Source organism: Palleronia sediminis, from assembly GCF_004358695.1.
Lineage (GTDB): Bacteria > Pseudomonadota > Alphaproteobacteria > Rhodobacterales > Rhodobacteraceae > Palleronia > Palleronia sediminis.
In genome coordinates, this window is the sequence record NZ_SNAA01000002.1 from 225172 (window position 1) to 282409 (window position 57238).

Sequence of the window (57238 nt, forward strand, 5' to 3'; positions counted from 1 at the left end):
CGACAAAGGCGCAAACCCCGCCCTTCTTCTGCTCTTCGGCGACGCAATGCAGCGTCAGCGTCGTCTTGCCCGACGATTCCGGGCCGTAGATCTCGACGATCCGGCCCTTGGGGATGCCACCGATGCCAAGCGCGATGTCGAGCCCGAGCGATCCGGTCGAGGTCGATTCGATATCGGGAACGGGGGTGTCGCCCCCGAGCTTCATGATCGATCCCTTGCCGAACTGACGTTCGATCTGGGCCAGGGCAGAATCGAGTGCCTTCTGCTTGTCCGCGCTTCGCTTGTCAGCCATGTCCAGAATGCTCGCAGATTTCATGTTCGCCATCCTTATTTCACGTCGCCGGGTGCGCGACAACGAGTGCTTTTGTTCTTGCCTTGTTCTCGTATATGGGGAAACCCGCGAACATTGCAAACCCTCATCCAGCATGAGGCAAATGCCTGAACGAAAGGTTAGTTTGCGGGCACGGCCACGGCATCCTCGAGCTCGGCGAGCGAAAACGGTTTGGGCAGGAATTTCGACGCGGGAAAGGCGCGGCGCTGTTCGTCCAGCGTTTCCTCGGCATAACCCGAGATGAAGATCACGCGTGTGTCGGGGCGCGCGCTCAGCGCTTCTCCGACCCATGACGGCCCGTCGCGGCCGGGCATGATGATGTCGCTGAGGAATACGTCGACGCGAAGCTCTGGATCCTGCAGGATCGCAAGCGCCTGTTCGGCATCCGCGGCCTCGATCACCTGGTGGCCCCGCATCCTGAGCGCCCGCGATATGAAGGCGCGCACCGGATCCTCGTCCTCGACCAGCAAAACGACGTCGCCACCGGGCGTGATGGGGGGGGTCGGGGGCGTCTCGTTCTCTTTTGGGGTGGTTTGCACGGGGTCGGGCCGGTCGGCGGCGGGCAGGTATATGGTGAACGTCGTGCCGCGCCCGATCGTGCTGTCGACGAAGACATAGCCGCCGGTCTGTTTCACAATGCCGTAGACCGTGGAAAGGCCGAGGCCGGTGCCTTCGCCCGCGCGTTTCGTGGTAAAGAACGGCTCAAAGATCTTCTCGCGGACATCCTGGGCGATGCCGGTACCCTCGTCGGACACCGAGATGACGCAATAGCTCCCCGCGAGGATTGTGGCCCTTTCCCGCGTCAAGGGCGCGTCGAGGTCGAGCGCCTCGGTACGGATCGAGATCTTGCCGCCATCGGGCATCGCGTCGCGGGCATTGACGACGAGATTGACGATCACCTGCTCAAGCTGGCGCGGATCGGCCCGGATCGCCCGCGTCATGTTCGAGTGTTCCACCGAAAGCGTTACCCGTTCGCCGACCAACCGATTGAGAAGGTGGGTCAGATCCGACAGGACGGATGGCAGTTCCAGAACCTCGGGATCGAGCGATTGCTTGCGCGAAAAAGCCAGCAATTGGCGCACGAGGCCGGCCGCCCGGCCCGCGTTCTGGTTGATCTGCACCAGATCCGCGAAATCGGGGTCGCCCGCATCGTGGCGCATGAGCAATAGGTCGCAATGCCCGCTGATCGCCGTCAGCAGATTGTTGAAATCATGCGCGATACCGCCCGCGAGCTGACCGATGGCCTGCATTTTCTGGCTTTGGACGAACTGCGCCTCGAGCGTCTTCATGTCGGTCGCATCCTGGCAAACCGCGATGAGGCGGTCAGTGCGGCCAGCGACCTTGGACAAGGTGGTCTTGACGAAAAGATCGGGCTTGGCGCGGGCCGCGCGGCCGATTTCGGGCTTGTCGAGCGCCGTTCCGGCGAATGCCGCGCCGATCCAGTCCGAAACGGGGCGTCCGAGTCCGTCGAACACCTCGCCCAAGCGGGGATCTTCGCCGTCCTGTAGGTTGAAAAGACGCCGTGCCTGGACGTTCGACGCCAGTATCCGGCCGTCGCGGCCGAGCTCGAGCATGGCCACCGGGATGTGCTCGATATCTGGCAGGACATGCGGGGCCTCGATCGGGGTCGCCACGACCTCGCGCCGGCCCGGCGCCGGCAGGTCCGTGACCGCGACCGAGACGAGCTGCGGGCGCCCGGGCAGCAGCATCTCGACCGTAGCGTTGTCATGCAGATCCGGGGCGCCATCACGGAGATCGACGGCAAAAATATCCTCGAGCAGGGCGCCGCGCAGATCGGGCTGGCCCGCCGCCTCGAGCGCGGCGCGCAGGTTGTGCCCCACCCAGGTAACGCGGTCGCAATCGTCGATATGGAACCGCAGCACGTTGCGAGGCTCGGCCATCAGGCGGCGATCCTCGAGCCGTTCGACCTCCCACAACAGGGATCCGCCGGCCATGCGGCGCACCCGAAGGCGCAAAAGCCCCGTGGGCAGGGTGAACCGGTCCTCGGCCAGGCCCTCGACCGCCGCGAGCCGCGCCAAGCGCGCAACATCGCCCACGGGGTCGGCGCTATGGGGTGACAACGCCGCCTCGGGGGATGCGGTTTTGCTCCGTTTCCAAAAAGGGTTCCCCGCACCGTCCGTGACGAAAACCGACCCGCCGGTCGCGACGGAAAGCGCGCGGGCCTGCGCGATATCGGACCTCTTTCGCATGGCGGGAAACAAACGCAAAACCGCTATAAAGGCGCAGAATGCGGCGAGTGTCGCAGCGACGGCAAAGGCCGAGCCGGCAATGCGCGGCACGACGACCCCAAGGCCGATGGCTGCAAGCGCGATGGCCCCGAGCCCGATCAATCGCGGGCGCGATACCTGCACACGCCGAATATCACCCGTTCCCGCGTCGGACACGCATCCCTCCCTCGGGGCTAAATCGTCATGTCACCTTGCCCCGAGGATCTTAACAACCGGTAAATGCTCAGGGAGAGAGCTGAAGAATTGCGATGTAGAAACCGTCGCCCCCATCGAGCGGCGTAAACCGATGCGCGTCGATCAACCGAAATTCCGGGTGGCTTTCAAGAAACGCAGCGACCCGGTCGCCATTCTCGGCGTCGAAGATGGAGCAGGTCGCATAGGCGAGATATCCACCGGGCGCGACATAACAAGCGGATGCGGATAGAACTTCATCTTGTCTCTTAAGTAATGCCTCCAAACCGCTATCATTCATGGAAATCTTTCCATGGGGCTGGCGGCGCCATGCTCCGCTGCCCGAGCACGGCGCATCGGCAAGCACGAGGTCGTACCCACACGGATCCGGTGTGTTAACTACCTTGACCCCTGCACCGGCACGCGTGGCGCGTGTGAGCAGATCCTTCATCCGGTCGCGAAACTTGTCATGCGCATGCAGCCTCGCCGGCCGATGCGCGGCCAGCGCAAGCGTCTTGCCCCCTCCACCGGCACAGAAATCCAGCACCCGCAAGCCAGTCACCGGCGGTAGACGGTCGATCACGGCCTGGCTCGCGGCGTCCTGGATCTCGATCAAGCCTTGGTGAAACGCATGGGACCCGGGGATCGCACGCGTGCGGTCGATCACCTCGATGGCGGTCGGCGACAGGGGATGGGCGCGAGCCGTTATCCCCTCTGCCGCCAATTGCTCGATGGCCGCATCCCGGTTCGTTTTCAGCGGGTTGGCCCGCAGAAACACCGGCGCGCGGTCGCGCATCGCGCGCGCTACCGGCTCGGCCTCGGGCCCGAGGCTCCGGTCGAGTTCGGGCCAGAGCCATTCGGGCCAGTCGAGCGCCTCACGCCCCTCGGGCCGTCGCCCGCCGGCCTGTTCGACGTCAGTCAGCGGACCGGGGCCGTAGGGATCAACATCAAAGACGCCCTCCAAACCCCCGATTTCGCGCAAATATCCGATCATGCGCGCACGCCCCGTGGTGCCGCCACCGCGGATCGCCACCGACCACCAGCGCCGCAGGATATCGAAGACAAGATCGCGCACCGCCGCGCGGTCCCTGGATCCGGCATATCGCGCGCCGCGGGCCCAGTTGGTCAGGACCTTCTCGGCCGGCGTTCCCCCTTCTATGGCGTCGAGGCACAGGATCGCCGCTTGCGCACGGGCCCCGGGCGTCATCGCATCCTCCCGCCTGCACTCGGCGTCGGCATGGCCTCAGCCCATCCGGTAGTTCGGGCTCTCGCGCACGATCTGCACGTCGTGGACATGGCTTTCACGCAGGCCGGCATTGGTGATGCGCACGAACTCGGCCTTGCTGCGCATCTCTTCGACTGTGGCGCAGCCGGTATAGCCCATGGCCGCGCGCAGCCCGCCGACGAGCTGGTGGATCACCGCGCTGGCCGCGCCCTTGTAAGGCACCTGCCCCTCGATGCCTTCGGGAACGAGCTTGTCGCTGGCCGCGTCCTTCTGGAAATAGCGGTCGGCCGAGCCGCGCGCCATTGCGCCGAGGCTGCCCATGCCGCGGTAGGCCTTGAAGCTACGGCCCTGGTAGAGGATCACGTCGCCCGGACTTTCGTCGGTGCCCGCCAGCATCGAGCCCACCATCGCCGAGGATGCCCCGGCGGCGATCGCCTTGGCAAAATCGCCCGAGAACTTGATCCCGCCATCGGCGATCACGGGCACGTCCCCCGCGCCTTGGGCCGCGTCGATGATCGCGGTGAGCTGCGGCACGCCCACCCCTGCCACCATGCGCGTCGTGCAGATGGATCCGGGGCCGATGCCGACCTTGACCGCATCCGCGCCCGCGTCGATCAGGGCGCGCGTTGCCTCGGCGGTGGCGATGTTGCCCGCGATGATCTGCACGTCGTTCGACAATGCCCGCAGCCGGGCGACGGCGTGGCCGACGGCCTCGGAATGGCCATGCGCGGTGTCGATCACGACGATATCGCAGCCCGCATCGACCATGGCGGCCGAGCGTTCGAACCCCGCATCGCCCACGGTGCTGGCCGCCGCCACGCGCAGCCGGCCCAGATCGTCCTTGCAGGCCGCGGGGTTCAGAACCGCCTGTTCGGTATCCTTGAGCGTCAGCAGCCCGGTGAGCTTGCCCTCGGCATCGGTAACGAGCAGTTTCTCGATGCGCCGCGCCTTCATCAGGCGCTTGGCCGCGTCGAGATCGGCGGGTTCGTGCAGGATGGCCAGATCGTCCGAGGTCATCATCGCGCTGACGGGCGTGCTGTCGTCATCGGCAAAGCGCATGTCGCGGTTCGTGACGATGCCCACGACGCGGCCCGAGGCGTCCACGACCGGGAAACCGGTGACGCGGTACCGCTCCTGCAGCTCCTTGGCATCGGCAAGCGTCTGGCCGGGGCGCAGGGTAATGGGGTTGTAGACCACGCCGCTTTCGAACCGTTTGACGCGGCGGACCTCATCCGCCTGCGCGTCGATGTCGAGATTGCGGTGCACGACCCCGATGCCGCCCGCCTGCGCCATGGCGATGGCCATGCGCGCCTCGGTCACGGTGTCCATGGCCGAGCTGAGCAACGGGATGTTCATCGTGATGTCGCGTGTCACGCGGGTGCGCGTATCGGCCGTGTTTGGCAGCACGTTCGATGCGGCCGGAACCAGCAGGACATCGTCGAAAGTCAGCGCCTCGCGAATCTCCATCGGGGGGTCCTCGGATGGTGTCGTTTGGCACGTCCCTATTCCATGGGCAGCGCGGGAAGGAAAGCCCCCCGCGCCCCGCGTTGAACGGCGGCGCGACGCGGCAGCACGAGCCCCACGGCCGGGTCGTGAACAAGGCGCGCCCTGGCGCCGCGCTTGAACCGCGTGAGCCCCGGCAGCCGCGCCGGATCGACAAGCCCCAGATCGAGCATCGTCGTGCCCCGCGCGGCCGCGTCGTTCATCGCATGCCACAAGAGCAGGTTGTGCGCGTTGCGGGCGCGCCCTGCCCGTCCGCTCCACCCGAGGTGATAGGTCATGCCGCGCCCGTGGCGCAGAAAACTCATGCCCGCGACGGGATGCGCGCCGCGGCGGGCGATCCAGCTCTCCACCGCATCGGGAGCGGCCAGGCGGAACGCGGCGAGCCATTCGGGCGGCAGGGCGCGGTAGCCGCGCGCGCGGCGCTGTTCGGCCTCGCCCTGACGCAACCATGCGGGGCAGCCCGCCACACGCTCCACCGCCAGGTCCGAACGTTCCGCACGGCGCAGCGCGTTGCGCCATTTGCCGCCAAGCCCTGCCCGCAAATCCCCGTGCAGCCCGACGATCGCCCGCATCCGTGGCGCGGATAGCGGAACGGTGGCGCCGGGCGACAGGATGGCGACAAGCCCCGGCAGGGCCGCACCTGTCGCGGCCGCAGCCTCGTGCCCCAATTCGCCGCCGTGCCGCGGAAACACCCCCCGCGGCAGCCAGAGCACGCGCAGCGGGCCGATACGCCGTACCACCCCCTGCGCGATGCCCACGGGATCGGACGGGGGGCCGAGGCGGGCGCGCACGATCCGCGCGCCCAGCCGTTGCGCCGTGGCGCCATAGGCCCAATGCTGTTCGAGCGGGGCATCGCCCGCCCATTCCGTCCAGCTATCGCAATCGCACTCGTCGAACGTGATCCTCATGCGGTCGAACCTGCGCCCACCGCATGAAGATTTCGCTAATCGCGGTACAAAAGCGACGTGCCGTCGCGGAACACATGCACCTTGTCGGGCTCGGCGGTCAGGCGCACGGTCGATCCCCGCAGCCCGGAATGGGTGCCCTGCAACTTGGCGATCACGGCCGCGTCACCTTTTTCCTTGTCGTCGAGAGACGCCTCACCCGTCTCGAAATAAAGCAGCGTCACCTCGCCCAGGGCCTCGACGATATCCACCTTGCCCTCGAAGATATATCCGTCCGGCCCGGCCTCGGCGAAATCCTCGGGGCGGACGCCAACCTTGACCCGCGCGCCCTTGTCGCTGTCGCGGCTGGGGTAATGCGACAGCGCCGTTCCGCCGCCCTCGAGCTTGACGCGGGTATGTTCGCCGGTCTCGACGATCTCGCCGGGAAATAGGTTCATCGCGGGCGAGCCGATGAACTGTGCCACGAACTCGTTCTGCGGCCGTTCGTAGAGATCCAGGGGCGAGCCGACCTGGCTGATCCCGCCCCCCGCCAACACGACGATCCGCGTGGCCAGCGTCATCGCCTCGACCTGGTCGTGGGTGACGTAGATCATGGTCGAGTCGGGCATCTGTTCCTTGAGCTGCGCGATCTCGATCCGGGTGGCCACGCGCAGCGCGGCATCGAGGTTCGAGAGCGGCTCGTCGAAGAGATACACCTTGGGGTCGCGCACGATCGAGCGGCCGATGGCCACCCGCTGCCGCTGACCGCCCGACAGCGCCTTGGGAAGGCGGTCGAGATAGGGCTCGAGCTGGAGGATGCGCGCGGCCTTGCTCACGGCCTCGTCGATCTCTTCCTTGGATTTCTTGGCGATCTTGAGCGCGAAGGCCATGTTGTCGCGCACCGTCATATGCGGATAAAGCGCGTAGCTCTGGAACACCATGGCGATGCCGCGCTGCGCGGGGGGGACGTTGTTGACCACCCTGCCGTCGATCTCGAGCGTGCCGCCCGTGATCTTTTCCAGCCCCGCGATCATCCGCAGGAGCGTCGATTTCCCGCAGCCCGAGGGGCCGACGAAAACGATCAGCTCGCCCTTCTTGATGTCGAGATTGATATCGCTCAGGACCTTGACGCTGCCATAGGCCTTGGCCACGTCCGTCAGCTTGAGATCAGCCATGTCTCCGCTCCCTCAATGTGCTGCCGTCGTCGCAAAGGCGCCATGGCGCGGCGGCAGGTGAATTTCGCAGCCTTCGGGCACCGGCTCGAAGGGGGCATCGTCGCGGATCGTCCAGTCGCCCTCGGGCAGGGCCACCTTGCACGGCGCCTCTGCGAGGTTGAAGGCCACGAACACGCGGGTCTCTCCATCGTCGCGGATAAAGGAAAGCACTTCGTCATCGGCCTGCACAACCGTGAAATCGCCCTTGGACAGGACCGGCAGGGTTTTGCGGAAGGCGATGAAGGCCCGGTAGAAGTTCAGAACCGAGCCCGCGTCGCGATCCTGGAGCGACACGGCCTGCTCCACATGCTCGATCGCGACCGGCAACCACGGCCGCCCGTCCGAGAAGCCGCCGTTATGCTCGGTCGTCCAGGGCATGGGCGTGCGGCAGCCGTCGCGCCCGCGGAACTTGGGCCAGAACCGTTTGCCGTAGGGATCCTGAAGCTCGTCGAACGGCACGTAGGCCTCGCCCAAGCCGAGTTCCTCGCCCTGGTAGAGGCAGACCGTGCCCCGCAGCGTCATCAGGATCGCCGCGTAGAGCCGGATCTGCGCGTCGTCGAGCCCCCACCGCGTCGGATATCGCACCGTGTCATGGTTGGAGAACGCCCAGCAGGCCCAGCCTTCGGTCACGACGCGGCCGAACCGTTCGAGCACCTTGCCGATCCGCGACCCCGACGGGAACACCCCCGAGAGGAAATCGAAATCATAGGCCATGTGCAGCCGACCGTTCGAGGTATAGTCGCGCTGCGTTTCCATCCCGCGCTGGCTTTCGCCGATCTCGCCGACGCTGGTGATGTCGGGATATTCGTCCATCACCTCGCGCAGGCGTTGCAGAAAGGCGAGGTTGGCGGGCCGCGTCTTGTCGTAGAGATGATCCTGGAAATTGTAGGGGTTCACCGACGGGGCGGTGTTGTCGTTGCGGTATTCGACGGGCAGCGCGGGGTTGTCGCGCAGATCGGCGTCGTGGAAGTAGAAGTTCACGACATCGAGGCGGAACCCGTCCACCCCCTTGTCGAGCCAGAACCGCGCCACGTCGAGCAACTCGTCCTGCACCTCGGGGCAGTGGAAATTCAGGTCCGGCTGCTCGGTCAGGAAATTGTGCAGGTAATACTGCATCCGCTCGGAATCCCACTCCCAGGCGGGGCCGCCGAAGATCGAGAGCCAGTTGTTCGGGGGCGTGCCATCGGGGCGCGGGTCGGCCCAGACATACCAATCCGACTTGGGATTGTCGCGCGAGGAGCGGCTTTCCTTGAACCAGTCATGCTCGGACGAGGTGTGGTTGAACACGAGGTCGATGAGCACCCGGATGCCCAGCCGATGCGCCTGGTGGACCAGCGCCTCGAAATCGCCCATCGACCCGAACATCGGATCGACGTCGCGAAACGACGAGATATCATAGCCGAAATCGCGCATCGGCGAACGGAAGAACGGCGAGATCCAGATCGCGTCGACCCCCAGCCGGCGCAGGTAGCCCAGCCGGTGGATGATGCCCGACAGGTCTCCGATCCCGTCATCGTTGCTGTCCTGGAACGAGCGCGGATAGACCTGATAGATCACCGCGCCGCGCCACCAGTCGGGGTCGCGCTTCAGCGCCGACCTGGGCGCGTCCGACGAAGCTTCGAGAAACGACATATGTGGGTGTTGATCCCTTACTTGACCGAACCCGCGAGCAGGCCGCGCACGAGGAACCGCTGCATCGCGAAGAACACCACCAGCGGCACCGCGATCGACACGAAGGCGGCGGTCGCGAGGATGCCCCAATCCCCCCCGCGCGAGCCCAGCAGGTCGTCGGCGATCTTGACCGTCATGACCTTGCTGGCATCGTCGGAGGGCAGGAACACCTTGGCCACCAGCAGGTCGTTCCACGTCCACAGGAACTGGAAGATCGAGAATGCCGCCAGCGCCGGAAAGCTCAGCGGCAGGATGATCCGCAGGAACAGCTCGAAATCGGTGGCCCCGTCGACCTTGGCGCTTTCGATGATGTCGCGTGGCAGGCCGACCATGTAGTTTCGCAAGAGATACACGGCGAGCGGCATCCCGAAGGCCGTATGCGCGAACCAGATGCCGAGGAAACTCTGCCCCACGCCGATGGCGTTATGCAGGTTCAGCATCGGCACCAGCGCAAGCTGCAAGGGCACGACCAGCAGGCCCACGACGATGGCGATCAAGAGCCCGCGCCCCGGAAAATCCATCCAGGCCAGCGCATAGGCCGCGAAGGCCGCGATGAGGATGGGGATGATCGTCGCCGGGATCGTCACCGTCAGTGTATTGATGAAGGCGCGGTCCATGTTGTCGGCGGTCAGGACGTTGCGGTAATTGTCCAGCGTAAAGGCCGGGGGGCTGGCGGCCGCGAAATACACGCGCTGGCCGCGGCTGCCCGGCTCCTCCGGCGTTCGGTATTCGTAGCTGCCATCGGGGTTGATGACGAGCGTCTCGCCATCGCCCAGATCGGCGACGGTCCCGGCCTCGAACTCCGAAGGATCGACGCCGCGCGTCCCGAAGGCCACGATCTCGCCGCCGCCATTGGGAAAGAAACTCCCCGCCTCCGGGTCGTCATAGATATTGCCGGTGACGACGAACAGGTCGCCCTCGGGCGTGGCCTCGGTCGCGGTACGGCCGCGTGCCGTGATCTCGACGGCGAAGGGGGCCTCCCACCAGCCCGAGGCCGAGATCTGGTCGCGTTCCCGAAAGGAGGACACGAACAGTCCGATGGTCGGGATCAACCACAGCAGCACCAGCACCACGACCGAGATGTTGGTGGCCCAGGATAGCGACGATTTGTGTCCGGCCATACCGTCCATGTCAGCGAACCTCCTTGCGGGCCTGCACGATGTTCCAGACCATGACCGGCAGGACGACGATCATGATGACAAAGGCGATTGCGGTGGCGCGACCGTCGTCGCGGAACATGAAATCCATCATGTAGCTGGGCAGGATCTCGGTGCCGAAATTGCCGCCCGTCATCGTGTAGACGATGTCGAAGACCTTGAGCACCAGCACCGTGATCGTTGTCCAGACCACGACGATGGTCGGCATGATCTGCGGTACCTTGATCTTGAAGAAGAGCTGGAACGGGTTGGCCCCGTCGAGGATGGCGGCCTCGATCGTTTCCTCGGGGATGCCACGCAGCGCGGCCGACAGGATGACCATGGCAAAGCCGGTCTGGATCCAGACGAGGATGATCATCAGGAAGAAATTGTTCCAGAACGGGATCTGGAGCGGGTCGATCGGGTCGGAAAAGCCCAGCATGTCGCGCACGGCGTTGATGAGCCCGATATCGGCATCGTTGGCGTAGAGGAATTTCCAGATGAGCGACGCGCCGACAAAGCTGATCGCCATCGGCATGAAGATCAGCGACTTGGCGATGTTGCCCCAGCTCAGCTTGTCGGTGAGCTGCGCGGCCAGAAGCCCGAAAAAGGTCGACGCGGCCGGCACGAACACCGCCCAGAGCACGTTGTTCCAGAACGCCGTCTGGAAATCGGGCGATCCGAAAAGCGAGATATAGTTGCCGAAGCCCACGAAATCGCCCGCTTCGCGGCCATAGAGCGACCGGATGAACGACCCGATCACCGGGTAGACGAGATAGAGCCCGAGCACGAAGACCGCCGGGAACAGGAACAGCCAGGGGCGCACGGCATTGGCGCGGTTGATGTTGCGCCCGGCCTGTTCGCCCTTGGCGGGAAAGATGAACCGGTCGAGCACCAGGTTCGAGAGGTAGAAATAGGCGACGCATCCGCCGACCCCGATCAGGATGGTCACGATCCCCTGCAAGATCACCGGCATGTCAGGCTCCTCCCCAAGTGCCCTGTCGCGCGGCGCGAGACGCGCGACCCCCCGTTTGGCCCGAGCATGACGCGGCGCGGGCCGCACGAACACCCCTTAATTTCGGAAAATACCATTTAATCAGGTGGATGGGCGGGGCGTGCGATGACGCCGCCCCGCCCTTGCGCGATCAGTCGGACAGTTCGCTCCACCGCGCCTCGATGGCGCTGGCGGCCGTCTGCGCGTCGGCCGATCCGGTGGTGAACTCGACCATCTGCGTCCAGAACGCCCCGGCCCCGATCTCGCCCGGCATCAGGTCGGACCCGTCGAAGCGGAAGGTCGTCGCGTTCAGCAGGATGTCGTTCAGCGCGCGACCGGTGTCATTGGCAAAGACCTCGGCGTTGATGCCGTTATGGGGCGACAGCAGACCGCCCTGCGCGGCCCAGATCTCGTGCGCGATGGGCGTTTGCAGGAAGTCGATGAAGCCGCGCGCGGCCTCGCTGTCGTCGGTGATGCCGAACATGGTGCCCGCGCCCAGCACGGGCTGGCCCAGATCGCCCTCGGACGGAGCGGGGAAGTAGAAGAAATCGACATCCTCGCCGACCACCGTGCCCTCGGGGAAGAAGGTCGGGATGAAGGTCGCCTGCTTGTGCATGTAGCACTCGGGCGGGAACTGGAAGAGCCCCGTCGGCGCATCGCGGAAATCGGTCGTGGCCGCCGCCTCGCGCCCGCCGTTCACATAGCCGTCCTGGAGGAACCAGCCGAATTCCTCGATCGCGTTGACCACGCGCTCGTCGTCGAAATCGAGCTCTCCGCTGGTCCATTGGTCATAGACCGCGGGCTCGACCGTGCGCAGCATCAGGTCCTCGACCCAGTCCGTCGCGGGCCAGCCCGTCGCCGCGCCCGAACCCAGCCCGATGCACCACGGCGTCACGCCGTCCGACGCCATCTGCTCGGTCAGCTCCTTGAGCGCCTCGTAGGTCTCGGGCACCTCGTAGCCGGCTTCCTCGAACTGCTCGGGCACGTACCAGACCAGCGATTTCACGTCGATCTTGTAGGGGAAGGCATAAAGCCCCGTGTTCCCGTCCGGCCCCTCGAACGAGGCGAGATCGACCCAGGATTGCCCCGCGGCATAGTTTTCCGCGATGAAAGACGCGGTATCGTCCTCGAGCTCGGCGATCGAGCCGCGCGCGGCGAGGTCGGCCACGAGCCCCGGCTGGGGAAAGACGGCGATGTTGGGCGCCGAGTTCGATTGCGTCGAGATGACGATATCCTGCTCGAAGCTGTCCGAGCCCGAATAGTTCACATCCGCCCCGGTGGCGTCTTCGAAATAGGCGATGACCGAATCGAACAGGGCCTTGTCGGCCCCCGTCCACGGGCCCGTGATCTCGAGCGACTGGCCCGAATAGTCATGGCCCGAGGCGAATTCCTCGAGGCTGGACCAGGTGAAGGCGCCCTCGCCTTTGGGGAACTTGAGATCGCCCGACTGGGCCGACGCCATTCCCGTTCCAAGCGCCAGCACGGCCGCGCCGGTCATCAATCCGTGGTGCAGTTTCATTCGGTCACTCCTCCGGTTGTGTCTGCCTGCCATTCCCCCAGATCTGGGGCGGCAGCGCATTTATCGTGCAACGGTTGCCGAAAGAGACTTAGGAGTCAAACGTCGCGCGACCACGGCATCGCATCTCTTCCTTAAAGTCACCGCAATCCCGCGGCCCTCGCCCCTGCCGCTTTGACCGCCGGGGGGCGGGCCTCTATGTCCAGCCGGGCACAGGCCAATCACCGGAGCCCCCATGCTGACCCACACCCGTTCCGATTTCCCGTCCGACTTCCTCTTCGGCGTGTCGACCTCGGCCTACCAGATCGAGGGCCACGCCCAGGGCGGCGCGGGGCCGACCCATTGGGACAGTTTCGCCGCGACCCCCGGAAACGTGGTGCGGGCCGAGAACGGCGACGTGGCCTGCGATCACCTCAACCGCTGGCCCGAGGATCTCGACCTCGTGCGCGACGGCAATTTCGACGTCTACCGCTTTTCGACCTCGTGGGCGCGGGTCCAGCCCGAGGGGCGCGGCGCGGCCAATCCGGCCGGGCTGGATTTCTACGACCGCCTCGTCGACGGGATGCTGGAACGCGGGATCAAGCCCGCCGCGACGCTCTATCACTGGGAACTGCCGCAGCCGCTAGCCGACCAGGGCGGCTGGCGCAACCGCGACATCGCCGAGCGTTTCGCCGATTTCACCCGCATCGTGATGGAGCGTATCGGCGACCGCCTCTGGTCGGCCGCCCCCATCAACGAACCGTGGTGCGTGGCATGGCTCAGCCATTTCCTCGGCCAGCACGCGCCGGGGATGCGCGACGTGCGCGCCGCCGCACGCGCCATGCACCACGTCCTCCTGGCGCATGGCCGCGCGATCGAGACGATGCGCGATCTGGGGATGAAGAACCTCGGCGCGGTGTGCAATCTCGAATACGCCGCCCCCGTCGATGCCACCCCCGAGGCGCAGGCCGCGGCCAAGCTCTATGACGGGATCTACAACCGGTTCTTCCTTTCGGGCATCTTTTCCGGCACCTATCCCGATGACGTTCTGGCCGGGCTCGAACGGCATCTGCCCAAGGGCTGGCAGGACGACATGGCGGGCATCCGTCAGCCGCTCGACTGGGTGGGGCTGAACTACTACACCCGCAAGCTCATCGTGCCCGATAACGGCCCCTGGCCGCATCACCACGACATCCCCGGCCCGCTGGCCAAGACGCAGGTCGGCTGGGAGATCTTTCCCGAAGGGCTTCACGCCTTCCTGATCCGCATCCACGGCGCCTACAGCCGCGACATCCCGATCTATGTCACCGAGAACGGGCTGGCCAACGACGACCGCGTCACCGACGGCGCGGTGAAGGACGCGAAACGCACGGCCTATCTCGACGCGCATCTCGCGCAGGTGCGCCGCGCCATCGACGACGGCGTTCCGGTCAAGGGGTATTTCGCGTGGTCGCTTCTGGACAATTACGAATGGTCGCTGGGATACGATCCGCGTTTCGGGCTGGTGCATGTCGATTATGCCAGCCAGAAACGTACGCCCAAGGACTCGTACAAGGCGATGGCACGGGCGCTGGCCCGAAAATGACGCCCACCCGCAGGCCCGCAGCCCCCATGCGCGGCAAGGAGGATCCGAGATGACCCGCGGCCTGTCCATCGTCGCAGATGCCGGCGGCACCAATACCCGCGTCGCCCTTGCGCGCGGGCCGCAGGTCATGGCCGACACGACCCGCCGGTTCCGCAACGCCGGGTTCGCGGGCCTGCCCGATATCCTCGAGCGGTTCCTCGTCGAGGCCGGCCGCCCCGATTGCGCCGGGGCCTGCGTCGCGGTGGCCGGGCCGGTGATGGACGGGATCGGGCGGCTGACCAATCTCGACTGGGTCTTCGACCGCGACGATTTGGGGCGCGTCACCGGGGCGCGGACGGTCTCGGTGCTGAACGATCTGCAGGCGCAGGGCCATGCGCTCGACCATATCGCGGACGATTGCCTCTTTCCGATCGTGCCCGGCCCCGAGGGCGACCCGCTCAACGCCAAGCTGGTGATCGGGGTGGGCACGGGCTTCAACTCGGTCCCCGTCTTTCGCACCGAAACCGGCCGCTACGTGCCGCCTTGCGAGACCGGGCACATGGCGCTGCCGTCGGTCACGGACGAGGACCACGCGCTTGCCCGTTTCGCCGCGCGGCGCGGCGGCTATCCCGAGGTCGAGAACGTGGTCTCGGGCAGCGGGCTCGAGACCATCCTCGAATTCGTGACCGAGGGGCGGCGGCGCGCGCGGTCGCACGATATCGTGGCGGCGCTCGCCACCGGCGACGACCCCGAAGCCGCCCGCGCGGCCGAGCTTTTCGTGCAGGCGCTGGGACGCGTCGCGGGCGACCTGGCGCTGGCCACCCTGCCCTTTGGCGGGATCTATCTCGTGGGCGGCATGTCGAACGCGATCCGCCCCTACCTGTCGCGCTTCGGCTTTGACGAAGCGTTCCGCGCCAAGGGACGGTTCACCGATTTCATGGACCGGTTCGCCGTCTGGGGGGTCGAGGACGACTACGCCGCGCTGACGGGCTGCGCGCAGCATGTCGCGGGGCTGATGAACGAGGCACGCCCGGCCTGAGCGTCGCCGCCCGTGGCGGGCGCCCCGACATGAGTATTTATCGAAACAAAGAAACGAGGGCGCGGCGCCTCATCCCCCGCGGCGCAGGCGGCGGTGGATGAAGGCCAGCTTGTCCCCCACCCCCGGCCCGATCACGAAGGGATAGAGATCGGGCAGATCGAGCGCGCGATTGACGTGGTTGACCGCGATCGCCACCGCCACCGCGCGCGAGACGAGCGCGGCGGTATCGGCCTCGGCATAGGCGTCGGGGGCGGCCGAAGGATCGGCGCTGGGCAGCGACATGCCGACCGCGCCCGCGCTGTCGAGAAGGTCGGTCAGGTGCAGCAGGTGGGCCAACGTCTCGGCCCAGTCCTCGTGCGGGTGCGCCGTCGCGTAGGCGGTGACGTGATCGGGCCCGGCGGGACGGGGCGCGGCGTAGTGGCGCGCGAGTGCGGCGGCGTAATCGTCCCGCTCGTCGCCGAAAAGCGCGCGGAACCCTTCGGCGAACCCGGCCTCGCCGCTGAGGCGGGTGAACAGGAAATGCGCCATCTCGTGACGCATGTGCCCCAGCATCGTGCGGTAGAGCTCGCCCAGGTCGGCGCGGCGTTCGGCGCGGACCGGCTCGCGCGCCTCGGCCACGTTGATCGTGATGACGCCCGCCGCGTGGCCCATGACGACATTCGCCGCCCCCCGCGCGGTCTGCTCGGACAGTAGGCGAAAGACCGGGCGCGGCCCCGGATCGCGGGCCCCGAACCAGCCCCAGCGGCCGAGATTGGCCAGCATCCAGCGCTTGGCGCGTTCGGTCTCGGCCCAGAGGTCGAGATTGTCGCCCGCGTCGAGATCGGGCACCACCTGCGTCATCGCGCAGGACCGGCAGAGCCCGCCGCCCCCGGCCGCCGCCCAGTTGCACCCGATCCGCGCGCGGTTGGCGCAGGGGCGATCGGCGAGGCGCATGGAATGCGTCTCGGGGTCGAACATGACCGCCGTTCCGCATCCGCAGACCGAGTTACGGAAATAGAGCCGTCCGCCGCAGTCAGGGCAGGCAAAAATCTGCATGGGCATGTCCGGTGAAAGGGCGCGCTGCCCTCGTCAATGGGCGCAGCGGCGCATGAGTTCCAGCGCTATCACCCGCCTGCCGGTGACGGTGCGCAATGCGCGGGGCGATTGTTTCGATGCGGTGGGGTCGGAACGCGGCCGGGGCGGCGAAATGGCGAAATCTTGCCCAGACGGGGCTGAAACGCTCGCGCCGCGGCATGCGGCCCGCTAAGCCTTGGGGGTGACGAACCGGAGAGACCGTATGCGCCATGCCCTGCGCAGCGCGGCCACGCGCATCGCCTGGCCCCTGCCGATGATCGAGACCACCGTGCTTGCCCTGGCGCTGGTGGTGTGGATCACGGGTTAGCGGTATCCCGCGCCGCCGCGATGGCCGGCGCGACCGTGCTGTCGATGGTGCGCTGCGTCACCGGGCCCGCGACGCGGGCGACGACGATGCCGTCGCCGTCGATCACGAAGGTCTCGGGCACGCCGTAGACGCCCCAGTCCCGCGCGACGCGGCCCTGCGCATCGGCGCCGGTGGCGACATAGGGGTTGCCGAGCTCTTCGAGAAAGCCGAGCGCGTTCGCGGGCGCGTCCTTGTAGTTCACGCCGACGATATCGACCCCTTCGCGGGCGGCGAGACCCTCGAGAAAAGGATGCTCGACACGGCAGGGCGCGCACCAGCTCGCCCAGAAATTCACCAGCGTGACGCCGCCATCCGACAGCGCCGCCGCGTCGGGCAAGGGCAGATCGCCCAGGGGCGCGAGATCGAGCGCGGGCGCAAGTCGGCCCACCAGCGTCGAGGGCAGCGCATCGGGATCGTCGCGCTGCATCCCCGCGTAGAACAGGATCGCGAGCCCGGCGAACATCGCGGGCGGCAGGATGGCGAGCCAGGGGGTCCTACTCATCGCGCCGCGCCTCCGCCCGTTCGAGCGCGCGACGCACCCGCGCGGACCGCCGCCAGGTCAGGACCACGAGCGCCGCCAGCAGGATCGCCGTCGACGCATAGGCGCCCAGCACCTCGGCCGCGTATTTGCCCAGGTCAGGCATGGATCATCCTTTCGCGCAGCGTCAGGGCGCGCAGGCGGCGGGCGCGGATCTCGGTCCGGGTCCGGGCCAGCACCAGCGCGAGGAAAAGCAGCACGAAACCCGCGATGCAGACGAGCAGCGGGAAATAGAACACGTCGGCCACGTTTTCCTCGGCGTCGAGCGACAGCGACGCGCCCTGGTGCAGCCCCTGGTTCCAGAAGTTGACCGCGTAGCGCGACAGCACCGCGAATACCGAACCCACAAGGCACAGCACGCCGGTCAGGTCCGCGGCGGTGTCGTCATCCTCGACCGCCTGCCACAGCGAGATATAGCCGAGGTAGAACAGGAACAGGATCAGGAACGAGGTCAGCCGCGGATCCCACGCCCACCATGTGCCCCACATGGGCTGGCCCCAGACCGCGCCCGTGACCAGCGCCACGAGCGTCATGGTCAGCCCCACGGGCGCCGCCGCGCGGGCGGCCAGCGCGCTGACATGGTGGCGGCGTACGATCCAGACGAGCGAGGCGACCAGCATCATGAGCCACGCGTTGATGGCCATGAGCGCGGCGGGGACGTGCAGATAGATGATCTTGACGGTCGAGCCCTGCCGGTAATCGTCGGGCGTGAAGAAAAAGCCCCAGGTCAGGCCGACCACGAGGCACAGCGCCGCGAGACCGGCGATCGGGCGAAGCAGGCGGCCCGAAAGGGCCATGAACTTCACGGGGTTGGCATAGGACCACAGCGACATGGCCGATGGTCTATCCCCAGCCCCGAGGCGGGGGCAAGGGCCGCGTGGCCGCAGCCGGGGCGCAATCGCCCGGCTTGGCGGATTCGTGATGGGGCGGCACCCGCCGAAGGGCGCGGGCCCGCGTGGTCGGGGTTATTGCGCCGCCTGCTCCATCTCGCCGCGGGTCGTCTTGCGGCCCACCGGGTCGGGCGGGCGAAAGGTCTCGGCACTGGCGCGTTTCCAGCGCTGGCGATAGGCCATGTGATCGTCGCCCTCGGTCAGCAGGAAACCCGTGGGAAGGTAGGTCCAGACATCGCTGGCCTCGACCATGGCGCCGTCGTTCTCGCGCTTCATGAAGTGGTAGGGCAGGAAATCGCGCGGGTCGTCGAGCCCGGCGGCGCCGGCGATCTCGGCCAGGGCGCGCATGGTGTTGCGGTGGAAGTTGTAGACCCGCTCGCCCTTTTCGGGAACGACGAGCGCGCGCTGGCGGATCGGATCCTGCGTCGTGACGCCGGTGGGGCATTCGTTGGTATGGCAGGCCTGCGCCTGGATGCAGCCTACCGCGAACATGAACCCCCGCGCCGAGTTGCACCAATCGGCCCCGAGCGCAAAGGCCCGCCCGATATCGTAGGCATGGATGAGCTTGCCCGAGGCGCCGATGCGGATGCGCTCGCGCACGCCGGCGCCCAGCAGCGTGTTGTGCACGAAGCTCAAGCCCTCGTTCAGGGGCATACCGACATGGTTGGCGAATTCCAGCGGGGCGGCCCCGGTCCCGCCCTCGGTGCCGTCGACCACGATGAAATCGGGATAGATCCCGGTCTTGATCATCGCCTTGACGATGCACATGAACTCGCGGCGATGCCCGATACAGAGCTTGAACCCCACGGGCTTGCCGCCCGACAGGTCGCGCAACCTGCCGATGAATTCGCAGAGCTCGGTCGGGTTCGAGAACTCCGAATGCCCCGCCGGCGAGACGCAGTCCTTTCCCATCTCGACGCCGCGCGCCTCGGCGATCTCTTCGGTGATCTTGGCCGCGGGCAGCATGCCGCCATGGCCGGGCTTTGCACCTTGGCTCAGCTTGATCTCGACCATCTTGACCTGGTCGTCGGTGGCCTGGGCGCGGAACTTTTCGGGGTCGAAATTGCCCTCGGCATCGCGGCAGCCGAAATAGCCCGACCCGATCTCCCAGATCAGGTCGCCCCCCTGCCGGTGATAGCTGCTGATCCCGCCCTCGCCCGTGTCATGGGCAAAGCCGCCCTTTTTCGCGCCGATGTTCAGCGCCTTGATGGCATTGCCCGACAGCGAGCCAAAGGACATGGCCGAGATGTTGTAGAGCGAGGCGTCATAGGGTTTCGCGCAATCCGGGCCGCCGATGCGTACGCGGAAATCGTGGCGGTCGAGATGGGTGGGCGTGATCGAATGGGTCATCCACGAATAGCCGCCCTGGTAGACCGCCTTTTTCGTGCCGAAGGGGCGCGCGCCCTCCTGGTTCTTGGCGCGCTGGTACACGATCGAGCGGTCCTCGCGGCTGAACGGCTCTTCGTCCTGGTCGGATTCGATGAGGTATTGGCGGATCTCGGGGCGGATCTTTTCGAAGAGGAACCGGAAATGCCCCATGATCGGATAGTTGCGCAGCACCGCATGTTCGGTCTGCACCACGTCGCGCAGCCCCGTCAGCGCAAGCGCGATGAACACCGCCGCGGGCAGCCAGAACCATTCCGACAGAGCGGTCGCGGCCCAGAAAAGCAGCACCGACACAACCACCACCGCCGCGAAAACGGCATAGCGGTCGAGCGGGCCGATACGGAATTTCGGTGGTCTATGTCCGCTCAAAGACGACTCCCATGCTGTCATGGAGCACGATGGGCCCCGATAGGTAATCCTCGCCGATGGTGGGGGTGCGCAGCACGCAGCGCCATCCCGCCCCCTTCAGCCCCGGAATGGGCAGGCGCAGGGGGTCGAACTCGTCGCTGGGGCCGCCTTCCATGTGGGTGATGGTGAAAACCTCCTTGCCCGGACCCTTGCGGTAAGAGGTGAAGATCGTCTTACCGTCCACCGGCTGCAGATAGTCGAAATGATCCTCGGGCCCAAGATTGCCGCGCAACCACATGTTGTCGCGGCGAAAGTTCCGCAGCTTTAGCATGAAGCCCGTCTGCGCCGGGTTAAGCATGGATACCGTGTTGAAGACATTGCAATATTCATGCATGTCATCCATCCAGGCGCGCGCGATCTCCTTGAGATCGCGCACGGTGAAATGGCCCGGCCCCGCCAGCGGCGGCTCGACCCCGTTCAAGAGCTTGGCGATATGGTCGACGTCGTAATCCGTCACTTCGACCAGCGCCGGCAGGAACTCGAAGAACCGCTTGAGCTCTTCGCGGGTCTCGAAGCCCAGTTGCTTGAGCCGCGTGAAATTGCCCGGAATCGAATAGTGATAGGCGTCGACCTGCCACTTGAGGCTGATCGCCTCTTCGGCGACGACCTTGATGCCGTACTTGTCGTCCTGGTTGCGGATGAAGCCCCAGTTGCCCCGCGCCGTGGCGTTAAGGAAATCCATCGGCACGCCGGGAAACGCCGCGTAGGTCAGCATCGACACGGCGGGGTTGTCATAGGCCTTTTCGAGGATCTCCATCCGGGTGTCGCCGAGCCGGGTGTTGATGTTGAGCTTGGGATTTACCTGCGTGCCGCGCCTGAGCGTGTCGTGGTTGGCCGTGCCCGAGATCCAGTTCGACCCGCGGGCCAGCATCTCCTTGATGCGCCACCATTTCGACAGCCAGTAGCCATAGATGAACGGCGTGTTATGCGCGAATGTCAGCGGCCCCCACTGGAACACGTCGTCGTCGTTCTGGGTCTCGATCACCGCGCGATAGGTCGACGAAAGCTCCCAATCCTCCTGCGGCCAGGGGCGCCCGTCCTCGAAGATGAACCACGGCCGATAGCGGGTGCCGGCGGCTTCCTGCTCGATATCGGCCATGGATTGCAGGAACTCGTCGTCATGACGCAGCTCCTGCGCCTGGTTGTCCCACCATTTGAAATCCTGCGCGCCGTCCACCCGCACGCCGTCGGCGCCGAAATCGACCTTGCGGCGCTGCATCTCGAGAAGGATCGCGCGCACGGCCGGGTTCTTGTAGTCGAGGTTCTGGCCATACATGTTCGGCCCCGCGAAGAAATGCGGGTTGAGCGCGCGCAGCCCCTGGTTGTCGGCATGGCCGAAGACCACGTCCAGGATCAGCATCTTGGGCTTGGTCGGGAAATTGTGCAGCGCGGCGGCGAAATCCATCAGCTCGTCCGGCCGGCCCGATTCCAGCAGCACCGGGTTCACCGTGCCCATGCCCGCGATGACGATGTCATAGCCCCAGTTCGTGGTATTGGGCCGGATCAGGTTCACCGTGACGTGGTGGTGATCGTCCGGATCGGCAATCTCGGACCAGAAATCGGGGCCGGTCTCGTAGACCGTCGTCGGCTCCACCGGCAAGAGCTGCACCGCGTCATAGCCCAGGAACAGCTCGTCCAGCGGATCGCGGTTGAGCCCCTTTTCCACCCGCTCGGACAGGCGTTCGTAATGGCGCGTGAGGCTTGCGAGCGTGCCGCCCGCGGTGGCGGTCGGCACATGGATCTGGAGGATATTCGCAGGCGGGCCGAACTTGCGCGGGGTCTCGCCCGCGAACCCCTCCCAAAAGGCGGTGTCGCGCCGCGCCGCCCGCATCGCGGCCACATCGTAGAGCTCGGCGGGCGCCATGACGCCGAAGGGCAGCGACATGGCCAGCGGGTCGAGAATGCGGTGCCACTCGTCGTTCTGGTCGCGCCAGACCAGCGTGTAGAAATCGCCCCCCTCGTCGCGCCGCCCCGCGCGCATCCCGCGCGCGGCCGCGAATGTATGCGCCTCGTAGCGGGCGACGGGCAGGTAGGCGCGTTCGAACACCAGCTCCTGGTGGGCGCGGGTCAGGTCCAGCGGCTCGACGGGCGACAGCACCTCGAGGAACACGTCGCCATCGGGCACGCGGTTGTCCAGCAGCTCGGGCGTCCAGAAGCCGAAGCTCGCGATTTCGCCGTCCCAGTGCCCGCCCAGCTTGCGCGCGATGGCCATGTGCGCGTCAAAGGCGGTATCCGCCGTGGTCAGCGTCTCGCGACAGAATTGCGCAAGCCCTTCCGCCATGTCCATGTCGGCGGCGATGCGGTCGTCCAATGCCATGTCTTTCCCTTCTCAGGCGCGCACGTCGGGTTCGGTGCGGCCGGTATGATGCTCGATCCGGGCGATCTCGTGCGCCGCGGCGATGACCGACGACAGGGCCTCCTGAACGTCGGTGTGAAAGCGGTCGGGATCGGTCTCGACATGCTCGAGATAGACGCGCAGCGTCGCCCCCGACGTGCCGGTGCCCGACAGGCGCAGCACGATCCGCCCCCCGCCGTCGAGCTGGACCTGGATACCCTGCGCGCGCGCCACCGATCCGTCGACCGGGTCGGTATAGTCGAACTCGGCCGCGGACTCTACCGTGCGGCCGGCCGCCTCGAGGCCCGGCAGGCGGTCGAGCCGCCCGCGCAGATCGTCGATCAGCGCCTCGGCGCGCGCGGTCTCGATCCCCTCGAAATCGTGGCGTGAGTAATAGTTGCGGCCGAACTCGCGCCAATGCGCCTCCATCAGCGCGTTGACGCCCTTGCCCGTGGCCGCAAGGATGTTCAGCCACAACAGCACCGCCCACAGCCCGTCCTTTTCGCGGATATGGTCGCTGCCGGTGCCGGCGCTTTCCTCGCCGCAAAGCGTGATGCGCCCGTCATCGAGCAGGTTGCCGAAGAATTTCCACCCCGTGGGCGTCGCATAGCAGACCATGCCGCGCGCGCGCGCCACGGCGTCGACCGCGCGGCTCGTCGGCATCGAGCGCGCGACCCCCTTGAGCCCGCCGGCATAGGCCGGGGCAAGCTGCGCATTGGCGGCCAGCACGGCGAGGCTGTCGGACGGCGCGACATAGGCGCCCGGCCCCACGATCATGTTGCGGTCGCCATCCCCGTCCGAGGCCGCGCCGAAATCGGGCGCATCGGGGGCCGACATGATCTCGATCAGCTCGCGCGCCCAGATCGGGTTGGGGTCGGGATGGCCGCCTCCGAAATCGGGCAGGGGCGTGGCGTTGCGGACGCTGCCGCGCGCCGCGCCCAGCCGGTTCTCGAGGATCTCGGTCGCGTAAGGCCCCGTCACCGCGTGCATCGCGTCAAAGACCAGGCGGAACCCGCCGCCGATCATCGCCCGGATGGCGTCGAAATCGAAAAGCCCCTCCATCAGCTCGGCATAGTCGGCGACCGGATCGACGACCTCGACCGTCATGCCGCCCAGCTCGCGCGTGCCGGGGCGCGACAGGTCCACGTCATGGGCCTCGAGGATGCGGTAGGCGCGGATCGCCCTGGTCGCCTCGAAGATCCGGGCCGTCACCTCCTCCGAGGCCGGGCCGCCATTGGGGCCGTTGAACTTGACGCCGAAATCCTCGTCGATGCCGCCGGGATTGTGGCTGGCCGACAGGATGATGCCGCCATCGGCGCCGCGCTTGCGGATCAGGTTCGAGGCGGCCGGCGTCGAGAGCAGCGCCCCCTGCCCCACGATCACCCGCGCCGCACCGTTGGCCGCGGCCATGCGCAGGATCACCTGCGCCGCGCGGTCCGAGAAATACCGCCCGTCGCCGCCCAGCACAAAGGTCTTGCCCCCCGCGCCGCCGATCCCGTCGAGGATCGCCTGCACGAAATTCTCGAGGTAATGCGGTTCGAGGAACACGCGCGTCTTCTTGCGCAGGCCGCTGGTGCCGGGCTTTTGTCCGTCGATCGGGTCGGTGGCGATGGTAAGCGGTTGCATCACGGTCCTATCTGTCATGGTCGCGCATGATGTCGGCGGTGCGCGCCACCGCGTCAAGCTGACCGAGTTTTGCGGGGTCCATCCCGATCCGGCGCCGCCAGTTGGGATGCTGGTGGATCGTGCCAGGCAGGTTGGCCTGTTCGAGCCGGCCCAGCAGATCCTCGATCTGCACCGCGATCAGCCAGGACGGCGTGCGGGCGAGAAAGGCGTGCAGATCGTCGACCCCCGCACCGCCGATGAGCTCGGTCAGCCGCGCCACTTCCTCGTTGCGCCGCGCCCGCGCCTCGCGCGCGCCGTCCTCGGAGATATCGCCGAGATCGCGGCGCCACGCGATGTCGCGCCCGGCCTTCCACCCCTCCCAGGTCGGCAGGTCATGCGTCGAGAACGAGGTCAGCGCCGCCGGGGCATAGCGGTCTGCGGGTTTGAAGCGGATCTCCTCGGCATCCCAGTCCTGCTCGAACTGCGCCACGCGGCAGCCGAGGATGCGGCTCTCCCACAGCACATGCTGAAGCCCGTCGGGGATGTTGCCGAGATCCTCGCCCACCACCGTGCCGCCCGCCCGCGCGGCCTCGATCCGCGCCACCGCCAGCAGCGCCTCGCGCGGCATCCGCACATAGGCCCCCGGCACGCCATCCTGCTCGGGCACCCAGAAGGCGCGGTCGAAGCCGAGGATGTGGTCGATCCTGAGCAGCCGCGCATGGGCGAACTGGCGCTGCAGGATCGCGGCCAGCGGGCGGAACCCGTCGCGGGCCAGCGCCAGCGGATGCAGCGGGGCAAGGCCCCAGCTCTGCCCCCCGGCCGAAAAGGCGTCGGGCGGTGCGCCGAGGCTCACGCCGCGCGCGAAAAGGTCGGGCCGCCCCCATGTCTCGGCCCCGTGCGGATGCGTGCCCACGGCCAGGTCGAGATAAAGGCCATAGGCCATCCCCGCCGCCTCGGCCGCCTGCCGCACCTCAACCAGTTGGGCATCGGCGCGCCATTGCAGCCAGCCGTGAAAGGCGCAGTCATTGGCATGGGCGCGGGCAAATTCCGCGACCTCGGGGCTGTCGGGGCGGCGATAGGGCGCGGGCCAGTCCGACCAGCGCGGCCCCAGCCGCGCGCTCAGCGCCTGGTGCAGCGCGAAACGCTCGAGATCGGCGTCGCGCGCCGCCCACCACGCCTGAAACCCCGCGCCGGGGTCCGCGTCGAACTCGGCCCGCAGCGCGTCCATGCGCCCGGGCTGGGCGGCGGCGTAGTCGATCAGGTCGCCCGCCGCCTGCCCCGGCTCGTCGCGGGGCGCGATATGGTGGACGGCCAGCCGCCCGCGATGAGAGGGCGCATAGGGGCTGATCGCGTCCGTATCGGTGGGAAAGCCCGCATGGATCGGATTGATGCCGACGAACCCCGCCCCCGCATGCCCAAGGCGCTCCACGGCCATGCGCAGGTCGGCATAGCTGCCGATCCGCCCGTCGCCGGCCAGCCCGTAAAGCGGCAGGGTGATGCCCCAGCCGCGCGGCGCGTCGGGCAGACGCTCGGGCGCCGCCAAAAGCCACGTCTCGTGCCCCCCGACCTCGAGACGGTGGATGCCGTTCGACAGGATCGGCAGTTCGGGCCCCTGCCCCGCCTCGGTCACGCCATCCTCGCGGATGAGCCGCCAGTCGCGCCCCGCCAAGCCCTCGAGCGCGGGGCCGCGCCCCGACCCGACCACCACCCATGGCGGCAGGGGCCGAGTTGCGTCGTCGCGCGTCAGCGCATCGAGCCGGTCGCGCGCCTCGTCCGGCGCGACCGGCTCGCCCATCGCGGCGAGGATCGCGTCGCGGGTCTCGGGGCCGGTCGCGTGCCAGGCCCCGGTCGGGTCGTGATAGCCGTCGATGACGCCCAGCCGGGCTGCGAGCGCGTCGCGGGGATCGTCGGTCATGGCATCTCTCGTCAGGGGTCGGGGCTGAGGACGAAAACGGCGACGCAATCGGCGGCGATGGGCACCGCGTCGCGCACCGCTCCGGGCGTTTCGGTGGGGCGGGCCGTGTCGATGCGCCAGTTCCAGAACATGTCGTCGGGCGGTTCGGGCAGTTTCCATTCGGTCGCCGGGCCGCGATTGAGCACCGCGAAGATCGCGACCTCGGTTTCGGCGTAATGCGGCGTGCCCGAGGCCATCCGAAGCTCCATCGCGACGGCGTCGAGCGCCGGCTCCTCCCAATCCTCTGGCCGCATCGCGGTTCCGTCGGCGCGCCACCAGAACAGGTCGGCGCGGTGATCGACCGCGCGTTCCTGCGCGTGGAGGAACAGTTTTTGGCGCAACAGGGGATGCTTGCGGCGGAACCGGATCATCGCGCGGGTAAAGGCATGCAGCGCCCCGTCGGGGTTCGACCAGTCGATCCAGCTCGTCTCGTTGTCCTGGGCATAGGCGTTGTTGTTGCCGCCCTGGCTGTGGCCCATCTCGTCGCCCGCCAGCAGCATCGGCGTGCCCTGGCTCAGCATCAGCGTGGCGATCATGTTGCGCTTGCGCCGGGCGCGGGCCTCGAGGATCTCGGGGTCGTCCGTCCCGCCCTCGACGCCCATGTTGTCGGAATAATTCTCGCCATGGCCATCGGCGTTCTCCTCGCCATTGGCCTCGTTGTGCTTGCGCGCATAGCTGACCACGTCGTGCAGGGTGAACCCGTCATGCGCGGTAATCAGGTTGACGCTCGACGTGGCGGGGCGGCCCGAATGGTCGAATTGCAGCGCGCTGCCCGTCAGGCGGTCGGCAAGGCCCGGCGCCTGTCCCGCATCGCCGCGCCAGAACCCGCGGACCGTGTCGCGATACTTGTCGTTCCACTCCAGAAACGGCGGCGGAAAGGCCCCGAGCTGGTAGCCCCCCGGCCCGATATCCCACGGCTCGGCGATCAGCTTGACCTGGCCCAGCACCGGGTCCTGCCGGATCGCGTCGAAGAACGCGGCCCCCTGGTCGAACCCGCCCTCGCCGCGCCGCCCCAGCGTCGAGCACAGGTCGAACCGGAACCCGTCGACATGCATCACCTCGACCCAGTAGCGCAGGCTGTCCATGATCATCCGCAACACCATCGGATGATCGACGTTCACCGTGTTTCCGCAGCCAGTGTCGTCGACATAGAGCCGCGGGTTGTCGGGCATCAGCCGGTAATAGGCGGCATTGTCGAGACCCCGAAAGCTGAGCGTGGGGCCAAGCTCGTTGCCCTCGCAGGTGTGGTTGTAGACCACGTCCATCAGCACCTCGATGCCGGCGGAGTGGAACCGCGCCACCATCTGCTGGAACTCCGATATCTCGCCGCGGGCGAGGTATCTCGGCTCGGGTGCAAAGAACCCGAGCGTCTGGTAGCCCCAGTAATTCGTCAGCCCCTTTTCGTGCAGGAACCGGTCGGTAAGGAATGCCTGCGCGGGCAAGAGCTCGATCGCGGTGATGCCGAGATCGGTGAGGTAATCGAGCATCGGGTCCGACGACATGGCGAGGAACGTGCCCGGCCAGGCTACGTCGGGATGCAGCCGCGTCAGGCCGCGCACATGGGCCTCGTAGATGACGCTCTGGCGGATGCGCGTCTCGGGCGGGCGGTCGCGGCCCCACGAAAAGGCCGGATCCTCGACCACCGAGCGGGGCATGTGGGGCGCGCTGTCGCGCGGATCGGGCACGAGATCGGCGTCGTCGCCGCCCACGGTGTAGCCCATCAGCGCATCGTGCCAGCGCGGATGCCCGGTCAGCCGCTTGGCATAGGGGTCCATGAGCAACTTGGCAGGGTTGAAGCGATGCCCCTCTTCGGGGGCATAGGGGCCATAGGCGCGGTAGCCGTAGCGCTGGCCGGGGCGCAACCCGCTGATATAGCCATGCCACACGTCGCCATTGCGTTCGGGCAGGTCGATGCGGGTCTCGACCCCCGCGCTGTCGTAAAGGCACAGCACCATGCGTTCGGCATGCTGCGAGAAGACGGCGAAATTGACGCCGTCGCCCTTGAAGGTCGCACCGAGCGGCGCGGCGCGCCCCCCGGCAATCGCGATATGTCCGGTCATTGGATGGGTAACAGGCTCCGGTAAAGGTCGGCATAGCGTTCCGCCTGCCGGTCCCATCCGACGGGATGGTGCATGGCCCGGCGGACGATGCGCCGCCATGTGTCGCCCGTCGCGTGCAAAGTGACAAGCCGGTCGAGCGCGCGCGCCAGCGCCGGGACCGATCCGGGGTCGTGGACGATGCCCGTGGCGGCCCCCGCGACCAGTGCGGCATCGTTGGCGTCGATCACCGTATCGGCCAGCCCGCCGGTGCGCGCCACCACCGGCACCGCGCCATAGCGCAGCCCGTAGAGCTGCGTCAGCCCGCAGGGCTCGAAGCGCGAGGGCACCAGCATTGCCTCGCCCCCCGCGACCATCCGGTGCGACAGCGCCTCGTCATAGCCGATGCGCACAGCGACGCCCTCATGACGCTCGGCCGCTGCGCGCCACGCATCCTCCAGACCGCGCTCGCCCGAGCCCAGCAGCGCGATCTGCCCGCCGCGGGCGAGAAAGGGCGGCATCGCCTCGAGCAGCAGGTCGAGCCCCTTCTGCCCGGTCAGGCGCGAGACGACCACGGCCAGCGGCCCCTCGGACGGGGGCAGCCCCATCTCGTCGCGCAGCGCACGCGTCGCCTTGGCCTTGCCGCGCCAACTGGTGAAACGGATCGCGTGGGCATCGCCGCCGGGCGACCAGGCCTCGGTGTCGATGCCGTTGAGGATGCCGGTCAGGTCGTCGCGCCGCCGCGCGATCAACCCCTCGAACCCCATCCCAAAATCGGCGGTCGTCAGCTCCTGCGCATAGGTGGGGCTGACCGTGGTCAGGGCATCGGCCCAGACCAGCCCCGCCTTGAGCGCGCTGGCCCGGCCCCAGAACTCGAACCCCTCGGGGTGGAAATCGGCCCGGTCGAGCCCCAGCGCCTCGATCCGGTCGGTCGGGATGGTTCCGGCAAAGGCGATGTTGTGCACGGTCATCACCGAAGGAACCTGGCTGCCGTCCTTCTTGAGGAAATAGGGCATGAGCCCCGCCTGCCAGTCATGGCCATGGACCACGTCGGGCCGCCAGTCGAGCGTGGCCTTTCCGATCTCGGCACCGGCCCGGCACAGCGCGGCAAAGCGTTCGGGATTGTCGGGATGATCGCCGCCGGCCTCGTCCAGGTAGGGCGTGCCGGGCCTGTCGTAGAGATGCGGCGCGTCGAGCACGAACAGCCCGATCCCCGCCGCCTCGGCCGCGATCAGCCGCGCCGGGCCGCCATAGAGATGCGGCCATGACCAGACCTCGCGCCCCGAGGCCGAAACCTGCGCAAGCGCCCGGTAGCCCGGCACCAGCACCCGCATCTCGACCCCTGCCCCGTCGAGCCCCGCCGGCAGCGCGCCCGCCACATCCGCCAGCCCGCCCGTCTTGACGAAGGGCGCGCATTCCGACGCGACCGACAGGACGCGAAGCCTCATTGCGCGGCGCTCCACGCGTCGATCATGGGCTGGGTGACAAGGGTGACGCCGCCCGCCGAGACCTCGAAGAACTTGCGATCCTCGTCGGGATCCTCGCCGATCACCAGCCGTTCGGGAATCCGCACGCCCGCGTCGATCACCGCCTTGGTCAGCCGCGCATGGCGCCCCACATTGACGAAAGGCAGCAGGACCGAGTGGTTCAGATGCGAATAGCTGTTGGTGTGGACCTGCGTGAACAGCAGCGAATTGCGCACCTCGGTCCCCGACACGATGCAACCCCCCGCCACCATCGAGCTGACGGCCGAGCCGCGACGATCCGCCTCGTCATGGATGAATTTCGCGGGCGGGACGGACTCGGAATATGTCCAGATCGGCCAGTTCCGGTCCCAGAGATCGAGCTCGGGGCTGAAATCGGTCAGGTCGATATTGGCCTGCCAATAGGCATCGACCGTGCCCACGTCGCGCCAATAGGCCTCGGCATCGGGGGCGTGGCGCACGCAGCTTTCGGTGAAACGATGCGCCTGCGCGTGGCCGTGGCGCACGATATGCGGGATGATGTCGCCGCCGAAATCATGCGCCGACCCGGCCGTGTCGGAATCGTCGAGCAGAAGCTCGCGCAGAAACGGCCAGTTGAAGACATAGATCCCCATCGAGGCCAGCGTGCGCGTCTCGTCGCCGGGCATCCCCGGCGGATCCTTTGGCTTTTCCAGAAACGACGTGATCCGCAGCTTGTCGTCAACCGCCATCACCCCGAAGGCCGACGCCTCGGCCCGCGGCACGGTCAGGCAGCCCACGGTCACGTCGGCGCCGCTTTCGACATGCTCGCGCAGCATCAGCTCGTAATCCATCTTGTAGACGTGGTCGCCCGCGAGGATGACGATGAAATCCACGCCGTAGCTGTCGACGATGTCGATGTTCTGCGTCACGGCATCGGCGGTGCCGAGGTACCACTTGTCCTCGGCCACGCGCTGCGAGGCGGGCAGGATGTCGAGATATTCGTTGCGTTCGGCGCGAAAGAAGGACCAGCCGCGCTGGCAATGCCGGATCAGGCTGTGGGCCTTGTACTGCGTCGCGATGGCCATCTTGCGAATGCCCGAGTTCAGCGCGTTCGACAGCGCGAAATCGACGATCCGGGTCTTGCCGCCGAAATAGACCGCGGGTTTCGCGCGCGTGTCGGTGAGCTGCTTGAGGCGACTTCCCCGGCCGCCCGCCAGCACGAAGGCCATGCTGCGGCTCGCCAATCTGTTCGTTCCGCGATCCATTCCGCGTTTCTCCCCGGTGCTGGGGCCCCGTCCCTCGGGCCTAGTCCTTGACAAAGATCAGCGTGCTGAGCGGTGGCAGCGTCACCTCGGCCGAGGCGGGCTGTCCGTTCACGCCGCCATCGGCCGCGTCGATGCCGCCCATGTTGCCGCGCCCGCCGCCGCCATAGATGTCGGCATCCGAGTTCAGCGCCTCGCGCCAGCGGCCCGCCTGCGGCATCCCCAGCCTGTAGCGCCGTTCCACCGGGGTGAAGTTGCACACCACGACCGCCTCGGGGTCCGGCCCGCCCGAGCGGCGGATCCACGCATAGACCGACGCGTCGGCATCGTTGGCCTCGATCCACTGGAACCCCGCCGGATCGCAATCGAGCGCATGAAGCGCGGGCGTCCCGCGATAGAGCGTGTTGAGATCGCGCACGAGGCGCTGCACGCCCCCGTGGCGCGGATCGTCCAGCAGGCCCCAGGGCAATTGGCCGTTGTGGTTCCATTCCGACGGCTGGGCGAACTCGCAGCCCATGAAGAGCAGCTTCTTGCCCGGATGGCCCCACATGAACCCGTAATAGGCGCGCAGGTTGGCGAATTTCTCCCATTCCGAGCCCGGCATCTTGTTCAGCATCGACCCCTTGCCGTGCACGACCTCGTCATGGCTGATCGGCAGGATGAAGTTCTCGCTGAAGGCGTAATGCAGCCCGAAGGTCATCTGGTGGTGGTGATGGCGGCGATAGATCGGGTCTTTCTCGACATAGCTGAGCGTGTCGTTCATCCAGCCCATGTTCCACTTGAACCCGAAGCCCAGCCCCCCCGCATCGACGGGGCGCGACACATGCGGGAACGAGGTCGATTCCTCGGCCACCGTCATGATGCCGGGGCATTCGCCATAGGTGACGGTGTTGACCTTTTGCAGGAACTCGATCGCCTCGAGATTCTCGCGCCCGCCATGGCGGTTCGGCACCCATTCGCCTTCCTTGCGGGAATAGTCGCGATAGAGCATCGAGGCCACGGCATCGACGCGCAGCCCGTCGACATGGTATTCCTCGAGCCAGTATAGCGCGTTCGAGGTCAGGAAATTGCGGACCTCGGTGCGGCCGTAATTGTAGATCAGCGTGTTCCAGTCCTGGTGGAACCCCTCGCGCGGATCGGCATGTTCGTAAAGATGCGTGCCGTCGAACTTGGCCAGCCCGTGCGGATCGGACGGGTAATGGCCCGGCACCCAGTCGAGGATCAGGCCCATTCCCTTTTCATGCGCCGCGTTGACGAGGTCGCGGAATTCGTGGGGCGGGCCGAAACGGATGGTGGGCGCGAACATGCCCACCGGCTGATAGCCCCAGGACCCGTCGAACGGGTATTCGCTGATCGGCAGCAGCTCCAGATGAGTGAACCCCATGTCATGGGCGTAATCGACCAGCTCGACCGCGGCTTCCTTGTAGCTCAGCGGGCGGTTGCCCTCGTTCTCGCGGCGGCGCCACGACCCCAGGTGCACCTCGTAGATCGAGATCGGCGCCGTGCGCGACTGGCGCGCCGCGCGTTCGTCCATCCATCGCCCGTCATGCCAGCCGTAGCCGCCGATATGGCGCACGATGGAGGCGTTCTCGGGCGGGTGCTGCGAGCCGAAGCCCACCGGATCGGCCTTGAGCGGCTGAAGCGCCCCGTCGCGGCCGAGGATCTCGTATTTATAGGCCTCGCCCTCGCCGATATCGGGAACAAAGATCTCCCACACCCCGGTGGCGCCGCGCAGGCGCATCGGGTGGCGCCGCCCGTCCCAGTGATTCCATTCGCCCACGACCGAGACGCGCTGCGCATTGGGCGCCCAGACGGCGAAATGTGTGCCATGCCGGCCCTCGTGCTCGACCACATGCGCGCCGAGCGCGGTCCAGATGCGCTGATGCGTGCCCTCGCCCAGCAGGTATTCGTCGAGCTCGCCGATCACGGGGCCAAAGCGGAACGCGTCCTCGAACTCCCATTGCGCGCCGTCCGCGCGTCCGCGCAGCCAATAATGGCCGCTGCCCGGTACGGGGCCGTCGAAGACGGCGGCGCCGTCCTCCACGCGGGTCAGGGGGTGTTCGGTGCCGTCCTCGGTGACGGCGGCCATCTCGTCGGCGCCGGGATCGAAGGCGCGGACGCGGCGGATGCCGTCGATCTCGTGCGGCCCCAACACTCCGAACGGGTCGCCGTGGCGCCCCTGGTGGAGCGCCTCGGCATCGGCTTGCGACAGGGTGACGGCGGGCTTCTGGACATGCTTGCTCATGCACCAGAGGCTAAGCCGAACCGCGCGCAAAACAAGTCGCGAGGGGGCCGGTTTTCCCGGCCCCGCCCCGGTATCAGCCGATGCTCAGCGCCTCGGCGTTCCAGATGTCGCGCATGTAGCCCCGGATCGTCCGGTCGGACGAGAACCATCCCGACCGCGCGGTGTTCAGCACGGCCATCCGGTTCCATGCCGCCCGATCGCGCCAGGCGGCATCGACCTCGCGGCTGGCGCGCCAGTAATCGCTGAAATCGGACGAGACGAGGAAGTAATCCTGCCCCGACACGTTCTCGGTGATCGCCTCGAACCGGTCGCCGAAGGTGCCCGACCGGATCGCGTCGAGCGCGCGGGCAAGCCGCGGATCGGCCTCGATCGCCGCGCGGGCATGGTCGTGCATCTCGCGCCGCGCGACCACCTCGGAGGCGGTCATGCCGAAGAGAAAGAAGTTCTCGGCCCCGACCAGTTCGCGGATCTCGACATTGGCCCCGTCGAGCGTGCCGATGGTCAGCGCGCCGTTCAGCGCGAATTTCATGTTGCCGGTGCCAGACGCCTCCTTGCCGGCGGTCGAGATCTGCTGGCTCAGCTCGGCCGCGGGGATCAGGCGCTCCGCGAGGCTGACGTTGTAATTTGCCGGATAGGCCACGCGCAGCAGGTGGTTCGTCGCCGGGTCGGCATTGATGACGTCGCCCACCGCGTTGATGAGGTGAATGATCTCTTTGGCGAAGACATAGCCGGGCGCGGCCTTCCCGCCAAAAATCTTGACCCGCGGGGTCCAGTCGCCCGTGGGGTCGTCGCGCATCTCCTGCCACAGGGCGATGGTTTCCAGCACGTTGAGATGCTGGCGCTTGTATTCGTGGATGCGCTTGATCTGCACGTCGAACATGGCGTCGGGATCGACGGGCAGGTCGCGCCCGGCGAGATTGCCGGCCAGATCGACCTTGTTCGCCCGCTTGATCGCGTCGAACCGCTCGAGGAACCCGGCATCCTCGGCCATCGGCTCGAGCTCGGCCAGCCGTTCGAGATCGTCGGCCCAGCCAATGCCGATCGCTTCGGTGATCAGCGCCGAGAGCCGCGGGTTGGCCGACACCATCCAGCGGCGCGGCGTCACGCCGTTGGTCTGGTTCACGATCCGCTCGGGATGCAGGCGGTGCAGCTCGGCGAAGACGGTTTCCTTCATCAGCTCGGTATGCAGCCCCGAGACGCCGTTCACCTTGTGCGCCATCGAGAAGGCCAGCGGCCCCATATGCACGTCGCCATCGCCCAGCATCGTCACCCGCCGGTCGGGATGGGCCTCGGCATGGGCCGCGTCGATCCGCTCGATCAGTTGCAGGTGGCGCGGCAGGAGGCTGCCCATGAGCCCCTCGCTCCACCGCTCAAGCGCCTCTGGCAGAAGCGTGTGGTTGGTGTAGCCCAGGCACCCGCGTGCGGTCTCGATGGCGCGCGGCAGGTCCATCCCGCGCTCGTCATGCAGCAGCCGGACGAGTTCGGGCCCCGCGATGGCGGGATGCGTGTCGTTGAGCTGGATCGCCACCTTGGAGGGCAGAAGCGACAGGTCGTCGTATTCGGTGTCGAACCGGCGCAGGATGTCGCGCAGCGACGCGGCGGTGAAAAAGAATTCCTGCTTGAGGCGCAGGCGCTTGCCCTCTTCGGTGGTGTCGTCGGGATACAGCACCCGGCTGATCGTGCGCGCCGTGTTCTCGGCCTCGGCCGCGCCGAAATAGTCGCCCGCGTTGAACCGGTCGAGGTCGAACACCGTCTCGGGGCGGGCCGACCACAGCCGCAGCGTGTTGGCCCATTTACCGTGCCAGCCGATGATGGGGGTGTCGGTCGCCTGCGCGATCACGCGCTCGTCCGGGGTCCAGACCATGCGCCCGCCAAGCTCGCGCACCTCTCCGCCGAAACCCACGGGGATCGTCGCCTCGGGGCGCTCGAACTCCCAGGCGTGAAGCTCCGACAGCCAGTCCTCGGGCGCCTCGACCTGGCGCCCGTCGCGAAAGCCCTGGCGGAACAGCCCGTGCTCGTAGCGGATGCCGTAGCCGTAGGCGGGGCAGCCCAGCGTCGACATGGACTCGAGGAAACAGGCCGCGAGCCGCCCCAAGCCGCCATTGCCGAGCGCGGCGTCGGGCTCGTCGGCCATGACCGTCCTGACGTCGAGGCCGAATCCCTCGAACGTCTCGTGCGCCTCGTCGAGCAGCCCGAGATTGACGACCGCATCCTCGAGCAGCCGGCCGATCAGGAACTCCATCGACAGGTAGAACACCCGCTTGCCCTGCCGGGCATAAGTCTCGCGCGTCGAGGCGAACCACGGATCGACGATCCGGTCGCGGATGGCAAAGCTCAGCGCCTGACGCCAATCGGTGATCGTGGCGTGTTCGGCATCCTTGCCCAGCGAATATTTCAGGTGCTGAAGCACCGCGCTGCGCAGGTCCGTCGCCGGGATCGCGGCGGTAAGATCTTTCATGTCACTACTCCGTCGTCGGCCCGCGGGCCGCGGCACGTCAATTCATGTCTGATGCTGTTAGCGTGCGAATTGCGACGCTTTGAGGGTCATGACAAGGGCAAGATCGCGGCAGCGGCCCGAAACTCGCCGGATCGTGACAGGATGGTGACGCTTGGCGGGCCGTCTCAGCCGTCCAGCCCCAGCCGGTCGCGGATGAAGGCCAGCGCGATCTGCAAGCCGTCGGGCGCGATCCCGTGCCCCGTTCCGGGCGAGACATGCGCAAAGACGTCGAGCCCCGCGGCCTGAAGCGCGCCTGCGGCCTCGGGCAGAGCGGCGGGCGGCACGACCTCGTCGGCATCGCCGTGGATCAGCAGCACCGGCGGCCGCGACACCAGTTCGTCCTCGAGCGCGTCGGGCCTGAGCAGCCGTCCCGAGAACCCCACCAGCCCCGCGACCGGCACCGCGCGGCGCAGCGCGACATGCAGCGCCATCATCGTCCCTTGGCTGAACCCCACCAGCACCAGCCGGTCGGGCGCGATCCCCTCGGTCTCGAGCACCTCGTCGAGCCAGGCGTCGAGATCGCCCGCCGCGCGGTCGAGCCCGGCCTCGGCCTCGGCCGGGTCCGAGCCGTCGATCCACGGGATCGGAAACCACTGGAACCCCGCCGGGTTCACCACCGACATCTCGGGCGCATCGGGGGCGAGGAACGCCGTATTGGGCAGGTGCGGCGCCAGCGGATCGGCCAGCCCCAGCAGGTCGGCCCCGTCGGCGCCGTAGCCGTGCAGGAACACCACGACCGACCGCACCTCGCCCGAGGCGGGGCCCCTGCGCCGCGCCTCGAGGCGCCTCGTCGCTGTCGTCATCCGATCCCCTCGCGTCCCTTTTCGTGGGCGTAATAGGCCCATAGCCCGCGCGCCGCAACGCCGCGCCAGGGCGACCACGCCCCGGCGAGGTCGCGCAGCGCTCGCTCGGTCGGGCGGGCGGGCAGCTCGAACAGCATCCGCGCGCCTTCCTGCAAGGCGAGATCGCCCGCCGGGAACGCATCCGCCCGGCCGAGCGAGAACAGCGCGTAGATCTCGGCGGTCCAGCGGCCGATGCCCGGCACCTCGACCAGCCGGGCCACCACCGCGTCGCTGTCCTGCGTCGCCAAGGCCTCGAAATCTATCTCCGCCTCGGCCAGCGCGCGGAGATAGCGCGCCTTGGGCCGCGACAGCCCGCAGGCGCGCAGCTCCTCGTCGGTGGCGGCACGGATCGCGTCGGGCGCGGTCAGCCCCGCCGCCGCGACGCGCCCGCCGATGGCGCGGGCCGAGGCCACGCTGACCTGCTGGCTCACGATGGCATCGACCAGCGCCCCGAACCCGCCCGCGCGCAGCCGGTCGGGCCAGGGGCCGGTGGCCGCAAGCGCATGGCCGAAACGCGGCTCGATCAAGCAGAGCGCGGCCGCGCCCTCGGCCACGCAGCCGGGGCCCAGGATCACCCGCTCAGTCAAGGCGTCGCGCCCAGGCCAGCGCCGCGCTGACCGTCTCGAGCCGCACGCCCTCGGGCAGCAACGGCCGGCGGATCATCGACACCCGGATGCCGCAGATCCGCGCCGCGTCGAGCTTGGCCCGCGCGCCGTTGCCCCCGATATTGCGCGTGATGAGCCGGCGTATCCCCAGCCGCTCGAACAGCTCGGCCTCGCCGCGCATGTCAAAGGGGGGACGGCTCAGAACCCAGCCGCCCCGCTCGAAGGGGAAAGTCTCGGGCACGGCGACGAGCTGGCGCACATGCACGACCCGGCCGGGCAGCGCGCCATAGGCATGCAGACGGTCGCGCCCCGTGGCGATGAACAGCACGTCGCCCGGCGCGGTCTGTCGCGCGGCATCGGCCTCGTCCTGCGCGAAATCCCACAGATCGCCCTCGCTCGGAGTCCATGTCGGGCGGATCACGCGAGCATAGGCGACGCCCTGCGCGCGGCAGGCCTCGACCGCCTGGAAACTGTCGTCGCTGGCAAAGGGGTGGCCCGCGTCGAGCACCCCGTCGATCCGCTGCGCGGCGAGATAGGCGCCCAGCTCGTCGGCCGAGGCGAATCCCCCGATCCTGAGCGGCACGCCCAGGCCCTGCGGTGGGCGCTGCGCGGCCGAGGCGGACGCGACGAGCCCGATGCCCGCCTGGCTCGACAGCGCCTGCGCAAGCTGGCGTGCCTCGCGAGTGCCGGCCAGAAGCAAAAGCTTCATGTCCGCCCCGCCCCGGCGCGGCGTGAAATCGAGCGCGACCCCATGTCTTCCCGATCCTTCGAGCCTGTCCCCGCGCGCGGTCCGGTCCCGTCATGGCCGCGCGTTCCCGGCCCAAGATCGCCCGACTGCGCGCGGCGTCAAGCCGTGACCGCGATACACGGCAAGGTTGCGCCGGGTTCTGGCAGGCGCGCACCGGTCGCGGCCACTTTCCTCCGGCGCGGGGCGGGGCTATGGCTGCGCCATGAGCGATGTCACCCTCTCCCCCGACGACCGCGTCGCGCGGCGCAACGTCCTAGTCCTCGTCGCGGCGCAGGCCGTGCTCGGCGCGCAGATGACGGTCGTGTTCGTGGTCGGCGGCCTTGCGGGGCAATCGCTGGCCGCCAATCCCTGCTGGGCGACGCTGCCCATCTCGTTCATCGTGCTGGGCTCGATGCTGGCCGCGCAGCCGCTGGCCTGGCTGATGCAGCGCGCGGGACGGCGGGCGGGCTTTCTGACCGGGGCCGCGGCCGGCGCGGCGGGCGCCGCGATCGGCGCGCTGGGGCTGGTGCAGGACAGTTTCGTCATCTTCCTGGCGGGCTCGCTCCTGACGGGCATCTACATGAGCGCGCAGGGCTTCTACCGCTTTGCCGCCGCCGACACCGCGTCCGAAAGCTACCGGCCCAAGGCGATCTCCTACGTCATGGCGGGCGGGCTCGCCGCGGCGATCATCGGCCCCCAGATCGTCAAGCTGACTGCCGAGGCCTACGTGATCCCCTTTCTCGGCTCGTATCTCGCCGTCATCGCGCTGAACCTCGCCGGGGCGCTGCTGTTCTTCGGGCTCGACATCCCGCGCCCGCCGGTCCCCGAGGCTGACGCCCCGTGCGGGCGGTCCCGGCGCGAGCTTCTGGCGACGCCGCGCATCGCCGTGGCGGTGATCTGCGGCATGGTGTCCTATGCGTTGATGAACCTCGTGATGACCTCGACGCCCCTTGCCGTGGTCGGCTGCGGGTTCACCACGGGCCGCGCCGCCGATGTCGTGACCGGGCATGTGCTGGCCATGTATGCGCCCAGCTTTTTCACCGGGCACCTGATCGCGCGGTTCGGGGCGACGCGGATCGTCGCGGCGGGGCTGGTGCTTCTGGGGGCCGCGGGGGGTGTCGCGCTTGCCGGGGTGGAGCTGGTGAATTTCTTCGCCGCGCTGGTGCTGCTGGGACTGGGGTGGAATTTCGGCTTCATCGGGGCGACGACGATGCTGGCCGCCGCGCACCGCCCCGAGGAACGCGGGCGCGTGCAGGGCATGAACGACGCGCTCGTCTTCGGTTGCGTGACCATCGCCTCGCTCAGTTCGGGCGGGCTGATGAACTGCGCGGGCGGCACCGCGCAGGAGGGCTGGACCGCCGTCAACATCGCTATGCTGCCCTTCCTGACGCTGGCGGGCGGCGCGCTGGTCTGGCTGTGGATGAACCGCGGCCGCACCGCCTAGCCCAGGAGCGCCATCCGCAGTAGCCGCGCCTGCCGCACCGCGGGCGCGCGCGTCAGCCGCCCCTCGCGCACGCGGGCGGGCTCGGCCGCTGCACGGCGCAGCACGGGCACGGCTTCCCACGCGGCGAGGGCGGCGGGCCGCGCGAGCCGCGACACCGGCCCGACCAGCGCCAGCCCGCGCCGCGCCAGCGCGGCGATGGCCGCGTCGCCGTCATCGGGCAAGGGGGCGCGGTCGCGCGCGACAAAGGCCGGCACCGCCGCCAGCCAGCCCGCGAGGCCGCCCGCGACGCCCAGCGCGCGGCACGCCGCCTCGTCCGTCGCGCCGAGCGCGCGCGCCGCCGCCCACATCAGCCCGCCCGCCAGCGCGTCGAGATGCGCGAGCAGCGCGTCGGCATCCTCGAAACGGTCCCCCGCCACGTCCCAGCGCCGCGCGGCCACCACCCCGTCGAGCAGCGCGCATCCCTCGGCATCGAGCAGCGCGCCCAGCGGCGTCGCCACCTCGTGCCGGCGCGCGGTTTCGCCCGCCGCGATCTCGGCCAGCGCGTCGCGCCACCATTGCAGCCGCATCTCGGCGATGAGCGGCTCTGTCGTTACATAGGGCGCGCGCGCCGCCTCGACGTTCAGCGCATAGATGGGAAACAGCACCCCGCGCGCGGCGGGCGGCGCGGCCATCGCGGCGCGGAACCGGTCCGGGTCGCCCCGGCGCACGATATCGGCGCAGGCCTCGAGCGTCACGGCGCCGCCGCGTCGCGCAGCAGTTTCCAGTTCACCGCGTCGAGCAGCGCCTCGAAGGACGCGTCCACGATATTGGCCGAGACGCCGACCGTCGACCAGCGCCGCCCCTGCCCGTCCTCGCTGTCGATGATGACGCGGGTCTGCGCCTCGGTCCCGCCCTGCGTGATGCGCACCTTGAAATCGACGAGCCGCATATCCGCGATGGCGGCGCCATAGGGCCCGAGATCCTTGGCCAGCGCCTTGGCCAGCGCGTTGACCGGTCCCCGGTCCGACCCCTGCGCATCCATGCTTTCGGATACCGACAGGAACTTTTGGTCGCCGATCTTGACCACCACGACCGCCTCGGACAGCGAAACGGACCGGTTGCGCTTGTTCTTGCGCCGCTCGACGGTGACGCGATAGCGCTTGACCTCGAAAAAGCGCGGCCCCTGCCCCAGCGCCTCGCGCGCGACCAGCTCGAAACTGGCCTGCGCGGTGTCGTAGGAATAGCCGCGATCCTCGCGTGCCTTGACCTCGTCGAGGATGCGGCCCAGCCGCGGATCGCCCGGCGCGACCTCGATCCCCATATCGGCAAGCCGCGCGCGCAGGTTCGACTGCCCCGCCTGGTTCGACATCGGCACGACGCGGGTGTTCCCGACAAGGCCGGGGTCGATATGCTCGTAGGTGGCCGGGTCGCGCGCGATGGCGCTGGCATGCAGCCCAGCCTTGTGCGCGAATGCCGAGGCCCCGACATAGGCCGCGTTGTTGCGCGGCACCCGGTTCAGGATCTCGTCGAGGCGCCGCGACACCCGCGTGAGCGAGGCGAGGCCCTCGGCGCTCACCCCGGTCTCGAGCTGCCCGGCATAGGGCGGCTTGAGCGCGAGGGTCGGGATCAGGCTCACGAGGTTGGCGTTGCCGCAGCGCTCGCCCAACCCGTTCAGCGTGCCCTGCACCTGTCGTGCGCCCGCCTCGACCGCGGCCAGCGCGCCCGCCACCGCCATGCCGGTATCGTCATGGGTATGGATGCCCAGCCGCGCGCCGGGGATGCCGCAGGCGACGGCATCGGCCACGATCTCGCCGATGCGGCCGGGCAGCGTGCCGCCATTGGTGTCGCACAGCACGATCCAGCGCGCCCCCGCCTCGGCCGCCGCCTGAAGGCAGGCGCGCGCATAGTCGGGGTCGGCGGCATGGCCGTCGAAATAATGCTCGGCGTCGAATATCGCCTCGCGCCCCGAGGCCACGACATGCGCGATGCTGGCCGCGATATTCTCGATATTCTCGTCGAGCCCGATCCTGAGCGCCGTGCGCACATGGTAGTCGTGCGTCTTGCCCACGAGGCACACGGCCGGGGTGCCCGCGTTCAGCACCGCCGCCAGAACGTCGTCATTGGCGGCCGAACGCCCCGCCCGCTTGGTCATGCCAAAAGCCGCCATGGTGGCGCGGGTCCGCGGCGCATCCTCGAAAAAGGCGCTGTCGGTCGGGTTCGCCCCCGGCCAGCCGCCCTCGATATAGTCGATGCCCAGCCCGTCGAGCATGAGGGCGATGGCCCGCTTTTCGGCGGTCGAGAACTGCACCCCCTGCGTCTGCTGCCCGTCGCGCAGTGTCGTGTCGTAGAGATAGAGGCGATCGGTCATCCCACGCCGTCCAGCTTTGCCGCGTCGAACCCGGCGCCCGGAGACAGGCTGACGGCGTCGCGCGACATGCGCACCTCGACGCCCGCCTCGACCAGCCGCGCCTTGAGCGCGTCGAGCGCCGCGAAATCCTTGCTGGCCATCGCCTCGGCGCGCAGCTCGGCCAGCCGCGTCTCGAGCGCCGAGAGGTCGGGCGCCGCTGCCCAATCGCCCATGCCCTCGGCCAGCAGCCCCAGAAGCCCCGCGCTCGCGCGCAAGTCGCCGGGACGCGCCGCGCCCGCCTCGACGCGTGCGGCCAGCGCGTGAAGCGCGGTCAGCGCCGCGGGGGTGTTCAGGTCGTCGGCCAGCGCGGCGATCACCGCCGGGGCGGGATCCGCGGGCGGGGCGTCGCCCGCCAGCACGCGCCATTTGCGCAGCGTCGCCGCGGCGTCTTCGGCGCGGCGGTCGGTCCAGTCCATCGGCTTGCGGTAATGGGTGCCGAGAAAGACCATGCGGATGACCTCGCCCGGCACGCCGCGGTCGAGCAGATCGCGCACGGTAAAGAAATTGCCGAGCGACTTGGACATCTTGCGCCCCTCGACCAGCAGCATCTCGTTGTGCAGCCAGTAATTCGCCATCGGTGCCCCGCCATGGGCGCACCGGCTCTGTGCGATCTCGTTCTCGTGGTGGGGAAAGGTCAGGTCGTTGCCGCCGGCATGGATGTCGAACCGCTCGCCCAGCAGCGCGGCGCTCATGGCCGAGCATTCGATATGCCAGCCGGGCCGGCCCCGGCCCCAGGGGCTGTCCCAGCCGGGCTGGCCCTCGGCCGAGGGCTTCCACAGGACGAAATCCATCGGATCGCGCTTGTAGGGCGCGACCTCGACGCGGGCGCCGGCGATCATGTCCTCGACCGCGCGCCCCGACAGCGCGCCGTAGTCGGGAAAGCTCGAGACCGAGAAAAGCACATGCCCCTCGGCCTCGTAGGCATGGCCGCGGTCGATCAGCACCTCGATCATCGCGATCATCTGCGGAACGTAGGCAGTGGCGCGGGGCGCGTGATCGGGCGCGAGGTTGCCAAGCGCCTCCATGTCGTCGAGATACCAGCGCGCGGTTTCGGCGGTGATTTCTGAAATGGGCCGCCCGGTCGCGGCGGCACGGGCGTTTATCTTGTCGTCCACATCGGTGATATTGCGCACATAGGTCACGGCATCGGCGCCAAAGACATGGCGCAGCAGCCGATAGAGCACGTCGAACACGATGGCCGGGCGGGCATTGCCCATATGCGCACGGTCATAGACGGTCGGCCCGCAGACATACATCCGCACGTCTCCCGCATCCATGGGCACGAAATCGACCTTGGCCCGGCGGGCGGTGTCGGTCAGGCGGATCTGGGTCATGGCGGGCTCTGTCGGGGCGATGCGATTGCGCGAGGGTGTGGCAAGAACGCAGGCCCGGCGCAAGGGCGGCGCCGCCGGCGCGCAAACGCGAAAGGGCCGCACCCGTGTCCCGCCATGCGAAACACCGGTGCGGCCCCGATGGCCGCGCGGTGCGCGACCGTCAAGAGCGGCCGTCAGAAGCGGAACGTCACCCGCGCCTGAACCGTGGTCGCGTCGGCATCGATGCCCGTATCGTCGAAATCGTCGAACTGGTGATACAGAACTTCGCCGCCGATGGTCACGTTGTCGCGCAGCGCGTGCTCGACGCCCGCGCCCAGCACCCAGCCGTTATCCTCGAAATCGGTTCCACTAACATCGGCCTTGGCATAGGCCACGCCGCCCGTGCCGTAGACCAGCGTGCGCCCGCCGCCGTCGTAGCCCGCGCGCAGCTTGAGGCGGTGGACCTGGTCGATCGAGCCGGCATTGCCGAGGTCGATATCGGCCGCGTTGAGGTCGAGTTCGATACCCATCACGTAGTTGCCGAAATCGCGGTCGTAACCGGCGAACAGGCCGCCGATGGCACCTTCGCCCTCGGTATCGCCCGCGGTGTCGAGCTCACCCTGGCCAAAGCCCAGCGACGCACCGCCGTAGAAGCCCGTGAAATCGTAGCCCGGCGTAAAGACCGGCGCGGGGGCGGAATAGATCACCGGCTCGGGGGCCGGCATCTCGAGGTTGCCCGCCATGGCAGCGGTCGAGCTGGCAGCGACGAGCGCCGCGGCGCCGAAATATCTGAGTTTCATGGCATTTGCCCTTCGTTTAGTTCAGGCGGGCGTTGGATCGCCCGTCCAGAGACTACATAGGCGACCGAAACCGTTTCGTCCCGCGATCACGCAAGTTGTGATCGGCGGAAAGACGCCCTCGGCGGTCATCCGCCTGCCTTTTCCTCCAGGGTCAGCCAATCCTCCTCAGCAGCGGCAAGGGCGGCCTGCCGTTCGGCCAGTGCCTCGGTCGCCTTGGCAAAGGTCGCGGGCTGGCGGGTAAAGAGCTCGGGATCGGCGAGAACCGCCTCGATCCGGGCGATCTCGGCCTCGAGCGCGGCGATCCGGTCGGGCAATTCCCTGAGCCTGTGCGCCTCGGTAAAGCTGAGCCGCCCGGCGCGTTTCGGCGCGGCCGCCGCGGGTTTCGCGGCCGGCGCGGGCGCGTACGCGACGGCCGGGGCCGCGGGGGGCGTCTCGTCCGGTGCGGGACGTTGCGCGCGGTAGTCGCTCCACCCGCCGGCATAGACGGTCGCCCGCCCGTCCCCTTCGAAGGCGACGGTCTGCGTCGCCACACGGTCGAGAAAATCGCGGTCGTGGCTGACCAGCAGCACCGTGCCGTCATATTCGCCCAGCAGATCCTGCAACAGGTCCAGCGTCTCGACATCGAGATCGTTGGTCGGCTCGTCCAGCACCAGCAGGTTCGAGGGCTGCGCCATCAGCTTGGCCAGCAGCAGCCGCGCCTTTTCACCGCCCGAAAGCGAACGGACCGGCGCGCGGGCCTGCGCCTCGTCGAACAGGAACTCCTTGAGATAGCCCACCACATGCTTGGGCGTACCGCGCACCATCACCTGGTCGGCCGCGCCCGAGACGCGCAGCTCGGGCGATCCGACGAGGTTCTCCCACAGGGTCGCGTCGGGCATCAGGGCCGCGCGTGACTGGTCGAACACCGCGATCTCGAGATTGGTGCCCAGCTCGACCGTGCCGGTATCGGGCGCGATCTCGCCCGTCAGCATCTTGAGCAGCGTGGTCTTGCCAACCCCGTTCGGTCCGACAAAGGCCACCCGGTCGCCGCGCCCGATGCGCAGGCTGAAGGGGCGCAGGATGGTGCGCTCGCCGAAACTCTTGGAGATGTCGCGCGCCTCGATCACGCGCTTGCCGCTTTTCGGCCCCGCCTCGAGCGCCATGGCCGCCGTGCCCTGCCGCCGGATCTGGTTCGCCCGTTCCTCGCGCAGCGATTGCAGCGCGCGCACGCGGCCCTGGTTGCGCTTGCGCCGCGCGCTGATCCCCTCGACGGCCCAGCGGGCCTCGGCCTTGATCTTGCGGTCGAGCTTGTGGCGCTGCTGGTCCTCTTCCTCCCAGACGGAATCGCGCCAGTCCTCGAACCCCTCGAACCCGGTCTCCTGCCGCCGCACCGCCCCACGGTCGATCCAGAGCGTCGCACGCGTCAGCGCGCGCAGAAAGGCGCGGTCGTGGCTGATGACGACAAAGGCCGCGCGCGTCGTGCGAAGCTGCTCTTCGAGCCAGCCGATTGCCTCGATGTCGAGATGGTTCGTCGGCTCGTCCAGCAGCATCAGCTCGGGCGCCTCGGCCAGAAGCCGCGCCAGCGCCGCGCGCCGCCTCTCGCCGCCCGAAGCGCGTTCGGGCGTCTGCTCGGGGTCGAATTTCAGCCCCTCGGCCACCGCATCGACGCGCCATTCCTCGCCCATGTCGAGCCCCGCGGCCGCAAAGGCGCCCAGCGTGGCGAACCCCGTCATGTCGGGGTCCTGCTCCATGTAGCCGACCTGCGTGCCGGGCGAGGCCACGACCTCGCCGCGATCGACCTCGACGAGCCCGGCCATGACCTTCATCAGGGTGGACTTGCCCGAGCCGTTGCGCCCGACCAGCGCCACCCGGTCGCCCGGCTGGATCACGAGATCGAGCCCGTCGAACACGGGCGTGCCGCCAAAGGTCAGCGAGATGGAATTGAGCTGGAGAAGGGGTGCGCGCGCCATGGGGGCCGAGCTATGCCGCGCCCGCCGCGCCGTCAACGGGGCACGGGCGCGCTCAGCCCGCGACGGCGCGCAGCAGCCTTTGGCGGGCGGGCGGGATCGCGGCGATCTCGACCGCGGTAAAGACATGCAGCGTGCCCATCGCCGGGTCGATCACCGCGTGATCGCTGACCCAGCCCCCCATCGCGAGATAGGTCCTGAGCAGCGGCGGCATCGCGACCATCGCCCGGCGCGCCTCGGGCTCGACCCCGCCGCGCACGAGCGGCAGCGCGCCGGCCGCCCGCCGCTCGGGGCGCCAGTGCGCGGGGGCAAGGTGATGCGCGCCAAGCCAGTCCAGCGCCGGGCGGTGCGGCGCGGGGTCGGTGCCGGGAAACGAGGCGCAGCCGAACAGCATCCCGATCCCCTCGCGATCCACGATCCGCGTCAGCGCGCCCCAGGCCACGCGCAGGATATCGGCATCGCCCCGTGCGGGATGGGCGCAGAACCGCCCCAGCTCGAGCATGGGCTGGCCGAACCCCTCGAGCCGGGCGAGCCCGTAGGACCGCGCGGCGAGGCTCCGGTCCAGCTCGGCCCCGCTGGCCAGGCGCAGCACGCGGAAGGTCGCGACCGGCGCGCCGTCGCGCGCATCCTCGACCAGCATGTGCCGGCAGATCGCGTCATGCGGCTCGGGCCCCGCCCGGTCGGCGCGAAAGACCGCGCGCCGCAGCGCCATCGCGGCCGCGAGATCGGCGGGGCCGCGGGCCTCGCGCACGGCGAACCGCCCCCTCGTCAGGATCGACATGACGGCCACCTCCCTGCTGCGCGGCCCGCGGCGCACTCCCCGCCCCTTGGAGGATGCCCCGAAGCGCCTACCTATGCGATGGCAAAACGATATGCCGCCGCAGGTTCCCCGCCCCTCCCACGGGCCGGCCACCGGGACCGCGCCGGCGGGGAAAGGACAGCATGGACAAGATCGAGAAAAGCGATGCCGAATGGCGGGCCCAGTTGAGCGACCTGGCCTACAAGGTCACGCGCCGCCATGGCACCGAGCGGGCGGGCACCCACGAGGATTTCCCCGACGGCCCCGGCACCTATGACTGCGTGTGCTGCGGGCTGCCGGTCTTCGACCAGGCGCACAAGTTCGACAGCGGCACCGGCTGGCCCTCGTTCTGGCAGCCCGTCAAGGACGAGAACGTGGGCGAAAGCGAGGATCGCAAGCTCTTCATGAAGCGCACCGAGGTGCATTGCGCCCGCTGCGACGCGCATCTGGGCCATGTCTTTCCCGACGGCCCCCGCCCCACGGGGCTGCGCTATTGCATCAACGGCGTGGCGCTCGACTTCACGCCCGAGGGCTGAGGCGGGCGCGGGCGCCCGACCGGGTATGGGTACTTGGAAAAGAGAAGACGGGGGCGGTGCGCGACGGCGCCGCCCCCGTCGCGTCAATTGACGAAATCGCCGAGCGCGAAGTTGCCCACATTGCCGAAGAGCTGGCGGAGGAACCCGATCTCCTGCACGCCGGTATCGGTGATGCGGCGCGAAAGCGGCACCACACGGCCCCGCTCCAGCCCAAAGCGCGAGACATTGCTGACCCGCCCCGCGGGATCGAACTGGATCGACACGACCTGCCGGTCGATCTCGGCCTCGCGGCGGTAGCCGTATTGGCGGAACCGGCTTTGCACGTAGTACCAGCCGCTCTCGCTCAGGATGCCCGAGGCCGAGGGGCGCCCGATGGCCTGCCCGACCTCGGCCTTGGTGGTGACGCCGAGCTGCAGCTCGTTCAGCGCCTCGGGCGGCGGGACATAGCCGTGATTGCTGAAGATCGGTGCGCAGGCCGTGGCCGCCAGCAGGAAAACGGCGGCCAAAACGCCGCGCATGGTTGGTCTCATGTTCCGCCTGGCCCCTTGCCTGTCCCCGTTGCCGATCCCGGCCCCTGCGCCTAGGTGCTATATCGAAAGCCCCGCCGCGATCAAGTTTCGGAGACGCCATGCCCCCGCGCGCCAGTTCCACCACGATCCGCCTCGACCGGCCCGACCGCCGGGAGCTGACCTTCGAACTCGTTCCCGGCCCCGAGGAACGCGCCGCGCTGGCCGAGGCGCTGGAGCTGTCGGCCCTGCGCAAGCTGCGCTTTGCCGGGCATCTCGCGCCCGAGGGCGCGCGCGACTGGGTGCTCGAGGCGACGCTGGGAGCGACGGTCGTGCAGCCCTGCGGCATCACGCTCGAGCCGGTGACGACGCGGATCGACGATCCCGTGACGCGCCGTTACGCGGCCGCGCAAACGCCGGACCGGCGCGGGGGCGAACAAGGGCCGGGGCCCGGCGCCGAGATCGAGATGCCCGACGACACCGACACCGAACCGCTGCCCGCCGCGCTCGACCTCGCCGGGCTCATGGCCGAGGCGCTGGCGCTGGCGGTGCCGGCCTTTCCGCGCGCTCCGGGGGCCGAGCTGGGCGAGATCCGCGCCACGGCGCCCGGCGCGGCGCCGATCGAGGACGCCGCGCTCAAACCCTTCGCGGGGCTGGCCAAGGCGCTCGGGGACGCCGGGGACGACTGATTCCGGCCTTGCCAGGGGGGCGGGGCTCTCCTACCGTCGATGGCGAACCCGCCGGCATGCCTTGACGCCGCCCGCATCATCCAACGGAACCCCGACATGACCAGAACCCTGCCCTTCGCCCTTGCCGCCACCCTCGCGCTGTCCGCCTGCGTCGGCACCGGAACCCCGCAACCGACCCTGGGCCGCGTGGCCACGGGCGCTGGCATCGGCGCGGTCGCGGGCCAGGTCGTGGGCGGCGACACCCGCTCGGCCGCGACGGGCGCCTTCCTCGGCGGCATCGCGGCCGCCGCCACCGCGCCGCGCGCGCCCGCCTACGCCGGCGATCCCTGCGCCCAGATCGTCGACAACGCGGCCTATGCCGCCTGCCGCGAGGATGCCCGCCGCGCCGGCCGCATCTGATCGAACTTCTCCGGGGCGGCGCCGCCGAAAGGCTCCGCCCCTCGTCTTCTCTTTCGCAAATACCCATGCCCGGCCGCGTGCCGGGCACAGGCCCCGCCCCCGGCGCGCCTATCCCCGCGCGCAGCTCTCGACCGCGTCCGCCAGCCCGTGAAAGACCGACAGGTAGCGCTCGGTCCCGGTCAGACCCGCCTCTCCCATGATCGGCGCAGTCACGACCGGCAGGTCCAGCGTTGCCGACAGGCGGCGGGCCTCTTCGGCCTCCTCTCCCGGTGCGGCGATCAGGCAATGCGTCCCGCCGTTCGCGATGAGCTCGCGCAGCGCGCTGAGGCCCGCGGCACCCGGCGCGTCGCCCTCGCCGTCCTGCACCGCGGCCACCACCCCGAGCGCCAACGCCTCGCGCGCATGGCCCCAGGCGTCATGCACCGCGATGAGCGCCGCGTCATCGCCCGCCCCGGCGATCCGGTCGCGCGCTTGCGCCGCGGCCCCGGCGACCTCCGCGGCAGCCGCATCGGCCCGCGCGGCAAAGCCCTCGGCGGCATCGGGATCGAGCGCCCCGAGCGCCGCGGCCAGCCCGGCAAGCGCCGCTGCGCCATTGGCCGGATCGAGCCACAGATGCGGGTCGGTGCCGTCCCCGATCTGCACCGATACCCCGTCGATCGCCGCGATCTCGACATAGCGCCCGTCGCCCAACGCCGCCGTCGCGCGGTCGAGCCATGGCGTCAGACCCGCGCCATTGGCGACCACCAGATCGGCCCCGGCCAGCGCCCGTGCCTGGCTGGGGCGCAGCGCCGCGTGATGGGGGTCGGCCGCCTCGGGCAAAAGCGCCGTCACCTCGTGGTCCGGCCCCGCCACCGCTTCGACAAGCGCGGCCGTCAGCGGCGTATCGGCAACGATGCTCAGCGGGGCGGCCAGCGCGGGCGCACCCGTCAGGGCGAGGATGGCGGCAAGGGTATGGCGCGGGATCATGGGCGAAGGCTCCGGTGTCGAGGGTGAAAGGCGGGAATCGGGTCGAATGGCAGGAACGGGTCTTGCCTAGGTGAAATGTTATACTGTAACAACCCCGCATGAGTTGTCAGAGCTTCACCCCCCACGATCACGCCGCCTGTCGCGCCGAGGCGCTCGAGGCCGCGCGGGCGCGCTGCGCCGCATCCGGGCTGCGCCTCACCCCCGCACGCGAGCGGACGCTGGCGATCCTGCTCGATGCGCCGCGCGCGCTGGGGGCCTATGACATCCTCGGCCGGCTCGCCGCCGAGGGACATGGCGCGCAGCCTCCGGCGGTCTATCGCGCGCTCGACTTCCTGACCGCGCAGGGCTTTGCGCACCGGGTCGAAAAGCTCAACGCCTTCGTCGCCTGCGCGCGTCCGGGCGCCGCGCACCGGCCGTCCTTCCTGATCTGCCGCGGATGCGACGCCGTATCGGAACAGGCCGCGCCCGCGGCCCCGCCCGCGCTGGCCGCGGCCGCGCGGGCGGCGGGCTTTACCATCGAGGATACCGTTCTCGAGGCCACGGGCCTGTGCCCCGGCTGCATCGGAACCCGCGCGTGAGAGAGGCGTCCACGCTCGTCACGCTGGACCATGTGCGCGCCGCGCCCGGCGGGCGGCAGGTGCTGCACGATGTCAGCCTGGCCCTCGCCCCCGGAGAAATCGTCACCGTCGTCGGGCCCAACGGCTCGGGCAAGACCACGCTGATGCGCCTGATCCTCGGCGCGGTCGCGCCGGCGGGCGGCAGCCTGCGCCGCAAGCCCGGCCTGCGCATCGGCTATGTCCCGCAAAGGCTGGCGCTGGACGCGGCCCTGCCGATGACGGTGGCGCGGTTCCTGTCGCTGCCGCGCCGCCATTGCGCATCCGCCCGCGCCGTCGCGCTGGCCGAGGCGGGGCTGCCCGCCGATATCGCCGCGCGCCCGCTTCAGGCCCTGTCTGGCGGGCAGTTGCAACGGGTGCTGCTGGCGCGCGCGCTGATGTCCGCGCCCGATTTGCTGATCCTCGACGAGCCGACCACCGGGCTCGACCAGCCCGGCGCCGCGGCCTTCTATCGCCGCATCGAGGCCCTGCGCGATGCGCGCGGCTGCGCGGTGCTGATGGTCAGCCACGATCTGCATGTCGTCATGGCCGCGTCGGACCGGGTGATCTGTCTCAACGGGCATGTCTGCTGCGAGGGGACGCCCGAAACCGTGGCCTCGGCGCCCGAATATCGCGCGCTTTTCGGCACCGGAACGCAGGGCGCGCTGGCGCTCTATCGGCACGAGCACGGGCATCGCCACGACCACCCGCACCCCCTGCCGGACGCCCGCGACAGGGGGGCCGCGTGACGCTCGATCCGTTCCTGTTGCGCGCGGGGCTCGCGGGCCTGGGCCTTGCGCTGGCCGCCGCACCGCTGGGCTGTTTCGTCGTGTGGCGGCGGATGGCCTATTTCGGCGACGCCACGGCGCATGGCGCGCTGATGGGCGTGGCGCTGGCGCTGGCATTGTCGCTGCCCGTCTGGGTCGGCGTCGTCGCGGTGTCGGGGCTGATGGGGCTGTCGCTTTTGCGACTGACCGCGCGGGGCGACAGCGCCGACGTGACGCTGGGGGTGCTGTCGCATGGCGCGCTGGCGCTGGGGCTCGTGGCTCTGAGCCTCGCACCCGGCCGCGCGATCAGCCTCGAGGCGCTTCTCTTCGGCGATATCCTGTCGGTGAACTGGCGCGACGTGGCGCTCATCTGGGCCGGTGGCGCGGTGGTCGCGGGGGTGGTGGCGTGGCGCTGGTCGGGGCTGCTGATCGCGACGCTCGACCCCGATCTCGCCCGCGCGGACGGCATCGCGCCCGACCGCGAGCAGGCGATCCTCGTCGCCGCGCTGGCCTTGACCGTGGCCTTCGGGCTCAAGGTGGTGGGCGCGCTGCTCATCGGGGCGATGCTGGTCATCCCGCCCGCCACGGCCCGGCCGCTCGCCCGCACGCCCGAGGCGATGGCCGCGCTGACGGGGGCGGCGGCCGCGGCGGCCGTAATCGCGGGGCTGGGCCTGTCGCTCTGGCGCGACTGGCCGGCGGGGCCGGCCATCGTCTGCGCCGCGCTGGGGCTGTTCGCGTTGTCGCGCCTCGCGGGGCTGCGCGCGGCCGCCTAGCCGCGGAATCCCGTCGCCACGACGAATTTCTCGGACGAGTCGGACCGGCTCGAGGGCGGCTTGACGTTCGCCACCTTGTCGAAGCGGCGCTTGAGCTCGGCCTGCAACTCGCCCTCGGCCCCGCCGGCCAGCACCTTGGCGACGAATGTGCCGCCCGGTGTCAGCACGTCGAAGGCAAGCTGCGCGGCCGCCTCGCACAGCGCCACGATGCGCAGGTGGTCGGTCTGCTTGTGCCCCGAGGACGAGGCCGCCATGTCCGACATCACCACGTCGGCCGGCCCGTCGAGCCAGGCCTCGATCTGCGCATCCGCGCCGTCGGACAGGAAATCGAGCTGGTGGATCTCGGCGCCCGCGATCGGCTCGACCTCCTGCAGGTCGATCCCCAGCACGCGGCCCTGCGGCTTGCCGCCCCGGTCGCCGCGCGCGTTGACCCGCGCCACTGCGATCTGGCACCAGCCCCCCGGCGCGCAGCCCAGATCGACCACCCGCGCCCCCGGCACGAGAAAGCCGAACCGGTCGTCGAGCTCGGCGATCTTGAATACCGCGCGCCCGCGATACCCTTCGGCCTTGGCGCGCGCGACGTAGGGATCGTTGAGCTGGCGTTGCAGCCACAGCGTCGAGCTCAGCCGCCGCCCGCGCGCCGACTTGACCTTGACCGTCAGGTCGCGCTGTCCGCGTCCGCTTGTCTTCTTTGCCATTCGCGCCGTCCTTGCCACCTGCCCGCCAGATAGGCGCCATCGCGCCCCGGCGCTAGTAGCCGCCTTCCTCGAGGACGCCATCGGCCGACATCTGCGCGTAGAGCAACCCCTCGCGCAGGCCGCGATCGGCCACCGAAAGCCGGTCGGTGGGCCACACCCGCAGCAGCGCCTGCAGGATCGCGGCCCCCGACATGATGAGCGCGTGGCGGTCGCGCCCGATGCGCGGATCGGCCCGCCGCCCGTCCGGCCCCAGCGCGAGATATTCGCGGATCACCGCGTCGATCTGATCGGTCGTCATGCGCAGCCCGTCGACCCGGTTGCGGTCATAGCGGCGCAGGCCCAGATGGCTCGCCGCGACGGTCGTGATCGTGCCCGAGGTGCCGACGATCTGGAACCCGTCGCGTGCCTGCTCGCGCGCATAGGGCGCGAAACTGGCAAGATTTTCCTCGAAGAACCACGACATGAGCGCGAATCGTGCCGCATCGTTATGCACGTCGTCGAACTGCTCGCGCAGCGTGGCGACCCCCAGCGGCACGCTGATCCAATCCACCACCCGCGCCGCCGGAAAGGGCGAGCCGTCGGCGGGCTTGAACCCCGCATGCAGCCGCATGATCGCCCGCGCGCGGTCGTGGCGCGGCACGCGGGTGAGGTCGATCCACACAAGCTCGGTCGAGCCGCCGCCGATATCGACCACCAGCAATTGCTCGGTCCCCGCCGAGACCAGCGGCGCGCAGGAGATCACGGCGAGCCGCGCCTCTTCCTCGGGCTTGATGATCTCGACCTCGAGCCCGGTCTCGCGCCGGATCTGGCCGATGAACTCGCCGGCGTTCGACGCGCGGCGGCACGCCTCGGTGGCCACCAGCCGCATCCTCTTGACGTCGCGTTTCTGCAGTTTCGAGCGGCAGATGCGCAGCGCGTGGATCGTCTTGCCCATCGCGATCCGGCTGAGCCGCCCGGTCGCCTCGAGCCCCTGCCCCAGCGAGACGGATTTCGAGAAACTGTCCACGACGTGGAACTGGTTGCCCTTGGGTTGGGCAATCAGCATGCGGCACGAATTCGTGCCCAGATCCAGCGCGGCATAAAGCGCCGCCGGATCGTATCTGCGGGTGCCGGGCAGCTCGACCGGAACGGGAACCGGGAACGCGCCCGCACCACTCGGACGCCTGGGCGCCATCGTCGCGCCCTCCTGTAACTTGTGGACAACAGTAGGGATTGCATGGCCTTGACGCAAGCGCCGAGACAGGTCTTCGCCGCGCGACGCAGCGGAAGCTCATGGTCATTATGAAGATTTCCCCGCCCCGCGACGGTGGGGTTCGACGGGGGCTTGGGCTAAGCAGGTCGCGCCCGGCGGGCCGAGTGTCGCGATTGTGCGCCCCGGATCGCCGCGCGGCGCGTAGGACAACAGCGTGAAAGGCCGGGAGGAACATGGCGGACGTCACCATCGTTTACTGGCGCGACATTCCCGCGCAGGTCATCGTCGGCAAGGGCCGGCGCGCCGCCAAGCGCGCCCTGCCCGAGCGGTTCGAACAGGCCATCGACCGCGCCGCGATGAAATCGGGCGCACGCGGGGATGCCGACTATCTTGCCGAATGGCGCAGGGCCGAGCCCTATTCTGTCGACGGCAGCGATGACGAGGTCGCGGCGGCCGAGGCCGCGCGGCTCGATGGTGAATACGATACCGCCCGCCTCAAGGCCCTGATCGAGAATGGCGGCCGGGCGTGAGCCCGCCGCGCCCGTTCACGCTGGAGGCGCTGATGTCGATCCTGTCCTTTACCCGCCCGGATAAACGCCGCGCGCAGACCGCCCCGCGCGGCGATATCGCGCGGTTCCTCGATGGCGCCTCGATCGAGGTCATGCCCCGCACCGCCGAAAAGGTCGCGGATTTCCGGACGCTGTTCGCGCCGGGCACGCGCATCTACATCGCCCATATCGACGGCACCCCCATCGAGGACATGGTGGCCACGGCCGCCCGGCTGCGCCGCGATGGGTTCGAGCCGATGCCCCATTTCCCCGCCCGCATCATCCCCGACCGCGCCACGCTCGCGGACTGGATTGCGCGCTATCGCGGCGAGGCGGACGTCTCGCAGGGGCTGATCCTCGCCGGCGGCGTGTCCGCGCCGCGCGGTGCCTACGACAATTCGATGGAGCTGCTCGAAACGGGGCTGTTCGACGCGGCGGGGTTCACCCGGCTCCATGTCGCGGGCCATCCCGAGGGCAACCGCGACATCGACCTCGACGGGACCGACGCGAACGTGTCGCGCGCGCTGGCCTGGAAACAGGCCTTTTCGGAACGCACCGACGCGCGCATGGCCATCGCCACGCAGTTCTGTTTCGAGGCGGCGCCCGTCATCGCCTGGGGCGACGCGCTAAGGGCGAACGGGATCGACCTGCCCGTGCACATCGGTATCGCCGGCCCCGCCAAGCTGCAGACGATGCTGAAATTCGCCATCGCCTGCGGGGTCGGCCCGTCGCTGCGCGTGCTTCAGAAACGCGCACTGGACGTCACGCGGCTGGTCATGCCCTATGCGCCCGACGACATGCTGGCGGAACTTGCCGCGCACAAGGCGTCCCATCCTCAATTCGCGGTCGAGGCCGCGCATATCTTTCCCCTCGGGGGCATTGGAAAGGCGGCCGAATGGCTTTCGACACACAGAAACGGCAGCGCACCGACGCAGGCGGCCGGGGCGACATGACCTCGGCGCTTCTCTTCGATCTGGACGGGACGATGATCCATTCGGACCCGATCCACGCCGATATCTTCATCGGCCTCTTCGCCGAGCGCGGCCTGACCATCGACGAGGGCTATTACGCCGAGAACATCCAGGGACGGATGAACGAGGATCTCTTTGCCGAGGTGTTCCCCGACGAGGACGCGCAGGCGCTCTCCATCGAAAAGGAACGCCGCTTTCGCGAGCGGCTGAACGAGGCGGGCCCCGTCGCCGGACTGCCCGCCCTGCTCGACCGCGCCGAAGCCGCCGGCTGGGGCAAGGCCTGCGTGACCAATGCCCCGCGCGTCAATGCCGAGGCCATGCTGGGCGCGCTGGGCATCGCGGACCGCTTCGACGAGATCGTGATCGCGGATGAGCTTGCCCGCGGCAAGCCCGACCCCCTGCCCTATCTCACCGCGATGGAGCGGCTGGGCGTCGCGGCCGGGAACTGCCTTGCCTTCGAGGACAGCCGCCTCGGCATCCGCGCGGCCACCGCCGCCGGTGCCGTGACCATCGGGATGCGCACCCTGCTCGACGATGCGGCCCTGCGCGACGCGGGCGCCGCCGCGAGCATCGCGGATTTCGACGACCCCGCGCTCAGCCCCTTTCTCGACAGACTGGAGACCACCGCCCGATGACCCGCACCGTCCTGGAATCGAAGTCGAAAACCGTCACCATCGGCTTCGACGAGCCTTTCTGCGTCATCGGAGAGCGCATCAACCCGACCGGCCGCAAGAAGCTCGCCGCCGAGCTCGAGGCGGGGGATTTCTCGACCGTCGAGACCGACGCGCTGTTGCAGGTCGCCTGCGGGGCGATGGTGCTCGATGTGAATGCGGGCGTGGTCTACAACTCCAACCCCAACCCCAACGAGACCGAACCGCCGCTGATGCGGAAGGTGATCGAGCTGGTGCAGGGGCTGGTGGACGTGCCGCTCTGCATCGACAGCTCGGTGCCCGCGGCGCTCGAGGCGGGGCTGGCCGCGGCCGAGGGCCGCCCGCTGCTCAATTCGGTAACGGGCGAGGAAGACCGGCTGGAGCTCGTGCTGCCGCTGGTGAAGAAATACAACGTGCCCGTGGTGGCGATCTCGAACGACGATACCGGCATCAGCGAGGATCCCGACGTGCGGTTCGCCGTCGCGAAGAAGATCGTCGAGCGCGCCGCAGATTTCGGCATCCCCGCCCATGATATCGTCGTCGATCCGTTGGTCATGCCCGTGGGCGCCATGGCCACCGCCGGGCGCCAGGTTTTTACCCTCGTGCGCCGCCTGCGCGACGAGCTCGGCGTAAATACGACCTGCGGGGCCTCGAACATCTCGTTCGGCCTGCCGCATCGGCACGGGATCAACGCCGCCTTCCTGCCGATGGCGATCGGGGCCGGCATGACCAGTGCCATCATGAACCCGATCCGCGCCGTCGAGATGGAGGCGATCCGCGCCGCCAATTTCCTCATGAACCACGACCCCAACGGGGCGGAATGGATCCGGTTCTCGCGCGTGCTCGAGGCGGTCGAGGCGGGCCAGGATTTCGCCGAGGCCTCGCAGGCGACCGCGGCCAGCGGCGGGCGCGGCGGACGCCGCCGCCGGAAATCGTAACGGTTTGGCAACCCGCGCGTGGCATCAGGGGCGTCATGGAGAAGATGACGCAGGCCCACAAGGACCGTTGGCTGCAGGCGATCTTTTCCGCCAAGACCGTGGAACGGGGTGGGGTCGTACGACGCTCCGTCGCCTGGGTCGAGCGGGAGATCGGCAGCGAAATGCTGATCGCCGAGGTTCGGCGACGCGGGTTCCACATGCTGGAAACCGGCGGGCAGTACCTGATCGTATGCAATCGCGGTCAGGTGCGGATGATTTGCTGAGACGAATTCTCGACGAGAATTCGTTCTACGATTATTCGAAGAATAATCAAGGAAAGGGATAAGCGAATGTCGGAAAAAGATCCCCTCGTCGTCTTCATGCCCTCCGGCAAGCGGGGGCGCGTCCCCAAAGGCACGCCGGTGCTCAGCGCCGCGCGTCGCCTGGGCGTCGATCTCGATTCGGTCTGCGGCGGGCGCGGCATCTGTTCCAAATGCCAGGTCTCCTTCGGCCCCGGCTCCTATCCCAAGCTCGGGCTCACCGTCGCCGAGGACGCGCTTTCGCCCTGGAACGCGGTCGAGGCCCGGTATGACGAGAAACGCGGGCTCAAGCCCGGCCGCCGGCTCGGCTGCCAAGCCGAGATTCTCGCCGATGTCGTGCTCGACGTCCCCCCC

The 57238-nt window shown here is 68.7% G+C and carries 51 protein-coding genes (2 of these 51 running past the window's edge); 15 read left to right on the forward strand and 36 right to left on the reverse strand.

Annotated features, from left to right (window positions below; all coding sequences use genetic code 11):
• The 10 genes from recA to E2L08_RS03395 form a co-directional block, all read right to left on the reverse strand.
• Positions 1–316, reverse strand: the 5' portion of a protein-coding gene (gene recA / locus E2L08_RS03350) for a recombinase RecA (RefSeq protein WP_133395640.1). Its footprint begins 749 nt before the window's first position; only the first 316 of its 1065 coding nucleotides appear in the window; it begins with the start codon at positions 314–316; its stop codon lies beyond the left edge, outside the window.
• A 134-nt stretch (positions 317–450) separates the two neighbouring features.
• Entirely contained in the window at positions 451–2412 is a 1962-nt protein-coding gene (locus E2L08_RS03355) for a hybrid sensor histidine kinase/response regulator (protein ID WP_240758026.1), read from the reverse strand.
• A gap of 391 nt (positions 2413–2803) precedes the next feature.
• The gene (locus E2L08_RS03360; RefSeq protein ID WP_133395642.1) at positions 2804–3958 is read right to left on the reverse strand and encodes an RsmB/NOP family class I SAM-dependent RNA methyltransferase; all 1155 of its coding nucleotides are present in this window, start codon (positions 3956–3958) and stop codon (positions 2804–2806) included.
• Positions 3959–3994: 36 nt separating this feature from the next.
• Entirely contained in the window at positions 3995–5443 is a 1449-nt protein-coding gene (guaB, locus tag E2L08_RS03365) for an IMP dehydrogenase (RefSeq protein ID WP_133395643.1), read from the reverse strand.
• 35 nt (positions 5444–5478) lie between these two features.
• Positions 5479–6387, reverse strand: a complete 909-nt coding sequence (locus E2L08_RS03370; RefSeq protein WP_133395644.1) for a GNAT family N-acetyltransferase — start codon at positions 6385–6387, stop codon at positions 5479–5481.
• A gap of 35 nt (positions 6388–6422) precedes the next feature.
• The gene (locus E2L08_RS03375; RefSeq protein WP_133395645.1) at positions 6423–7538 is read right to left on the reverse strand and encodes an ABC transporter ATP-binding protein; all 1116 of its coding nucleotides are present in this window, start codon (positions 7536–7538) and stop codon (positions 6423–6425) included.
• Between the two features lie 12 nt (positions 7539–7550).
• Positions 7551–9209 carry an alpha-glucosidase family protein gene (locus E2L08_RS03380; protein WP_133395646.1) on the reverse strand — a complete coding sequence of 553 codons (1659 nt, stop codon included), beginning with the start codon at positions 9207–9209 and terminating at the stop codon, positions 7551–7553.
• Positions 9210–9226: 17 nt separating this feature from the next.
• Positions 9227–10378, reverse strand: a complete 1152-nt coding sequence (locus E2L08_RS03385) for a carbohydrate ABC transporter permease (RefSeq protein WP_133395647.1) — start codon at positions 10376–10378, stop codon at positions 9227–9229.
• 1 nt (position 10379) lies between these two features.
• A complete protein-coding gene (locus E2L08_RS03390; protein ID WP_133395648.1) occupies positions 10380–11360 on the reverse strand; it encodes a carbohydrate ABC transporter permease in 981 nt (326 codons plus the stop codon).
• Positions 11361–11529: 169 nt separating this feature from the next.
• Positions 11530–12897: an ABC transporter substrate-binding protein gene (locus tag E2L08_RS03395; protein ID WP_133395649.1), complete on the reverse strand. Its 1368-nt coding sequence runs from the start codon at positions 12895–12897 to the stop codon at positions 11530–11532.
• 232 nt (positions 12898–13129) lie between these two features.
• Between E2L08_RS03395 and E2L08_RS03400 the strand changes: the two genes are divergently transcribed.
• Entirely contained in the window at positions 13130–14458 is a 1329-nt protein-coding gene (locus E2L08_RS03400; protein ID WP_133395650.1) for a GH1 family beta-glucosidase, read from the forward strand.
• 49 nt (positions 14459–14507) lie between these two features.
• Positions 14508–15476 carry a glucokinase gene (locus tag E2L08_RS03405; RefSeq protein WP_133395651.1) on the forward strand — a complete coding sequence of 323 codons (969 nt, stop codon included), beginning with the start codon at positions 14508–14510 and terminating at the stop codon, positions 15474–15476.
• Between the two features lie 69 nt (positions 15477–15545).
• Here E2L08_RS03405 and E2L08_RS03410 read toward each other — a convergent pair whose 3' ends face one another.
• The 16 genes from E2L08_RS03410 to E2L08_RS03485 all read right to left on the reverse strand — a co-directional run bounded on the left by E2L08_RS03410 (position 15546) and on the right by E2L08_RS03485 (position 37653).
• Positions 15546–16511 (reverse strand): putative zinc-binding metallopeptidase, encoded by a 966-nt coding sequence (locus E2L08_RS03410; RefSeq protein WP_133395703.1) that lies wholly within the window; start codon positions 16509–16511, stop codon positions 15546–15548.
• Between the two features lie 335 nt (positions 16512–16846).
• Positions 16847–17398 carry a DsbE family thiol:disulfide interchange protein gene (locus E2L08_RS03415; RefSeq protein ID WP_133395652.1) on the reverse strand — a complete coding sequence of 184 codons (552 nt, stop codon included), beginning with the start codon at positions 17396–17398 and terminating at the stop codon, positions 16847–16849.
• Positions 17391–17540 carry a heme exporter protein CcmD gene (ccmD, locus tag E2L08_RS03420; RefSeq protein ID WP_133395653.1) on the reverse strand — a complete coding sequence of 50 codons (150 nt, stop codon included), beginning with the start codon at positions 17538–17540 and terminating at the stop codon, positions 17391–17393. Before ccmD ends, E2L08_RS03415 begins: the two co-directional genes overlap by 8 nt.
• Positions 17533–18267 carry a heme ABC transporter permease gene (locus tag E2L08_RS03425; protein ID WP_133395654.1) on the reverse strand — a complete coding sequence of 245 codons (735 nt, stop codon included), beginning with the start codon at positions 18265–18267 and terminating at the stop codon, positions 17533–17535. Before E2L08_RS03425 ends, ccmD begins: the two co-directional genes overlap by 8 nt.
• 132 nt (positions 18268–18399) lie before the next feature.
• Positions 18400–20079, reverse strand: a complete 1680-nt coding sequence (locus tag E2L08_RS03430; RefSeq protein WP_370450573.1) for an FMN-binding glutamate synthase family protein — start codon at positions 20077–20079, stop codon at positions 18400–18402.
• On the reverse strand, positions 20066–22435 hold the full coding sequence (gene gghA, locus E2L08_RS03435; RefSeq protein ID WP_133395656.1) for a glucosylglycerol hydrolase: 2370 nt from the start codon (positions 22433–22435) through the stop codon (positions 20066–20068). The genes E2L08_RS03430 and gghA overlap by 14 nt, the downstream gene beginning before the upstream one ends.
• Positions 22436–22447: 12 nt before the next feature.
• Positions 22448–24079, reverse strand: coding sequence for an alpha-D-glucose phosphate-specific phosphoglucomutase (locus E2L08_RS03440; protein ID WP_133395704.1), 1632 nt, complete (start codon positions 24077–24079; stop codon positions 22448–22450).
• 7 nt (positions 24080–24086) lie between these two features.
• The gene (locus E2L08_RS03445) at positions 24087–25973 is read right to left on the reverse strand and encodes a 4-alpha-glucanotransferase (RefSeq protein ID WP_133395657.1); all 1887 of its coding nucleotides are present in this window, start codon (positions 25971–25973) and stop codon (positions 24087–24089) included.
• A gap of 11 nt (positions 25974–25984) precedes the next feature.
• Positions 25985–28072 carry a glycogen debranching protein GlgX gene (gene glgX, locus E2L08_RS03450; protein ID WP_133395658.1) on the reverse strand — a complete coding sequence of 696 codons (2088 nt, stop codon included), beginning with the start codon at positions 28070–28072 and terminating at the stop codon, positions 25985–25987.
• Positions 28069–29496, reverse strand: a complete 1428-nt coding sequence (glgA, locus tag E2L08_RS03455) for a glycogen synthase GlgA (RefSeq protein WP_133395659.1) — start codon at positions 29494–29496, stop codon at positions 28069–28071. Before glgA ends, glgX begins: the two co-directional genes overlap by 4 nt.
• Positions 29493–30758, reverse strand: a complete 1266-nt coding sequence (gene glgC / locus E2L08_RS03460) for a glucose-1-phosphate adenylyltransferase (RefSeq protein WP_133395660.1) — start codon at positions 30756–30758, stop codon at positions 29493–29495. Before glgC ends, glgA begins: the two co-directional genes overlap by 4 nt.
• 40 nt (positions 30759–30798) lie before the next feature.
• Positions 30799–33000 carry a 1,4-alpha-glucan branching protein GlgB gene (gene glgB, locus E2L08_RS03465; protein WP_133395661.1) on the reverse strand — a complete coding sequence of 734 codons (2202 nt, stop codon included), beginning with the start codon at positions 32998–33000 and terminating at the stop codon, positions 30799–30801.
• A gap of 73 nt (positions 33001–33073) precedes the next feature.
• Positions 33074–35458: a glycogen/starch/alpha-glucan phosphorylase gene (locus E2L08_RS03470; RefSeq protein WP_133395662.1), complete on the reverse strand. Its 2385-nt coding sequence runs from the start codon at positions 35456–35458 to the stop codon at positions 33074–33076.
• Between the two features lie 164 nt (positions 35459–35622).
• A complete protein-coding gene (locus E2L08_RS03475) occupies positions 35623–36300 on the reverse strand; it encodes an alpha/beta hydrolase (protein ID WP_133395663.1) in 678 nt (225 codons plus the stop codon).
• The gene (locus tag E2L08_RS03480; RefSeq protein ID WP_133395664.1) at positions 36297–36926 is read right to left on the reverse strand and encodes a DNA-3-methyladenine glycosylase family protein; all 630 of its coding nucleotides are present in this window, start codon (positions 36924–36926) and stop codon (positions 36297–36299) included. Before E2L08_RS03480 ends, E2L08_RS03475 begins: the two co-directional genes overlap by 4 nt.
• On the reverse strand, positions 36919–37653 hold the full coding sequence (locus tag E2L08_RS03485) for a precorrin-6A/cobalt-precorrin-6A reductase (protein ID WP_133395665.1): 735 nt from the start codon (positions 37651–37653) through the stop codon (positions 36919–36921). Before E2L08_RS03485 ends, E2L08_RS03480 begins: the two co-directional genes overlap by 8 nt.
• Positions 37654–37894: 241 nt before the next feature.
• Between E2L08_RS03485 and E2L08_RS03490 the strand changes: the two genes are divergently transcribed.
• Positions 37895–39115, forward strand: coding sequence for an MFS transporter (locus E2L08_RS03490; RefSeq protein ID WP_133395666.1), 1221 nt, complete (start codon positions 37895–37897; stop codon positions 39113–39115).
• On the opposite strand, the gene E2L08_RS03495 is transcribed toward E2L08_RS03490, so the two are convergent.
• The 6 genes from E2L08_RS03495 to E2L08_RS03520 form a co-directional block, all read right to left on the reverse strand.
• Positions 39112–39849, reverse strand: a complete 738-nt coding sequence (locus E2L08_RS03495; protein WP_133395667.1) for a squalene/phytoene synthase family protein — start codon at positions 39847–39849, stop codon at positions 39112–39114. The two genes, E2L08_RS03490 and E2L08_RS03495, sit on opposite strands and share 4 nt — an antisense overlap.
• Positions 39846–41462, reverse strand: coding sequence for a citramalate synthase (cimA, locus tag E2L08_RS03500; protein ID WP_133395668.1), 1617 nt, complete (start codon positions 41460–41462; stop codon positions 39846–39848). The genes E2L08_RS03495 and cimA overlap by 4 nt, the downstream gene beginning before the upstream one ends.
• The gene (cysS, locus tag E2L08_RS03505) at positions 41459–42835 is read right to left on the reverse strand and encodes a cysteine--tRNA ligase (protein ID WP_133395669.1); all 1377 of its coding nucleotides are present in this window, start codon (positions 42833–42835) and stop codon (positions 41459–41461) included. The genes cimA and cysS overlap by 4 nt, the downstream gene beginning before the upstream one ends.
• 173 nt (positions 42836–43008) lie before the next feature.
• A complete protein-coding gene (locus E2L08_RS03510; RefSeq protein WP_133395670.1) occupies positions 43009–43614 on the reverse strand; it encodes an outer membrane protein in 606 nt (201 codons plus the stop codon).
• 125 nt (positions 43615–43739) lie between these two features.
• On the reverse strand, positions 43740–45563 hold the full coding sequence (locus E2L08_RS03515; protein ID WP_133395671.1) for an ABC-F family ATP-binding cassette domain-containing protein: 1824 nt from the start codon (positions 45561–45563) through the stop codon (positions 43740–43742).
• Between the two features lie 52 nt (positions 45564–45615).
• On the reverse strand, positions 45616–46341 hold the full coding sequence (locus E2L08_RS03520) for a GNAT family N-acetyltransferase (protein ID WP_133395672.1): 726 nt from the start codon (positions 46339–46341) through the stop codon (positions 45616–45618).
• 161 nt (positions 46342–46502) lie between these two features.
• Here E2L08_RS03520 and msrB point away from each other — a divergent pair, with 161 nt between their 5' ends.
• A complete protein-coding gene (msrB, locus tag E2L08_RS03525; RefSeq protein WP_133395673.1) occupies positions 46503–46895 on the forward strand; it encodes a peptide-methionine (R)-S-oxide reductase MsrB in 393 nt (130 codons plus the stop codon).
• 83 nt (positions 46896–46978) lie between these two features.
• Here the strand turns inward: msrB and E2L08_RS03530 are convergent, their stop codons facing one another.
• Positions 46979–47413, reverse strand: a complete 435-nt coding sequence (locus tag E2L08_RS03530) for an outer membrane protein assembly factor BamE (RefSeq protein WP_240758038.1) — start codon at positions 47411–47413, stop codon at positions 46979–46981.
• A gap of 110 nt (positions 47414–47523) precedes the next feature.
• Here E2L08_RS03530 and E2L08_RS03535 point away from each other — a divergent pair, with 110 nt between their 5' ends.
• Together E2L08_RS03535 and E2L08_RS17200 are read left to right on the forward strand one after the other, a co-directional pair.
• Complete coding sequence (locus E2L08_RS03535) at positions 47524–48090, forward strand: YceD family protein (RefSeq protein ID WP_133395675.1); 567 nt, start codon at positions 47524–47526, stop codon at positions 48088–48090.
• 96 nt (positions 48091–48186) lie between these two features.
• Entirely contained in the window at positions 48187–48489 is a 303-nt protein-coding gene (locus E2L08_RS17200; protein ID WP_240758040.1) for a YMGG-like glycine zipper-containing protein, read from the forward strand.
• A 108-nt stretch (positions 48490–48597) separates the two neighbouring features.
• Here E2L08_RS17200 and E2L08_RS03545 read toward each other — a convergent pair whose 3' ends face one another.
• On the reverse strand, positions 48598–49455 hold the full coding sequence (locus E2L08_RS03545; RefSeq protein ID WP_133395676.1) for a metal ABC transporter substrate-binding protein: 858 nt from the start codon (positions 49453–49455) through the stop codon (positions 48598–48600).
• A gap of 98 nt (positions 49456–49553) precedes the next feature.
• Here E2L08_RS03545 and E2L08_RS03550 point away from each other — a divergent pair, with 98 nt between their 5' ends.
• From E2L08_RS03550 to E2L08_RS03560, 3 genes are read left to right on the forward strand one after another with little or no spacing between them, the layout of a single operon-like run.
• Positions 49554–50033 carry a Fur family transcriptional regulator gene (locus tag E2L08_RS03550; RefSeq protein ID WP_133395677.1) on the forward strand — a complete coding sequence of 160 codons (480 nt, stop codon included), beginning with the start codon at positions 49554–49556 and terminating at the stop codon, positions 50031–50033.
• Complete coding sequence (locus E2L08_RS03555; RefSeq protein WP_370450577.1) at positions 50030–50797, forward strand: ATP-binding cassette domain-containing protein; 768 nt, start codon at positions 50030–50032, stop codon at positions 50795–50797. Before E2L08_RS03550 ends, E2L08_RS03555 begins: the two co-directional genes overlap by 4 nt.
• Positions 50794–51588 carry a metal ABC transporter permease gene (locus E2L08_RS03560; RefSeq protein WP_133395678.1) on the forward strand — a complete coding sequence of 265 codons (795 nt, stop codon included), beginning with the start codon at positions 50794–50796 and terminating at the stop codon, positions 51586–51588. The genes E2L08_RS03555 and E2L08_RS03560 overlap by 4 nt, the downstream gene beginning before the upstream one ends.
• Here E2L08_RS03560 and E2L08_RS03565 read toward each other — a convergent pair.
• Positions 51585–52286, reverse strand: a complete 702-nt coding sequence (locus E2L08_RS03565; protein WP_133395679.1) for an RlmE family RNA methyltransferase — start codon at positions 52284–52286, stop codon at positions 51585–51587. The genes E2L08_RS03560 and E2L08_RS03565 overlap by 4 nt on opposite strands.
• Before the next feature lie 52 nt (positions 52287–52338).
• Positions 52339–53460 (reverse strand): Ppx/GppA phosphatase family protein, encoded by a 1122-nt coding sequence (locus tag E2L08_RS03570; RefSeq protein WP_133395680.1) that lies wholly within the window; start codon positions 53458–53460, stop codon positions 52339–52341.
• A 251-nt stretch (positions 53461–53711) separates the two neighbouring features.
• On the opposite strand from E2L08_RS03570, the gene E2L08_RS03575 reads away from it, so the two are divergent.
• The 6 genes from E2L08_RS03575 to E2L08_RS03600 form a co-directional block, all read left to right on the forward strand.
• Positions 53712–54008: a virulence factor gene (locus E2L08_RS03575; protein WP_133395681.1), complete on the forward strand. Its 297-nt coding sequence runs from the start codon at positions 53712–53714 to the stop codon at positions 54006–54008.
• Between the two features lie 32 nt (positions 54009–54040).
• A complete protein-coding gene (locus tag E2L08_RS03580; protein WP_133395707.1) occupies positions 54041–54979 on the forward strand; it encodes a methylenetetrahydrofolate reductase in 939 nt (312 codons plus the stop codon).
• Complete coding sequence (locus E2L08_RS03585) at positions 54922–55632, forward strand: HAD family hydrolase (protein ID WP_240758054.1); 711 nt, start codon at positions 54922–54924, stop codon at positions 55630–55632. Before E2L08_RS03580 ends, E2L08_RS03585 begins: the two co-directional genes overlap by 58 nt.
• Positions 55629–56585, forward strand: coding sequence for a methyltetrahydrofolate cobalamin methyltransferase (locus E2L08_RS03590; protein ID WP_133395682.1), 957 nt, complete (start codon positions 55629–55631; stop codon positions 56583–56585). The genes E2L08_RS03585 and E2L08_RS03590 overlap by 4 nt, the downstream gene beginning before the upstream one ends.
• A 35-nt stretch (positions 56586–56620) precedes the next feature.
• A complete protein-coding gene (locus E2L08_RS03595; RefSeq protein ID WP_133395683.1) occupies positions 56621–56848 on the forward strand; it encodes an N-(5'-phosphoribosyl)anthranilate isomerase in 228 nt (75 codons plus the stop codon).
• A gap of 66 nt (positions 56849–56914) precedes the next feature.
• Positions 56915–57238: the 5' end (the start) of an ASKHA domain-containing protein gene (locus E2L08_RS03600; RefSeq protein ID WP_133395684.1), read on the forward strand. Its footprint extends 1701 nt past the window's final position; only the first 324 of its 2025 coding nucleotides appear in the window; it begins with the start codon at positions 56915–56917; the stop codon falls past the right edge of the window.

Bases quoted from the DNA above. Each gene is read 5' to 3' on its own strand.
- E2L08_RS03445 (WP_133395657.1), bottom strand. From the start codon at position 25,973: ATGACCGACGATCCCCGCGACGCGCTCGCAGCCCGGCTGGGCGTCATC.
- E2L08_RS03470 (WP_133395662.1), bottom strand. From the start codon at position 35,458: ATGAAAGATCTTACCGCCGCGATCCCGGCGACGGACCTGCGCAGCGCG.
- E2L08_RS03375 (WP_133395645.1), bottom strand. From the start codon at position 7,538: ATGGCTGATCTCAAGCTGACGGACGTGGCCAAGGCCTATGGCAGCGTC.
- E2L08_RS03360 (WP_133395642.1), bottom strand. From the start codon at position 3,958: ATGACGCCCGGGGCCCGTGCGCAAGCGGCGATCCTGTGCCTCGACGCC.
- E2L08_RS03530 (WP_240758038.1), bottom strand. From the start codon at position 47,413: ATGCGCGGCGTTTTGGCCGCCGTTTTCCTGCTGGCGGCCACGGCCTGC.
- E2L08_RS03370 (WP_133395644.1), bottom strand. From the start codon at position 6,387: ATGAGGATCACGTTCGACGAGTGCGATTGCGATAGCTGGACGGAATGG.
- E2L08_RS03440 (WP_133395704.1), bottom strand. From the start codon at position 24,079: ATGCAACCGCTTACCATCGCCACCGACCCGATCGACGGACAAAAGCCC.
- E2L08_RS03515 (WP_133395671.1), bottom strand. From the start codon at position 45,563: ATGGCGCGCGCACCCCTTCTCCAGCTCAATTCCATCTCGCTGACCTTT.
- E2L08_RS03400 (WP_133395650.1), top strand. From the start codon at position 13,130: ATGCTGACCCACACCCGTTCCGATTTCCCGTCCGACTTCCTCTTCGGC.
- E2L08_RS03485 (WP_133395665.1), bottom strand. From the start codon at position 37,653: ATGAAGCTTTTGCTTCTGGCCGGCACTCGCGAGGCACGCCAGCTTGCG.
- E2L08_RS03595 (WP_133395683.1), top strand. From the start codon at position 56,621: ATGGAGAAGATGACGCAGGCCCACAAGGACCGTTGGCTGCAGGCGATC.
- E2L08_RS03535 (WP_133395675.1), top strand. From the start codon at position 47,524: ATGCCCCCGCGCGCCAGTTCCACCACGATCCGCCTCGACCGGCCCGAC.
- E2L08_RS03585 (WP_240758054.1), top strand. From the start codon at position 54,922: ATGGCTTTCGACACACAGAAACGGCAGCGCACCGACGCAGGCGGCCGG.
- glgA (WP_133395659.1), bottom strand. From the start codon at position 29,496: ATGAGGCTTCGCGTCCTGTCGGTCGCGTCGGAATGCGCGCCCTTCGTC.
- E2L08_RS03410 (WP_133395703.1), bottom strand. From the start codon at position 16,511: ATGCAGATTTTTGCCTGCCCTGACTGCGGCGGACGGCTCTATTTCCGT.
- E2L08_RS03395 (WP_133395649.1), bottom strand. From the start codon at position 12,897: ATGAAACTGCACCACGGATTGATGACCGGCGCGGCCGTGCTGGCGCTT.
- glgC (WP_133395660.1), bottom strand. From the start codon at position 30,758: ATGGATCGCGGAACGAACAGATTGGCGAGCCGCAGCATGGCCTTCGTG.
- E2L08_RS03380 (WP_133395646.1), bottom strand. From the start codon at position 9,209: ATGTCGTTTCTCGAAGCTTCGTCGGACGCGCCCAGGTCGGCGCTGAAG.
- guaB (WP_133395643.1), bottom strand. From the start codon at position 5,443: ATGGAGATTCGCGAGGCGCTGACTTTCGACGATGTCCTGCTGGTTCCG.
- cimA (WP_133395668.1), bottom strand. From the start codon at position 41,462: ATGACCGATCGCCTCTATCTCTACGACACGACACTGCGCGACGGGCAG.
- E2L08_RS03565 (WP_133395679.1), bottom strand. From the start codon at position 52,286: ATGGCAAAGAAGACAAGCGGACGCGGACAGCGCGACCTGACGGTCAAG.
- E2L08_RS03415 (WP_133395652.1), bottom strand. From the start codon at position 17,398: ATGAGTAGGACCCCCTGGCTCGCCATCCTGCCGCCCGCGATGTTCGCC.
- E2L08_RS03570 (WP_133395680.1), bottom strand. From the start codon at position 53,460: ATGGCGCCCAGGCGTCCGAGTGGTGCGGGCGCGTTCCCGGTTCCCGTT.
- E2L08_RS03590 (WP_133395682.1), top strand. From the start codon at position 55,629: ATGACCCGCACCGTCCTGGAATCGAAGTCGAAAACCGTCACCATCGGC.
- E2L08_RS03550 (WP_133395677.1), top strand. From the start codon at position 49,554: ATGAGTTGTCAGAGCTTCACCCCCCACGATCACGCCGCCTGTCGCGCC.
- E2L08_RS03405 (WP_133395651.1), top strand. From the start codon at position 14,508: ATGACCCGCGGCCTGTCCATCGTCGCAGATGCCGGCGGCACCAATACC.
- cysS (WP_133395669.1), bottom strand. From the start codon at position 42,835: ATGACCCAGATCCGCCTGACCGACACCGCCCGCCGGGCCAAGGTCGAT.
- gghA (WP_133395656.1), bottom strand. From the start codon at position 22,435: ATGGCATTGGACGACCGCATCGCCGCCGACATGGACATGGCGGAAGGG.
- E2L08_RS03490 (WP_133395666.1), top strand. From the start codon at position 37,895: ATGAGCGATGTCACCCTCTCCCCCGACGACCGCGTCGCGCGGCGCAAC.
- E2L08_RS17200 (WP_240758040.1), top strand. From the start codon at position 48,187: ATGACCAGAACCCTGCCCTTCGCCCTTGCCGCCACCCTCGCGCTGTCC.
- E2L08_RS03385 (WP_133395647.1), bottom strand. From the start codon at position 10,378: ATGGACGGTATGGCCGGACACAAATCGTCGCTATCCTGGGCCACCAAC.
- E2L08_RS03545 (WP_133395676.1), bottom strand. From the start codon at position 49,455: ATGATCCCGCGCCATACCCTTGCCGCCATCCTCGCCCTGACGGGTGCG.
- glgB (WP_133395661.1), bottom strand. From the start codon at position 33,000: ATGAGCAAGCATGTCCAGAAGCCCGCCGTCACCCTGTCGCAAGCCGAT.
- E2L08_RS03580 (WP_133395707.1), top strand. From the start codon at position 54,041: ATGTCGATCCTGTCCTTTACCCGCCCGGATAAACGCCGCGCGCAGACC.
- E2L08_RS03475 (WP_133395663.1), bottom strand. From the start codon at position 36,300: ATGACGACAGCGACGAGGCGCCTCGAGGCGCGGCGCAGGGGCCCCGCC.
- E2L08_RS03575 (WP_133395681.1), top strand. From the start codon at position 53,712: ATGGCGGACGTCACCATCGTTTACTGGCGCGACATTCCCGCGCAGGTC.
- ccmD (WP_133395653.1), bottom strand. From the start codon at position 17,540: ATGCCTGACCTGGGCAAATACGCGGCCGAGGTGCTGGGCGCCTATGCG.
- E2L08_RS03390 (WP_133395648.1), bottom strand. From the start codon at position 11,360: ATGCCGGTGATCTTGCAGGGGATCGTGACCATCCTGATCGGGGTCGGC.
- E2L08_RS03510 (WP_133395670.1), bottom strand. From the start codon at position 43,614: ATGAAACTCAGATATTTCGGCGCCGCGGCGCTCGTCGCTGCCAGCTCG.
- msrB (WP_133395673.1), top strand. From the start codon at position 46,503: ATGGACAAGATCGAGAAAAGCGATGCCGAATGGCGGGCCCAGTTGAGC.
- E2L08_RS03425 (WP_133395654.1), bottom strand. From the start codon at position 18,267: ATGTCGCTGTGGTCCTATGCCAACCCCGTGAAGTTCATGGCCCTTTCG.
- E2L08_RS03520 (WP_133395672.1), bottom strand. From the start codon at position 46,341: ATGTCGATCCTGACGAGGGGGCGGTTCGCCGTGCGCGAGGCCCGCGGC.
- glgX (WP_133395658.1), bottom strand. From the start codon at position 28,072: ATGACCGGACATATCGCGATTGCCGGGGGGCGCGCCGCGCCGCTCGGT.